41 protein-coding genes and 1 riboswitch are annotated in these 43667 nt (G+C 71.4%); of the genes, 16 read left to right on the forward strand and 25 right to left on the reverse strand.

All coding sequences use genetic code 11. The annotated features are described in order from the left end of the window. The first annotated feature begins 421 nt into the window (after positions 1–421). The 4 genes from ABEA10_RS27360 to ABEA10_RS27375 all read left to right on the forward strand — a co-directional run bounded on the left by ABEA10_RS27360 (position 422) and on the right by ABEA10_RS27375 (position 3109). On the forward strand, positions 422–1186 hold the full coding sequence (locus ABEA10_RS27360; RefSeq protein WP_345468820.1) for an alpha/beta fold hydrolase: 765 nt from the start codon (positions 422–424) through the stop codon (positions 1184–1186). Between the two features lie 491 nt (positions 1187–1677). Beyond that, positions 1678–1812, forward strand: a complete 135-nt coding sequence (locus ABEA10_RS27365; RefSeq protein WP_345468821.1) for a hypothetical protein — start codon at positions 1678–1680, stop codon at positions 1810–1812. Between the two features lie 155 nt (positions 1813–1967). Then, positions 1968–2576, forward strand: a complete 609-nt coding sequence (locus ABEA10_RS27370) for an RNA polymerase sigma factor (RefSeq protein ID WP_345468822.1) — start codon at positions 1968–1970, stop codon at positions 2574–2576. Beyond that, positions 2573–3109, forward strand: coding sequence for a hypothetical protein (locus ABEA10_RS27375; RefSeq protein ID WP_345468823.1), 537 nt, complete (start codon positions 2573–2575; stop codon positions 3107–3109). The genes ABEA10_RS27370 and ABEA10_RS27375 overlap by 4 nt, the downstream gene beginning before the upstream one ends. Before the next feature lie 18 nt (positions 3110–3127). On the opposite strand, the gene ABEA10_RS27380 is transcribed toward ABEA10_RS27375, so the two are convergent. The 11 genes from ABEA10_RS27380 to cobF all read right to left on the reverse strand — a co-directional run bounded on the left by ABEA10_RS27380 (position 3128) and on the right by cobF (position 14130). After that, positions 3128–4120, reverse strand: a complete 993-nt coding sequence (locus ABEA10_RS27380; RefSeq protein ID WP_345468824.1) for a ribonucleotide-diphosphate reductase subunit beta — start codon at positions 4118–4120, stop codon at positions 3128–3130. Positions 4121–4191: 71 nt separating this feature from the next. After that, on the reverse strand, positions 4192–6453 hold the full coding sequence (locus ABEA10_RS27385; protein WP_345468826.1) for a ribonucleoside-diphosphate reductase subunit alpha: 2262 nt from the start codon (positions 6451–6453) through the stop codon (positions 4192–4194). A gap of 214 nt (positions 6454–6667) precedes the next feature. After that, the gene (locus ABEA10_RS27390) at positions 6668–7306 is read right to left on the reverse strand and encodes a CbtA family protein (RefSeq protein ID WP_345468828.1); all 639 of its coding nucleotides are present in this window, start codon (positions 7304–7306) and stop codon (positions 6668–6670) included. 31 nt (positions 7307–7337) lie between these two features. Next, positions 7338–7553 carry a CbtB domain-containing protein gene (locus ABEA10_RS27395; protein WP_345468830.1) on the reverse strand — a complete coding sequence of 72 codons (216 nt, stop codon included), beginning with the start codon at positions 7551–7553 and terminating at the stop codon, positions 7338–7340. Positions 7554–7592: 39 nt separating this feature from the next. Continuing rightward, a riboswitch (cobalamin riboswitch) is annotated at positions 7593–7747 on the reverse strand. Between the two features lie 167 nt (positions 7748–7914). After that, complete coding sequence (locus ABEA10_RS27400; protein WP_345468831.1) at positions 7915–8571, reverse strand: TetR/AcrR family transcriptional regulator; 657 nt, start codon at positions 8569–8571, stop codon at positions 7915–7917. Further along, on the reverse strand, positions 8568–9014 hold the full coding sequence (locus ABEA10_RS27405; RefSeq protein WP_345468833.1) for a GNAT family N-acetyltransferase: 447 nt from the start codon (positions 9012–9014) through the stop codon (positions 8568–8570). The genes ABEA10_RS27400 and ABEA10_RS27405 overlap by 4 nt, the downstream gene beginning before the upstream one ends. After that, on the reverse strand, positions 9014–10600 hold the full coding sequence (locus ABEA10_RS27410; protein WP_345468834.1) for an amidohydrolase: 1587 nt from the start codon (positions 10598–10600) through the stop codon (positions 9014–9016). The genes ABEA10_RS27405 and ABEA10_RS27410 overlap by 1 nt, the downstream gene beginning before the upstream one ends. Further along, positions 10600–11019: an acyl-CoA thioesterase gene (locus ABEA10_RS27415; protein ID WP_345468836.1), complete on the reverse strand. Its 420-nt coding sequence runs from the start codon at positions 11017–11019 to the stop codon at positions 10600–10602. The genes ABEA10_RS27410 and ABEA10_RS27415 overlap by 1 nt, the downstream gene beginning before the upstream one ends. Further along, entirely contained in the window at positions 11016–12542 is a 1527-nt protein-coding gene (locus ABEA10_RS27420) for an AMP-binding protein (protein ID WP_345468837.1), read from the reverse strand. Before ABEA10_RS27420 ends, ABEA10_RS27415 begins: the two co-directional genes overlap by 4 nt. Continuing rightward, on the reverse strand, positions 12539–13291 hold the full coding sequence (locus tag ABEA10_RS27425) for an enoyl-CoA hydratase/isomerase family protein (protein ID WP_345468839.1): 753 nt from the start codon (positions 13289–13291) through the stop codon (positions 12539–12541). Before ABEA10_RS27425 ends, ABEA10_RS27420 begins: the two co-directional genes overlap by 4 nt. A gap of 77 nt (positions 13292–13368) precedes the next feature. After that, complete coding sequence (cobF, locus tag ABEA10_RS27430) at positions 13369–14130, reverse strand: precorrin-6A synthase (deacetylating) (protein WP_345468841.1); 762 nt, start codon at positions 14128–14130, stop codon at positions 13369–13371. 71 nt (positions 14131–14201) lie between these two features. Between cobF and ABEA10_RS27435 the strand changes: the two genes are divergently transcribed. Next, positions 14202–14951: a cobalt-precorrin-6A reductase gene (locus ABEA10_RS27435; protein WP_345468843.1), complete on the forward strand. Its 750-nt coding sequence runs from the start codon at positions 14202–14204 to the stop codon at positions 14949–14951. A 210-nt stretch (positions 14952–15161) separates the two neighbouring features. On the opposite strand, the gene ABEA10_RS27440 is transcribed toward ABEA10_RS27435, so the two are convergent. Then, positions 15162–15755, reverse strand: coding sequence for a hypothetical protein (locus ABEA10_RS27440; protein WP_345468844.1), 594 nt, complete (start codon positions 15753–15755; stop codon positions 15162–15164). 199 nt (positions 15756–15954) lie between these two features. Between ABEA10_RS27440 and ABEA10_RS27445 the strand changes: the two genes are divergently transcribed. Then, on the forward strand, positions 15955–16584 hold the full coding sequence (locus ABEA10_RS27445; protein ID WP_345468845.1) for a hypothetical protein: 630 nt from the start codon (positions 15955–15957) through the stop codon (positions 16582–16584). Positions 16585–16813: 229 nt separating this feature from the next. Next, positions 16814–17287: an HflX-like GTP-binding protein gene (locus ABEA10_RS27450; protein ID WP_345468846.1), complete on the forward strand. Its 474-nt coding sequence runs from the start codon at positions 16814–16816 to the stop codon at positions 17285–17287. A gap of 102 nt (positions 17288–17389) precedes the next feature. Here the strand turns inward: ABEA10_RS27450 and ABEA10_RS27455 are convergent, their stop codons facing one another. The 5 genes from ABEA10_RS27455 to ABEA10_RS27475 are packed head-to-tail and all read right to left on the reverse strand — an operon-like array spanning position 17390 to position 23632. Next, a complete protein-coding gene (locus ABEA10_RS27455) occupies positions 17390–17746 on the reverse strand; it encodes an arsenate reductase family protein (protein WP_345468847.1) in 357 nt (118 codons plus the stop codon). Positions 17747–17776: 30 nt separating this feature from the next. Further along, the gene (gene cydC / locus ABEA10_RS27460) at positions 17777–19549 is read right to left on the reverse strand and encodes a thiol reductant ABC exporter subunit CydC (RefSeq protein ID WP_345468848.1); all 1773 of its coding nucleotides are present in this window, start codon (positions 19547–19549) and stop codon (positions 17777–17779) included. Further along, a complete protein-coding gene (gene cydD, locus ABEA10_RS27465) occupies positions 19546–21189 on the reverse strand; it encodes a thiol reductant ABC exporter subunit CydD (protein ID WP_345468849.1) in 1644 nt (547 codons plus the stop codon). The genes cydC and cydD overlap by 4 nt, the downstream gene beginning before the upstream one ends. Next, positions 21186–22208, reverse strand: coding sequence for a cytochrome d ubiquinol oxidase subunit II (gene cydB, locus ABEA10_RS27470; protein WP_345468851.1), 1023 nt, complete (start codon positions 22206–22208; stop codon positions 21186–21188). Before cydB ends, cydD begins: the two co-directional genes overlap by 4 nt. A gap of 26 nt (positions 22209–22234) precedes the next feature. Then, on the reverse strand, positions 22235–23632 hold the full coding sequence (locus ABEA10_RS27475) for a cytochrome ubiquinol oxidase subunit I (RefSeq protein WP_329246647.1): 1398 nt from the start codon (positions 23630–23632) through the stop codon (positions 22235–22237). Between the two features lie 635 nt (positions 23633–24267). Here ABEA10_RS27475 and ABEA10_RS27480 point away from each other — a divergent pair. The 6 genes from ABEA10_RS27480 to ABEA10_RS27505 all read left to right on the forward strand — a co-directional run bounded on the left by ABEA10_RS27480 (position 24268) and on the right by ABEA10_RS27505 (position 29560). Next, positions 24268–25710: an ATP-binding protein gene (locus ABEA10_RS27480; RefSeq protein ID WP_345468853.1), complete on the forward strand. Its 1443-nt coding sequence runs from the start codon at positions 24268–24270 to the stop codon at positions 25708–25710. Positions 25711–25811: 101 nt separating this feature from the next. Beyond that, positions 25812–26231: a roadblock/LC7 domain-containing protein gene (locus ABEA10_RS27485; protein ID WP_345468854.1), complete on the forward strand. Its 420-nt coding sequence runs from the start codon at positions 25812–25814 to the stop codon at positions 26229–26231. After that, the gene (locus ABEA10_RS27490) at positions 26228–26602 is read left to right on the forward strand and encodes a DUF742 domain-containing protein (RefSeq protein ID WP_345468855.1); all 375 of its coding nucleotides are present in this window, start codon (positions 26228–26230) and stop codon (positions 26600–26602) included. The genes ABEA10_RS27485 and ABEA10_RS27490 overlap by 4 nt, the downstream gene beginning before the upstream one ends. Further along, positions 26583–27188 (forward strand): GTP-binding protein, encoded by a 606-nt coding sequence (locus ABEA10_RS27495; RefSeq protein WP_425550970.1) that lies wholly within the window; start codon positions 26583–26585, stop codon positions 27186–27188. Before ABEA10_RS27490 ends, ABEA10_RS27495 begins: the two co-directional genes overlap by 20 nt. 100 nt (positions 27189–27288) lie before the next feature. Beyond that, positions 27289–28293 (forward strand): cytochrome P450 family protein, encoded by a 1005-nt coding sequence (locus tag ABEA10_RS27500; RefSeq protein ID WP_345468858.1) that lies wholly within the window; start codon positions 27289–27291, stop codon positions 28291–28293. Then, positions 28286–29560, forward strand: a complete 1275-nt coding sequence (locus ABEA10_RS27505) for a cytochrome P450 (protein ID WP_345468859.1) — start codon at positions 28286–28288, stop codon at positions 29558–29560. Before ABEA10_RS27500 ends, ABEA10_RS27505 begins: the two co-directional genes overlap by 8 nt. Positions 29561–29681: 121 nt before the next feature. Here ABEA10_RS27505 and ABEA10_RS27510 read toward each other — a convergent pair whose 3' ends face one another. Next, positions 29682–30401: a helix-turn-helix transcriptional regulator gene (locus ABEA10_RS27510; protein WP_345468860.1), complete on the reverse strand. Its 720-nt coding sequence runs from the start codon at positions 30399–30401 to the stop codon at positions 29682–29684. Between the two features lie 121 nt (positions 30402–30522). Between ABEA10_RS27510 and folE the strand changes: the two genes are divergently transcribed. Further along, entirely contained in the window at positions 30523–31125 is a 603-nt protein-coding gene (folE, locus tag ABEA10_RS27515; protein WP_345468862.1) for a GTP cyclohydrolase I FolE, read from the forward strand. A gap of 24 nt (positions 31126–31149) precedes the next feature. On the opposite strand, the gene ABEA10_RS27520 is transcribed toward folE, so the two are convergent. Next, positions 31150–32604, reverse strand: a complete 1455-nt coding sequence (locus ABEA10_RS27520) for a sulfatase family protein (protein ID WP_345468864.1) — start codon at positions 32602–32604, stop codon at positions 31150–31152. Positions 32605–32804: 200 nt separating this feature from the next. Here ABEA10_RS27520 and ABEA10_RS27525 point away from each other — a divergent pair, with 200 nt between their 5' ends. After that, positions 32805–35408, forward strand: coding sequence for a DUF4132 domain-containing protein (locus ABEA10_RS27525; protein ID WP_345468865.1), 2604 nt, complete (start codon positions 32805–32807; stop codon positions 35406–35408). A gap of 289 nt (positions 35409–35697) precedes the next feature. Here ABEA10_RS27525 and ABEA10_RS27530 read toward each other — a convergent pair whose 3' ends face one another. The 6 genes from ABEA10_RS27530 to ABEA10_RS27555 form a co-directional block, all read right to left on the reverse strand. Further along, entirely contained in the window at positions 35698–36282 is a 585-nt protein-coding gene (locus ABEA10_RS27530; RefSeq protein WP_345468867.1) for a DUF4189 domain-containing protein, read from the reverse strand. Between the two features lie 248 nt (positions 36283–36530). Further along, complete coding sequence (locus ABEA10_RS27535; protein ID WP_345468868.1) at positions 36531–37394, reverse strand: PaaX family transcriptional regulator; 864 nt, start codon at positions 37392–37394, stop codon at positions 36531–36533. Between the two features lie 82 nt (positions 37395–37476). Continuing rightward, a complete protein-coding gene (locus tag ABEA10_RS27540; RefSeq protein ID WP_345468870.1) occupies positions 37477–39858 on the reverse strand; it encodes a bifunctional salicylyl-CoA 5-hydroxylase/oxidoreductase in 2382 nt (793 codons plus the stop codon). Then, a complete protein-coding gene (locus ABEA10_RS27545; protein WP_345468871.1) occupies positions 39855–41543 on the reverse strand; it encodes an AMP-binding protein in 1689 nt (562 codons plus the stop codon). The genes ABEA10_RS27540 and ABEA10_RS27545 overlap by 4 nt, the downstream gene beginning before the upstream one ends. 38 nt (positions 41544–41581) lie before the next feature. After that, positions 41582–42487, reverse strand: coding sequence for an acyl-CoA thioesterase (locus tag ABEA10_RS27550; protein WP_345468872.1), 906 nt, complete (start codon positions 42485–42487; stop codon positions 41582–41584). Next, positions 42484–42966, reverse strand: coding sequence for a cupin domain-containing protein (locus tag ABEA10_RS27555; protein ID WP_329246686.1), 483 nt, complete (start codon positions 42964–42966; stop codon positions 42484–42486). Before ABEA10_RS27555 ends, ABEA10_RS27550 begins: the two co-directional genes overlap by 4 nt. 115 nt (positions 42967–43081) lie before the next feature. Between ABEA10_RS27555 and ABEA10_RS27560 the strand changes: the two genes are divergently transcribed. After that, positions 43082–43501 carry a RidA family protein gene (locus ABEA10_RS27560; protein ID WP_329246688.1) on the forward strand — a complete coding sequence of 140 codons (420 nt, stop codon included), beginning with the start codon at positions 43082–43084 and terminating at the stop codon, positions 43499–43501. Positions 43502–43667: the final 166 nt, after the last annotated feature.

Here is a 43667-nt window from a genome sequence, read left to right on the forward strand (position 1 = left end):
GACCACCGCGACCGGCAAGAGCTGCTTCAACAATCGCATGACGAATCCTTCATGAAATTCCCTTAGCGAGATTCCGCAGCCCAGCGCCACGGCGACACGGAAAACGCTAGAGATACACCCGCCGGAAATCGTCACCGTGCGGTGGACACTCGCTTGTAGCTCGCACGGGGGACAAGCGATCCCCGCGAGTGTCCACCGTGTGGTGACGATCCGGAGGGCCTCGAGGCCATAGCGTTATCGACATCGCCGATCGCTGATTAATCGCCAAATGGAGGACGTTATGATTCGCAATATCAAGGCATCCGCTGTGATCGCGCTAAGCTGCGCGGTGGCAGGAGCGGGACTTACCGGCTGCAAGTCCGACTCGAATACGGCTCCGTCGGCATTCCACAGTGCCGGCGCGCACAAAAGCGATAAGCCCTTGCCATCGGGGACCGAGAAGATCAAGGTCGAGGGCCGGTCGGTGAACGTGTCCTGCTCGGGCAGCGCGGCGAAGGGCAGGCCGGTCATCGTCCTGCTGGCCGGGCTCGGCGACGGGTTGGAGAAGATGGCCGGCCTCCAGAAGACCCTGAGCGAGAACAACCGGGTCTGCTCCTACGACCGCCTCGGCGAAGGCGCGAGCGACCAGCCGGACGGCCCGCAGACCTTCGCCGACACCGGGAAAATCCTGACCGGGGTGATCGACCGGGTCGCCGGCCACCGTCCCGTCGTCCTGGCCGCTCACTCACTGGGCGGGATGATCGCCGCCCGATACGCCCCCGCCCACCGCCGCGAGGTCAAGGGCCTGGTCCTGATGGACGCCACCTCACCGACCTCGGTCGCCGACATCTCCTCCGGGATCCCGGAGTCCGCCACCGGCACCGCGGCCCAGTTGCGGGCGCAGACCCTCGCGGTCGACAAGGGGCAGAACCCGGAGAAGCTCGTCATCACCGACGGGAAGGTGCGCTCCGCCGGAAACATCCCGGTAGAGGTGATCAAGCACGGTAAGCAGTACCTCGCCGCGGCCGTTCCCGAGTACGGGCAGCGCCTGGAGCAGTTGTGGACCGCTGGCGAGCGCAAGTGGCTCGCCGTCTCCCACCGCAGCAGGCTGAGCACCGCCACCCAGAGCGAGCACTACATCTACGTCGACCAGCCCGACGTCGCCGTCCACGCCATCCAGCGCGTCGTCTCGCAGGTCGCACGTTAGGGCGGGCGATCGGCCGACTCTTCGAGTCCTCCCTTCGGTAACGGATCTCGTGCGGATGGCGCTGTAGGCGATGTGCGGCGGTTACCCCTGAACCGCCGCACCTCCGGCCGCCTCGGGGTTACCTCGTAGCCCCGGGGCGGCCTTTCCGTAGCAAGAGGCGACCCGACCCGTGCTCGCCGGCGCCCGTCCGGGGGAAGGGCGGTTGAAAGGCTCCGCCTCCCCGGTAACGGATCCGGAAGGGCCGGCGGTGTAGAGGGATGGTGACATCGCGCGGCCCCACTTGCGGGGCCGCCGCGCAAAGCCCGCCCGCCCCGGGATCCAGACGCCCATCTCCCGGGGCGGGCGGCGGTTCGGCCCAAGCCCGGTGGCCGTGCCTGGTCACCCACCCAGCATCGCGAAAGGAGCCATCCCAGATTGGCGCGCACTCGGGTTACCGCACTCGCGGCCGTCCCCCCGGCCGTCGCCTCGTCGGAACGACGTGGCGCGAGGCGATGAGCGCCGCGCAGCTCACCGGTGCGGCCCTGGTCCTGGCCGGCCTGTTCGGCCTTGCGTTGTCCATCCGGCACGTGATCGGCGGCCGCCGTACGAGCCGAAAGCGCCGGCGGCCTTCGCACCGCCGTCGCTGAGCCGTACGGCCCCGTCCCACACCGCCGCGCGGAGGCCCGGCGTCGGCGGCGACCGGACCGGCGCGACGAGGGTGACCGCGACGCTCCACACCCCAGATCGGTGCACATTCGGCACACACATGCCTTTCCGGGGGAAATGCCGCATCATTGCGCGGGTGAGTCATGCCGAGGAACTGCATCCCCCGCCCTGGCTGGCCGCCGACCGCACCGGCGCCGAGCACGAGCCCGACGCCCTCCTGCGAGCCGCGCGAGAAGGGGACGAAGACGCGTTCCGCACGCTGTACCGGCAGATCCACCCCCGGCTGCTGCGCTACGTACGGACCCTGGTCGGCGACGACGCCGAAGACGTCACCTCCGAGGCATGGCTCCACATCGCACGCGACATCGCCATCTTCGAGGGCGACATCAACGGCTTCCGCGGCTGGACCGCGACCATCGCACGCCACCGCGCGCTCGACCACCTCCGCCACCGCAAACGCCGCCCCGTGGCGCACACCCCCGTCGACGAGCTCCCCGAGCAGACCGCACCCGAGGACACCGAGACGACGGCCCTGAACTCACTGTCCACCGAGGCCGCCCTCGCGCTCATCGCACGCCTCCCCCACGACCAGGCCGAGATCATCATCCTGCGCGTCGTCGTCGGCCTGGACGCCAAGACCGTCGCCAAGATCATCGGCAAACGCCCCGGCGCCGTACGCACCGCCGCCCACCGCGGCCTGCGCCGCCTCGAGCACCTCATCAACGACCTGGAGCCCCCGCGATGAACGACGACTCCGGCCTCGATCCCGACACCGCCGAACGGATGCTCCGCGGAGAACCCACCGGCCCTCCCCGTCTCGCCCGGCTGCTCACCGCCGCCTCGGCCCCTCCGCAGACCGGACCGGCCGAGGGCGAACGGGCGGCCCTCGCCGCGTACCGCGCGGCCCGGCTCGGCCGCCGGGCACGGCGAGGACGACGGATCCCCGCTCTGCTCAGCCTCAAGGCGATCCTGATCGGACTCGCGCTCCTCCTCACCGGCGGCGTCGCCGTGGCCGCGACCGCGCATCACCTCGCCGCCCCGCCGAGAGACCGGCGGCCCCATCGCACCAGGACGGCGGACACGTCCACGACGTCCCTGACCCGCGACACACCACGACGATCCGTACACCCGACCGCCCGGCGGCCGGCCCCGCGGCCCGCGCACCCCGCGCCTCCCCGTCCACGGCCGACGCCGCACCAGAAGAACAAGACGCACCCCATCAACACCCCGAAAGGCAAGGCGAAGGGAAATCCTCACAAAGGCGCGCCGGGTGCCTGACCACGGCCTCCGCCGGCCTCAGAACGTCTCGTCGAGGCTCACCGTCCCCTCGACGGCGACCTGGTAGGCCGACACCCGGCGTTCGAAGAAGTTCGACAGCTCCTGCACGTCCTGGAGCTCCATGAACGCGAACGGGTTCTCCGTGCCGTACCGGATCGGCATGCCGAGGCGGGCGAGGCGCTGGTCGGCGACGTTCTCCAGATAGGCGCGCATGTCGATGGCGCTCATGCCGGGCAGGCCCTCGCCGCACAGGTCGCGGGCGAAGGCCAGCTCGGCGGCGACGGCCTCCTCCAGCATCGCCGTCACCTGCCCGGTCAGCTCCTCGTCGAACAGCTCCGGCTCTTCGGCGCGTACGGTGTCCACGACGCTGAAGGCGAACTCCATGTGCATGGACTCGTCGCGGAAGACCCAGTTCGTACCCGAGGCCAGGCCGTTCAGCAGCCCGCGGGAACGCAGCCAGTACACGTAGGCGAAGGCGCCGTAGAAGAACAGGCCCTCGATGCACGCGGCGAAGCAGATCAGGTTGAGCAGGAACGCCCGACGGTCCGCCTTGGTGCGCAGCTCCCGCAGCTCGCCGATCGAGTCGATCCAGCGGAAGCAGAACTCCGCCTTGTCGCGGATCGAGGGGATGTTCTCCACGGCGGCGAACGCCCTGGCCCGCTCGTCGTGGTCGGGCAGGTAGGTGTCGAGCAGGGTCAGGTAGAACTGGACGTGCACGGCCTCCTCGAACAGCTGCCGCGACAGGTACAGGCGTGCCTCGGGCGCGTTGAGGTGGGCGTACAGGTTCAGCACCAGGTTGTTCGCCACGATGGTGTCACCGGTGGCGAAGAACGCGACCAGCCGGTTCACCAGGTGCAGTTCCTCGGGCGTCAGCCGGGCCAGGTCGGCGAGGTCGGAGTGCAGGTCCACCTCCTCCACCGTCCAGGTGTTGCGGATCGCCGCGCGGAACCGGTCGTAGAAGTCCGGATAGCGCATCGGCCGCAGCGTCAGATCCATCCCCGGGTCCAGCAAGCTCGTGCGGCCTCCTTCGTCGGAGGAGTGATCCAGAGACACTGTGCTTTCGATTCGCTCGCTGCGCTCGCTCATTGGCACGCCTCGCAGGTCTCGGGGTTCTCCAGGGAGCAGGCGACCGCTTCGGCCACCGGGGTCACGGTCGTCTGGGCGATACGCGTCGCCGGGCGTGACCGCAGGTAGTAGGTGGTCTTCAGGCCCGAGCGCCACGCGTAGGCGTACATCGAGGACAGCTTGCCGATGGTCGGGCTCGCCATGAACAGGTTCAGCGACTGGGCCTGGTCCACGTACGGCGTCCGGGCGGCGGCCAGGTCGATCAGCGCCTTCTGCGGGAGTTCCCACGCGGTCCGGTACAGGGCGCGCAGGTCGCCGGGGAGCTCCTCGATCCCCTGCACCGAGCCGTCGGCGCGCTTGATCGCGTCGCGGACCCGCGGCGTCCACAGTCCCCGCTTCTTCAGGTCCGCCACCAGGTAGGTGTTGATCTGCAGGAACTCCCCCGACAGCGTCTCGCGTTTGAAGACGTTGGACACCTGCGGCTCGATGCACTCGAAGCAGCCCGCGATGGAGGCGATGGTCGCGGTCGGCGCGATCGCCACCAGCAGCGAGTTGCGCAGCCCGACCTGCCCGATCCGGGCGCGCAGCGCGTCCCACTCGGCGGCGTGCACCGGCGCGGCGTCCGGCCAGTGGTCCGGGTGCAGGACGCCGCGAGCGGCGCGGGTCCGGCCGTACTCGGGATGTGGGCCGTACGTGGCCGCCAGCGCCGCCGACTCCCCGTACGCCGCGAGCGCGATCTCCTCGGCGATGCGGGTGGACAGGGCCAGCGCCTCGGCCGAGTCGAAGGGCAGCCGGAGCCGGAAGAACACGTCCGCCAGACCCATCACGCCGAGCCCGACCGGCCGCCACCGCCGGTTCGCGTTCGCGGCCTCCGGCGTCGGGTAGAGGCCGCGGTCGATCGTACGGTCCAGGAACCGCACCGCCGTACGGGCCGTCGCCTGCAGACCCGCCCAGTCGACCCCGTCGTCGGTCAGGTGCGCGGCGAGGTTGATCGAGCCGAGGTTGCACACCGCGGTCTGGGAGTCGTCGGTGACCTCCAGGATCTCGGTGCACAGGTTCGACAGGTGCACCACGTTGCCGGGCTCGGCGGTCTGGTTGCAGGCGCGGTTGGCCGCGTCCTTGAACGTCATCCAGCCGTTGCCGGTCTGCGCGAGGGTGCGCATCATCGCGCCGTACAGCCGCCGCGCCGGGATTTGGCGCACGGACCGGCCGTCGGCCTCGGCCGCCCGGTACGCCCGGTCGAACTCCTCGCCCCACAGGTCGACCAGCTCCGGCACCTCCTTCGGGTCGAACAGCGACCACACCTCATCGGCCTCGACCCGGCGCATGAACTCATCCGGCACCCAGTTGGCCAGGTTGAGGTTGTGCGTACGCCGCGCGTCCTCGCCGGTGTTGTCGCGCAGTTCGAGGAACTCCTCGACGTCGGCGTGCCAGGGTTCGAGGTAGACGCACGCGGCGCCCTTGCGCCGCCCGCCCTGGTTGACGGCGGCGACCGACGCGTCCAGGGTCCGCAGCCACGGCACGATCCCGTTCGAGTGCCCGTTCGTGCCCCGGATCAGCGATCCCCGGCTGCGGACCCGGCTCCAGGAGATCCCGATCCCGCCCGCGTACTTGCTGAGCCGCGCGACCTGCCCGTACCGCTCGTAGATCGCCTCCAGCTCGTCGCGCGGTGAGTCGAGCAGGAAGCAGGAGGACAGCTGCGGGCGGGCGGCGCCGGAGTTGAACAGCGTCGGCGAGCTCGGCAGGTACGCCAGCCGCGACATCAGCCCGTACAGCTCGGCGGCCTCCCCCACGTTCTCGGCCAGTCCGCACGCCACGCGCAGGAAGAAGTGCTGGGGCCGCTCCAGCACCCGCCGCGTCGTCGGATGCCGCAGCAGGTACCGGTCATAGACCGTACGCAGCCCGAAGTAGGTGAACCGGTCGTCCGCGCCGTGGTCCACCAGGGCGTCCAGCGCCGCCGCCTCGCGCGCGACGAACCCGGCGGTCTCCTCGTTCAGCAGCCCCTGCTCATAGGCCGCCGCGATGGACTCGGTGAACGTCACCGGCCCGGTCTCCTCGGCGATCGACCGGGCCAGCAGGCGCGCCGCCACCGTCGAGTAGGCAGGGTCGGTGATCACCAGCGCGGCGGCCCGTCGTACGGCCTCGGCCAGGTCGCCGGCGTCGCCGACGCGGAGCGGGTCGGCGTCCGGCAGACCGGCGCAGGCACGCTCGATCTCCACGGCGAGCGTGCGCTCCGGATCGCCGTCCGACGCGGGCGGCGCGATGAGCTGTTGTGTCACGTGCTCTCTTCCTCGCGAGCTTCTTTCACTGGGTTCCCTCTGGCACCGATTGCCGCAGAGGCAACAGGCACACAAGGAACACGAGAACCATACATGTAGTGGCATCCACACCACAGCACCCCTAGATGTTGGGTGCGTCATCGCTGTGCCCCTGTACGCGGGCATGCCGAAGACTCCCGGCGGCCGACCTGCCGGGAGTCTTCTCGCTCGGGCCTTATGCCGTGGCCGGTGCCTCCACGGACCGGGGTTCACCGGCCGCACGGGCGAGCAGGCGTTCGGCCATCGGCGCGAAGCACAGGCCGATCGCGGCCCACATGATCGCCTGGGCGGCCACCGAGTACAGGCGGAAGGAGAACAGCAAGACCGCCAGGACCAGGAACGCGATGGAGAACCCGACCATCAGCAGGTACAGGCCGCCCCGCGCGCGGATCGTCTCCTCGTGGCCGATCGCGGGCGGGTTGGCCGGGTACTTGACGAAGGGGATCAGGTAGAAGCCCAGGAAGCCGCCGAGGGCGACCAGCAGCGCCAGCGTCCGTGGCCGCAGGTTCCCGGTGCGGCCGCAGGCCAGCAGGTAGGCCACCACGTACAGGCCGCCCATCGCGGCACCGAACACGATGACGCCGGCGCCGATCCCCACGTTGGCCTGGACCGTACGGCTGAAGAGGTCCGACCCCGCGGCCTCGGGGGTGATGCCCGCCGCCCTGTCGAGCAGGGCCTGGGCGGCGTCGCGCCCGCTCTCGTAGTCGATGGCCGCCTGGATCTGCGGCTCGGCGAAGATCCGGGCGAAGACGAACGCCAGGATCCCTCCGATCGCGCCAACGAGCAGCCCACGCACGATGAATCGCCGTTCCACGGCGTACTCCTTCGGGTGCGGTGTCGCGGGATCAGTGGCAGGGGAACCCGAGGAAGTGACGCGCGTCGTGCACGAACTCGTGGATGTACATGTTGTCGCCGAACACCGAGGTGGCGCCCTGGTCGACGCCGATGAAGTAGTACGCGGCCAGGCAGAGCAGCACGGTGCCGAACAGCCACAGAGCGGCCCGGGCGCCCGGCACGACGAGGGGTGTCGTACGGGTGGTGGGCAGCGTCGAGGTGGTCATCGCAAGAGCCTCCTAAAGGGATCCGGCGTCCCTGTCACGGGTGGAGCGCTTCTGACGGCGGAGGGTCTGACTTCCCGGCCCGTGGGCCGGATCACAGTGGCGCGACCGCGCCGGATTTGCACCGGCTTCCTCTTACCATCACGTTCGTCCGGAGCGTACGACCGGCGTTCCGGACCGTCAACATCGCGGGAGGTCGCACCCCATGGCCGTTCGTCTCTGCTGGTCACCCACGCGGCCACCGCCGCGACCCGGCAGGCCCGCTTTCCCGGTGACGACGAACCGCTCGACCCGCGCGGGGCCGAGACGGCGACCGCCGGTCAGGGAGTGCTGCGCCGCCTGGCCGTGCCTCCTAGGGCGTGTCTCAGCCCGCGGTGGCGTCGTCGCCCCAGACGCCGGTGACCAGGCGGATGTAGTGGCCGGCGGGCGGCAGGCCGGGGTCCGGTGCGGCGCCGAGCATGGCCAGGGACAGGTGGGCGTGCGTCTCGGCGACTTCGGCGAGGGCGTGCCGGCCGCCCGAGGTGTACCAGTTGGCGACGCCGCTGCACATCTGCAGCAGGGCGAGCCGTGCCACCGAGGGGTCCGGGACCTGGAACGTGCCGGCCGCCTGGCCCTTCTCGATGACCGATTCCCACAGGTCCTCGTACTCGTCGCGGAGCGCGACGATCGGACGGCGGCGCTCCGGCGAGAGCGCGCGCAGCTCGGTGTCGACCACGAGCGTTTCGGACCGCCGCAGAGCGTGAGCCACGACGTGGGTCTGCACCAGGCCGTTCATCGCGGCCACCGGTGAGGGTGACTCCGTCAGGACCTGGCCCGCCGCGGTGAGCAGCCGGTCCAGGCTCGTCTGCATGATGTCGACGAGCAGGTCTTCCTTGGTCCCCATGTAGTGGTAGAGCGTCGCCGAGGACAGGCCGGCCGCGTCGGCCAGCTCACGGATGCCCGTCCCGTGGAAGCCCTTGGCGGCGAACAGCGCCACCGCGGCGGCGCGGACCCGGCCGTCGGGCTGGGGCGGCCGGCTCACCGGACGTTCCACCGGTAGCGGGTCCAGCCGCCGACGGGCTCGGCGCCGATGCTCCGGTAGAAGCTCTCCGCCGCGTCGTTGCCGTGCGCGACGTCCCATTCGAGGCGGCCGCGGGTCAGCGACCGCAGGGCGGACAGCAGCTCGCGGCCGAGGCCGTACCGCCGGTACTCGGGTTTGATGTACAGGTCGTCCAGCCAGATGCCGGGCCGGGTGTCCCAGGAGGAGAACGTCGGGTACCACAGCGCGAACCCGGCGACGGCGTCCGGTTCGTCCGGCGGCGAGGCGATGTGGGCCCAGGCGACCGGATGCTCCCCGAACAGCGCCTCGTAGGTCTCCTGCCGGTCCAGCCGCACCCGGTCGGCGACGCCTTCGTGCGCGGCGTGGGCCAGCAGCAGGGCGCAGATCTCCTCGAAGTCGGCGGGTTCCGCGGGTCGTACGGGCATCAGACCTCCTCGAGCCGTCCGCCGACGAGGGTGGCCAGCACGCGGATGCCGGCGATGTCCTCGGTGGCGGTGGACGTGGGATCCGCGGACAGTACGGCGAGGTCCGCGAGCTTGCCGGGGGTGATGCTGCCCTTGCGGCGCTCCTCGAACGCGGCGCGGGCCGAACCGAGTGTGTAGGCGTGCAGCGCCTCCAGGGGGGTGACTCCCTCCTCGGGAACGAACGGCCGGCCGCTCTCGGTCCGGCGGCCGACCATGGCGCGCATGCCGAGGAGCGGAGCCCCGCGTACGACGGGCCGGTCGGAGCTGCCGGGGACGACGAGCCCGGCGTCCAGGAGGGAACGGTGTCGGTAACACCAGCGCACGCGCTCCTCTCCGAGCGCCGCGCGCATGCCGTCGCCGATCTGGCCCACGAAGGTGTGCTGGGGCACCGGGATGACGCCCAGCTCGGCGAGGCGGGCGACCTGACCGGGGCCGGCCACCCCGCAGTGTTCGATGCGATGCCGGGGATCGGGGCGCGGGAACCGGGTCTGCGCCTCCTCGAAGGCGTCCAGGACCAGGTCGATGGCGCGGTCGCCGATGGCGTGCGCGGCCACCTGCCAGCCCGCCGCGTGCGCGCCGACGATGCGTTCCCGCAGCTCTTCGGCGGGGAGCTGGAAGTAGCCGCGGTTGCCGGGCTGGTCGGCGTAGTCGTCGTGCATCGCCGCGGTCCGTCCGATGAGCGAGCCGTCGGCGAACACCTTCACCGCCCCGAGCCGCAGCCGGTCGTCGCCGAACCCGGTACGCAACCCCAGGTCGAGCCCGAGCGCGCCCGGGGCTCCCTCGATCGGGTGGGTGGAGTCGCCGGTGACCATCAGGCGTACCCGGACGCCGAGTGCGCCGCCGTCGAGGGCGTCCTGATAGGCGGCGGCCTCGGTCGGTGAATGGCCGATCCAGCCCAGCCCGATACCGGCCTCGGTGCAGGACGTGATGCCCTCGGCGCGGTAGCGCTCGCTCGCGGCGGCGATGGCCTGAACGAGCTGCTCGCGCGGCAGCGGGTACCGCAGGTCGCGGACGAGCTGCTGGGCCGCCTCCTCCAGGAGCCCGGTGTCGGGGTGGACGACGCCGCCGTCCGGCGGCCGGTCGCCGATCTCACGCAGCAGCCGGCCGCCCACCACCGACATGTGCGCGGAGGTGTGCCGCAGCCAGACCAGGTGGTCGGGTGCCACGGCGTCCAGGCGGTCGCGGTGCGGGTGGCCGCCGAGCTTGTTCTGGTCGTAGCCGGAGCCGATGATCCAGGTGCCCGGCGGCTGGCTGCGAGCGCGCTCGGCGACCGCGTCGTACACCTGCTCCAGGGTGTGCATCGGCGGGGTGGACAGGTCGAGCTCGGTCAGTGAGAGACCGAACAGGATCATGTGGTTGTGCGCGTCGTCGAAGCCGGGCACGACCGTCGCTCCGGCCAGGTCGACGACGTCGGCGGCGGTGACGCCGTCCAGCTCGTCGTCGAGGGCCACGATCCGGCCGTGGTGGATGCCGATACGCCGGGCCGAGGGACGGGCCGGGTCGACCGTGACGGCCGACAGGTTCGTCAGGATGGTGTCGATGCGCATCAGGTCACGTACCTCTCGGCGAGCGCACGGAACCACGGGCCCCACGGCTCGGCGCCCGAAGAGCCGATCTTGACGATGGTGCGCCGGCCGGTCGCGAACTCCGGCGCCCCGGCGGGGCTCGCGCAGCGGAAGCGGTGGACCGCGCTGGTGGTGCCGACCCGGTCGAGCCACAGCTCGACGCGCATCGCACCCGGCGCCACGACCGGGGCGTGGAACTCGATGGCGAACGCGCGTACGGCGTACCGCAGGTCCTCGTGCCGGTCCTCCAGGCGCCGCCAGCCCATGCCCTCGGCCTCGTTCCAGGCCGACAGGGCCCGCTCGACGTGGACGGCGAAGCGGCTGTTGTGCAGGGTTCCGTTGGGGTCCATCTCGTCGAAGAAGACCGGGCTGTCCCACGCGAAGTGGGCCTTTTCGCTCATGTGTCCTCCTCCTTGACCAGACGTACCCGCCCGCTCATGCGCGTCGCCCGGTCGTAGGCGCCGGCGGCCTCGCGGGGCAGCGCGCCCTTGGCCACGCGCTGGGAGGCCGTCATCGGCAGTTCGTCGCGCAGCTCCCAGTAGCGCGGGACCTTGAAGTAGGCCAGGCGCTCGTCGCAGTAGGCGGCCAGCTCGGCGGCCGAGACCGTGCCGTCGGTGGCGACGTACGCCTTGGCCTCCTCGCCCCGCAGTTCGTCGGGGACCGGCACCAGCGCCGCGGCGCGGACGGCCGGATGCCGCAGCAGGACCTCTTCGACCTCGGTGGCGGAGATGTTCTCCCCGCTGCGCCGGATCATGTCCTTGAGCCGCCCGGTGTAGTAGACCCGGCCCTGCTCGTCCATCCGGCCCAGGTCACCGGTGTGGAACCAGCCGCGGCGGAACGCACGCGCGGTCGCCTCCTCATGGCCGAGGTAGCCGTCCATGAGGCCGATCCCGCGCAGGACGATCTCGCCGACCGAGCCGCGTTCGACCGGCTCGTCGGCCGGGTCGACGATGCGGACGTCGCGGTGCGCCAGCGGCCGTCCGATACAGCCGGTGCCGACGGTCTCGTCGTGGTCGTCCGGCTCGACCCGCAGGTCGGCCCCGGTCTCGGTCATGCCGAACGCCTCGTACCAGGGCACGCCCCAGCGCTCCTCCAGCTCGCGGTGGAGCGTGGGCGGGATCGCCGAGCACTGGATCGCGCGCACCGCGTGGTCGCGGTCGCGCGGGTCGGACGGCATCCGCAGCAGCAGCGCCGGCATCATGCCGAGGCAGTAGAAGTAGGTCACGCCGTACTCACGGACCTTCGCCCAGAAGGCGGCGGGGTGGAACCGGTCCAGCACGACCAGGTGGGCGCCGGAACGCAGCCCGGCCAGGACGTTCCACTGCGGGTCGATGTAGGAGAACGGCTGGCAGGTGAGCATGACGTCGTTCTCCCCCAGGTGAGGGAAGGCCGTCACCATGCTGTCGGCCAGCGCCGTCCAGTAGCGGTGCGAGAGCAGGCAGCCCTTGGGCAGGCCGGTGGTGCCGGAGGTGTACTGGATGTTGAGCAGGTCCTCGGGCCGGCTGCGGTCCAGCGGAGCCTCCGCCTCCGGCGTCGGGTCGCCGAGGTAGTGGACCGGTACGCCGAGCCGGTCGGCCAGCTCGGCGTGTGCGCCGGTGGTGACCAGCAGCTTCGCCCCCGAGTCGGTCAGCACGTGCCCGGCGTCGTGCGAGCGGTAGTTGAGGTTGACCGGGACCAGGGTCGCGCCGAGGCGGGCCAGGGCCAGCCACAGCAGCGGGAAGTCCGGGATGTTCGGCAGGAGTGCCGCCACCCGGTCCCGGCGCCGTACGCCCAGCCCCGCGAGCGTCCGGGCGAGGGCGGCGCTGCGGTCGGCGACCTGTCCGAAGGTGAGCGACTCCCCGGTCTGGTCGAAGGTCCACGCCGTACGGTCGGGCCGGCGTTCGGCGGCCCGCACTACCAGTGTCGCGACATCCGTGATCGTCATCGGCCGCGCCACTCCTCCTGAGCCCGGTCCGCCTCACCGGCGTACTCGGTGAGCTGCGCGTCGGCGACCTCGCGGGCGAACGCGTCCTCGACCGTGCCGTCGATGCCCTGGTCGATGGCGTGCTTGGCCAGGGCGAGGGCGTACGGCGGCTTGGCGGCCAGGTCGGCGGCGACTTCCAGCGCGGCCCGCTCGTGCTCGCCGTCAGGGACGACCCGGGCGACCAGCCCGTACCGGGCGGCCTCCGCGGCGCCGAAGTGCTCGCCGAGCAGGATGAGCTCCTTGGCCTTGAGCGCGCCGACGGCGGACGTGAGCAGCCGGGAGATCCCACCCGTCACGCTCAGCCCGACTCCGACCTCCGGGAAGCCGAACCTGGCGTTCTCGGCGGCCACCACCAGGTCGCAGCCCAGGGCGAACTCACAGCCCGCGCCCAGGGCGTACCCGTGCACCGCCGCGACCACCGGGAACGGAGCGCGCCGGATCTCCCGCGTGACCTCCTGGATGCGGTCCAGGCGCTCGCGGCTCGCCCCGGCCTCCAGGACCGGTGCCTCGGCCTTCAGATCATGGCCCGAGCAGAACGCCCGGCCGTTGCCGGCCAGCACGGCGGCCCGTACCCGCTCCGCCCGCGCCCGCGCCAGGGCGCGTACGAGCTGGTCCACCAGTTCGGGGACCACGGCGTTGAGCCGGTGCGGGCGGTTGAGCCGGATCCGCGCGACGCCGTCTTCGACGGCGAACTCCACCACAGACGTCACCGCGTCCCCCCGTGCTCTGACCGGCGCAAAGGCCTCTATCGATCGATCGATAGGCTATGCGGGGCCCTCGTCGGGCGTCAACGAGACCGGCGGCGCAGCAGATAGGTGTCCATGATCCAGCCCTTGCGGCGCCTGGCCTCCGCGCGCAGCGACACGATCCGATCGGCGACCTCGGACACCGGGCCCGACACGAGGATCTCGTCCGGGGTGCCCAGATAGGCGCCCCAGAAGATCTCGGCATCGGGCTCGGTCAGCTCGGCGAAGGCGGTGTGGGCGTCGAGCATCACTACCACGTCGTCCGCGCCGGCCGGCCACCCTCGCGCGAGGCGCCGGCCCGTCGTGATCTGCACCGCCCCGCCGACCTGGTTGAGTCCGGTTCCGTGCCGCGCCGCGAGGGCCGAGACGCTGCTGATACCGGGGACGACCTCGATCTCGAACGGCAGGTCGCCGCGCTCACGGACGTCGGCGAGGATCGCCAGGGTGCTGTCGTACAAAGCCGGGTCGCCCCACACCAGGAACGCGCCGGTCTCCCCGTCTTCCAGGTTGTCCGCGATCAGCCGCGCGCAGACGTCGGCGCGGCGGCGGCGCCAGTCGTCCACGGCCTCGGTGTACGCGGAGGCCGTACGGTCGCGATCCGGGTCACGCCCCCACACCATCCGGTAGTCGCGATCGCGCACGTACCGGTCGAGGATCTCCTGCCGGAGGTCGGTCAGCTCCTGCTTGACCGCGCCCTTGTCGAGCACGAAGAACACGTCGACGCGGTTGAGAGCGTTCACGGCCTGCACGGTCACCTGCTCGGGATCCCCCGCGCCGATGCCGATCACGATGATCTGCCTCATGCCGCTCAGTGTGTCGGTTTCGGCCGACGCCGACACAGGGGGGCATTCGGGACGCGCCCTACCATGCGGGGATGCGCGTCCTGCTGCTCGGCGGCACGAATGAGGCCCGGCGGCTCGCCGCGGGGCTCACCCGGCGAGCGGGGTTCGACGTGATCACCTCGCTGGCCGGACGGGTCGCCGAGCCCGCGCTGCCGGCGGGCCGTACCCGCGTCGGCGGCTTCGGCGGCACCGACGGGCTCGCCGCCTGGCTTGTCGCCGAGCGCATCGACGCGGTGGTCGACGCCACACACCCGTTCGCCGCCGAGATCACCGTCTCGGCCGTGACCGCGACTACGCGGACCGGCGTCCCGCTGCTCGTCCTGCGCCGGCCCGGCTGGCACGAGGGACCGGGCGACGACTGGCGCCGGGTGCCGTCACTCGCGGCCGCGGCCGATCCGCCCGGGGAACGGGTCTTCCTCACCACGGGCCGGGACGGCCTCCCGATCTTCGCGGGCGACGACCGCCGCTGGTTCCTCGTGCGGTCCGTCGAGCCGCCACCGCCTCCGCTGCCACCGCGCTCGACCGTACTGCTGGCGCGCGGCCCGTACACCGTCGAGGGGGAACTGGAACTGATGCGGCGGCATGCGGTCGACGTGCTCGTCACCAAGGACAGTGGCGGCGAGATGACCGCCGCGAAGCTCACCGCGGCCCGGCTGCTGGGCCTGCCGGTCGTCATGGTCGACCGTCCACCGATGCCCGCCGCGCCGGCGGTGACGACCGTCGACGCCGCCGAGACCTGGCTGGAACGACTCCTTCGGACCGGCGCATCACCTGGGCTTTGATCGGACGGCCTTCCCCGACATTCCTCTGGCCGCTGAATGCCGGTTTTCGTCCGCCCGCCTCTTCGGTGGACCGCTGGCGTCGACCTGCCGCCTGTGCGAGTCGTGCGAGGCCGCCACGAGCGGAACCGCCCCGCTTTTCGCCGGCGAACCGGAGGAAAGCGGGGCGGTGTGTTCACGAGGGCTCGGGCGTGGTCAGCCGGAGCGGTGCCGTCAGGGCCCGACGCGCTCGAAGCGGAACGAGGTACGGCCGCCGCCCGGCCCGGGGAGGATCTCGGCGACGCTGCTCGTGCCCGCCTGGTTGAGCCGCGTGGCCTGCAACACGATTCGCGTGGGCCGGGTCACCCTGATCTCATCGTCGATCGAAGCCGTCGCGCGCTGCCCGATCGGCCGGTCCCAGGGGTTCATGTCCACCAGGTGATCGACGAGACGGGTGGTGTTGTACAGAACGGTGCCGGTGGTGGCGTCCGCGAGCCGGGCGAGGATGACCAGGTTGGTCGGCGGTGCACCCCAGAGCCGTCCCTGGACGTTCACGTCGACGTGGTATCGCCCGGCACGCGGGAGTGTGACCTGCAGCGGGGTGTTGACCCAGCGCCCCGACGCGTACGGCTGGAGATTGAACGTCGTGTTCAGGTAGGCGATGTCTCCCGGCAGTGCCCGGGCGATGCGGCTTCCACCGGCTCCGGTCATCGTCGTCGGCCCCTGGTGCCGCTGGGACGGTGTCGCGGAACTGGCACTGGCGTGGGCCGGAATAGCGGCAAGCCCGAGCAGTGCGGTGGTCCCGGCGGCGGCCATCAGTCGACGCATAGATATTCCCCCTGGTGAGAGTGTGGAAGATGGAATCGGCAGGGTCTGTACCCGAGGAAGATCTCCGCTATTCACACAGGGCCATTAATCCGTGTCCGGAGAATATGCGGCCTGCGTCCGACATATTTCCATGTCGAGTTACACGTCCGACTTAAGATGATGTCTGACATGACACGCGGCAAGCCGCAAGGCGGTGCTGATGGCCGCCACATTCCTGACCGGTTTGGGAACGTTCGCCATCACGGCGGCGGCCCATGCGGACGTTCCCGGCCCGACCCCTCCGGCCCGAGTGGGTAACAGCACCTGCATCGGCGAGCTCCACCTGAAGGTGACGCACTTTACGGGAGAACCCGCAAGCGCGCGCGGCTCTATCACTTTCCCCTCATGCACGGTGGCCGGCCGACCCGATATCACTCACGCGATCGCGAAGATCATCGGTTCCGCGACCGGGAACCCCGACGATGTCACGATCCACGAGATGAACACCATGACGTGGCTGAATGCCGCCGGCAAGCCCGTCGCCACCCGGAAGCTGGCCATCGTCCGGACCCTGCTGGGCCCCGACCCGGACAACATGCTCACCGTCGCCCGCGGCGCGAAGACCAACCAGTTCGCCGGCGTGCTCGGTGCCGCGGCGTCCGCGTCATTCAATATCAACGCCGGCCGCGCGCAGCGGCACCCGGCCGAAGGGGGCGCCTGGTGGTACACCAACCAAAGCGCCGGTGACGATGGCGACGCCGCAGTGGCCGTCTGCGACGCCATGCCAGAAGCGACCCCAGAACAGCAGCAACGCAAACTCGAGTGCTACGAGGCCGCTTCCGGCGGTTGAGCCTCCGGAGCACCGCGATCATCGGCGCGGTCCTCAGCCCGGTCAGGGAAAGACGTCCCGTGCGGACGCGAGCGTGGAGGACCGCGCCGATCCGGACGATGCGGTACTTCCGCCGAACGGCTCACCGGCCACGAGGTCGACGTCCACAAAGCGCCGCCCCATCGGCTACACCGCAGCGGCGCGAGAAAGGCAGTGGCCATCGGATCTCACCGATGCCTATCGTGAGCTCATGGATCGCCGGCGGCATCCGCGCTCTGGTGCCCGTCGGGATCGCGGGCCAGGGGCGAGCCATGCACTTCAGTGTCCGCGCGATGTCATCGGCAACGCCAACGTCGTCATCGCCGGTCTCTTCTCCGCCAAGCGCAGGGACCATGTCGATCTCATGGACGAGCTTGAGGCCGAGGTGACGAAGCTCGGCGGCATAGTGGCAGCTCGCTTCGTCCAGCGTCGTGGTATCTCGGGGGACAAGAAGGGCCATTCCCCAGGTGGCAGGGCGAGCATGGATCAGCCCTACTCGGGGCGGACGCTGATGAGCACCGGCAAGGTAGAGGAGATGGCCGAGGCGTGTGCTCATGCCCGCGCCGACGCGGTCATCTTCTACAACGAGTTGACCGACCGACAGCGCAAGTGTCTAACAGCGATCTTCGGGCGCGCGGTGTTCACCCTTCAGGACCTGCAGCGGACAGCCGGACACAGGCCGTAGGACCCGGGACCCGCGGGCGAGGTCAGGGCAGGCGCCTACGGGATGACCGAGGGTGTTCGCGCACGTGCCACTGGTAGGCGCGTGCGCGTGCAGCGATCCCGCTCAGGTGAGCAGGGAACGTACCGCCTCTTCGGAGCGGCCGATCACGGCGGTTCCGTCGTCCGCGGTGATGATCGGACGCTGGATGAGGATCGGGTGGTCGGCGAGGGCCTTGACCCATCGGCTCCGGCTCGCGGCGTCGCGCGGCCAGTCCTTCATGCCCAGCTCGGCGGCGACGGACTCGCCGGTCCGGGTGATGTCCCAGGGCTCGAGCCCGAGTCTGGCGAGGACGTCCTCGAGCTCCTCCGTCGTCGGCGGGTCGTCCAGGTAGCGGCGCACGGTGTACCCGGCCCGCTCGGCGTCCAGCAGCGACAGCGCCGAACGGCACTTGGAGCATCTCGGGTTGATCCAGATTTCCACGGACGGCCCTTCTCTCATCTGCTGCTGAGATTATTCCGCCCCGTGACGTACCCCGACGAGTTCACGTGGATCGGTGTACGGGGCGGCTCCGGTGAGTGTCTCGTCGTGCTCGCGTTCCCGCTTCCACATCTCCCGGTACGGGCCCGGGCGCGACAGTAGGTCGGCGTGCGTGCCGCGGTCGGCGACGCGGCCGTCGGCCAGGACCAGGATCTCGTCGACCTCCGCCAGGCCGGCCAGGCGGTGGGTGACGAGCAGGGTCGTACGGCCCTCGGTGGCCGTGAGCAGGTCGGCGGTGAGAGCGTCGGCGGTCGCGACGTCGAGGTGCTCGGCCGGCTCGTCCAGCAGCAGGATCGGGAAGTCGGCCAGCAGCGTACGGGCCAGGGCGATGCGCTGCCGCTGGCCGCCGGAGACCCGCGCGCCGTGCTCGCCGACGTACGTGTCCAGGCCGGCGGGCAGCGCGGAGACCCAGTCCAGCAGCCGGGCGCGGCGCAGCGCGTCGCGTACCTGCTCGTCGGAGGCGTCCGGGCGGGCGAGCCGGACGTTCTCCCCGATCGTCGTGTCGAACAGGTGCGCGTCCTGACCGCACACCCCCACGGCGCGCCGTACGTCGTCGCCGGCCAGTTCGCGCAGGTCGACGCCGTTCAGCGTCACCTCGCCGCCGGCCGGGTCGAGCAGCCGCAGCAGCACCGTGGTCAGCGTCGTCTTGCCCGAGCCGCTCGGCCCGACCACCGCGCACCGGCGCCCGGGCGCCAGGTCGAGCGAGACCCCGTCCAGCGCGTACGGGCCGCCGGGCGTCCATCGGGCCCGCAGGTCCCGGACGCGCAGGGTGTACGGCGGCGCCGGCAGGGGCTCCGGCGCGGCCGGTTCGCGTACGGCGTCGGGGCGGTCGAGCACCGCGAAGACGCGGTCCGCGGACCGGCGGACACCGCCCAGGGACCGCGCGGCGAGCGGCAGGCCGGCCACCACCTCGAACGCCGCCAGCGGCAGCAGCACGACGACCGCGAGCAGCACGCCGTCGAGCCGCCCGGACCGTACGGCGGGCACGCCTACGGCCAGCGCGCCCCAGACCGCCAGGCCACCGGCCAGCGTCGCCAGCGCCGCGCCCGCGCCGGCCGAGGCGGAGGAGCGAGCCGCCGTACGGGTGTACGCGCGGTCCAGCCGGGCGGCCTCGGCGAGCCGCTCGGGGGCCGCCCCGTACGCGATCAGCTCGGGCGCGCCGCGCAGCGTGTCGACGACGTGGGCGGTCAGCTCGCCGCGCAGCTCCGCGCCCCGGCTCTCCGCGCGCCGGGCGACGACCGCGGACAGCCACGGGGCCAGCAGCCCGGCGGCCAGCAGCGCCGCGAGCAGGATCGCGCCCGCCGAGGGCAGCAGCGCCCAGGCGAGCCCGACCGAGGCGCCGCCGACGACCGCGGCGGTGGCGCCGGGCAGCAGCACCCGCAGGTACAGGTCCTGGACCGCGTCGACGTCGCCGACGAGCCGGCCGAGCAGGTCGCCGCCGCGCAACGGGCCGAGACGCTCCAGCCGCTCGTACACCCGGGCCCGCAGGTCGGCGAGTACGCGGAACGTGGCGTCATGGCTCGTCAGCCGCTCGGCGTAGCGGAAGACGCCGCGCCCGATGCCGAACGCCCGTACCGCGACGATCGCGACCATGAGCGTGAGCACCGGCGGGTGCTGCGCCGCACGGGAGATGAGCCAGGCCGAGGTGGCCATGAGCGCCACCCCGGAGCCCAGCGCGAGCACGCCGAAGAGCAGCGCGAGAAGCAGCCGCGTCTGCGGCGGCCTGACCAGGGTGAACGTCTTCACGCCGCCACCTCCACCGGATCGATCCGTACCGTGCGGTCGGCGAGTGCCGCGAGCGCGGGGCGGTGGGCGACGACGACGGCCGTACGCCCGGCGGCGGCCCGCCGGATCGCCTCGACCACGGCCGCCTCGCTCTCCGCGTCGAGGTTCGCGGTCGGCTCGTCCAGCAGCAGCAACGGCGCGTCGCGCAGGAACGCGCGGGCCAGCGCGACGCGCTGCCGCTGACCGGCCGACAGCCCCACACCGTCGTCGCCGAGCCGGGTGGCGAAGCCGTCCGGGAGCGCCTCGACGAACTCCAGCGCGTTCGCGTCGGACGCCGCGCGCCGTACGTCGTCGTCCGTCGCGTCCGGGCGGCCGAGCCGGATGTTGTCGGCGACCGTTCCGGCGAACAGGTACGGCCGCTGCGGCACCCAGGCGATCCGCGCCCGCCACGCGTCCGGGTCGAGGGCCGCGACGTCGGCGCCGTCGATGAGAACGCGGCCGGCGTCCGGGCGGACGAAGCCGAGCAGGACCGCGAGCAGCGTGGACTTGCCGGCGCCGCTGGGCCCGGTGAGCGCGACCGTCTCGCCCGGGTGGACGGTCAGCGAGAGGTCCGCGAGCGCGGGCGCGTACCCCACGGTGACGCCGCGCAGCCGGATCGCCGCCCGGGCCGGATCCGGCACGTCGGTGAGAGTCTCGGCCGGGGGCGCCGGCGTCTCGATCACCTCGAAGATCCGCTCGGCGGCGGTGAGTCCCTCGACGCTCGCGTGGTACTGCGCGCCGACCTGCCGCAGCGGCAGGTACGCCTCCGGCGCCAGGATGAGCACGAGCAACGCCGTCCGCAGGCCGATCTCCCCGTTCACCAGCCGCAGCCCGATCGAGACGGCGACCAGGGCGACCGAGAGGGTGGCGAGCAGTTCGAGGACCAGCGCGGACAGGAACGCCACCCGCAGCGTGGCCATGGTCGCCCGGCGGTACCGGTCGGTGACCTCGCGCACGGTCCGCGCCTGCGCCTTCGCCCGGCCGAACACCTTCAGCGTCGGCAGGCCGGCGACGACGTCGAGGAAGTGACCGGCGAGCATCGACAGCGTCCGCCACTGGCGGTCCATCTTCGCCCGGGTGGACAGCCCGACGAGAATCGCGAAGACCGGGATCAGCGGCAGCGTCAGCGCGACGATCAGCGCGGACACCCAGTCGCCGGACAGGATCCGCAGCCCGACCGCGAACGGCACGATGACGGCGAGGACGAGTTGCGGCAGGTAGCGGGAGAAGTAGCCGTCCAGCGCGTCGATGCCCCGCGTGGCGACCGTGGCCAGCTCCCCGCCCCGCTCGCCGGACAGCCAGGCCGGGCCGAGCCGTACGGCCTGGGCCAGCAGCCGCCCGCGCAGCTGCGACTTGACCTCCGCCGACGAACGGTGCGCGGCGACCTCCTGCAGCCACGCGACGAACGCCCGGCCCGCCACGACGCCGAGCAGGAGCAGCAGCGGCGTGCGCAGCGCGGCGAGTGACGCGCCGCCGAGGAACGCCCGGGCGATCAGGTCGGCGAGCAGCGTGGCCTGCGCGATGACCAGCCCGGCCGTGGCGCCTCCCAGGGCCACGGACAGGGCCAGGTAGACCCGGGTCGTGCGGGCGTACCGCAGCAGCCGGGGGTCGAGCGGCTTCATCGGACCGGCTGCGGGGTGTGGGGCTGCTGCGGGGCGTGCGGCACGCCGATCCGCCGGCGGAACACCCAGTAGGTCCAGCCCTGGTAGAGCAGCACCATCGGCGTGATCGCCAGCGCGACGATCATCATGATCTTCAACGTGTACGGCGAGGCGGCGGCGTTGGCCGTGGTGAGCCCGTTCGCCGCGGCGATCGTGGACGGCATGACGTGCGGGAACAGCGCGAGGAACATCGTCACGACGGCGAGCACGATGGCCGCGCCGGTGCCGGCGAAGGCCCAGCCCTCGCGGCCCCGTGCGTTCGCCAGCGCCGCGCCGGCCAGCGCGAGGGCCGCCGCCGCGACGGCCGGCCACGTCACCGGCTTGCCGTACAGCAGCTGGGTGAGCAGCAGGTACGCGCCGCCGACCACGATCGCGGCGGCGACGGCGAGGCGCGCGATCCGGCCCGCCCGCCGCCGTACCTCGCCGGTCGTCTTGAGCGCCACGAAGACCGCGCCGTGCAGGACGAAGAGCGCGAGCGTCGCGGCCCCGCCGAGCAGCGCGTACGGGTTGATCAGATCGGCGACGGTCCCGGCGTACTCGTGGGCGGCGTTCAGCGGCACCCCGCGCACGAGGTTCGCGAACGCCACGCCCCACAGGAACGCCGGCACGAGGCTGCCCCAGAACAGCGCCCGTTCCCAGCGGCGGCGCCAGGACGCGTCGTCGCGCTTGCCGCGGTACTCCAGCGCGACGGCGCGCACGATCAGCGCGAGCAGGATCGCCAGCAGCGGCAGGTAGAAGCCGCTGAACAGCGTGGCGTACCACTCGGGGAACGCGGCGAACGTGGCCGCGCCGGCGACGATGAACCACACCTCGTTGCCGTCCCAGACCGGGCCGATCGTGCCGAGGACCACGCTGCGTTCGGCCTCGTTCCGGCCGAGTGCCGGCAGCAGGACGCCGACCCCGAAGTCGAAGCCCTCCAGGAAGAAGTAGCCGGTCCACAGGAAGGCGATGATGATGAACCAGACGGTCGTGGCGGCCATGGCGCGCTCCTCTTTCTCCAGGCCTCTCAGTAGGCGAACGTGAGCGACGGCTCGGCGCGGTCGTCCCCGCCGAGGACTTCCTCCTCCGTCGGCGGACCGGCCTTGGCGTACCTGGCCAGGAGCCGCGTCTCGATCACGAGGAGCACGCCGTACAGGACGGTCAGCGACAGGAGCGAGACGAACATCGAGGTGGCGCCGACGCCCGGCGAGACGCTCGCGGACGTCTTCAGCACCCCGTACACCGACCACGGCTGACGACCCATCTCGGTGAAGATCCAGCCGGCCGAGTTGCCGATAAAGGGCAGAGTGAGCGAGACCACGCCGGCCCGCCACACCCAGCGGTTCGCGGGGAGCCGCCCGCGCCGGGTCAGCCACAGGCCGAGCAGGGCGATGCCCGCCGTGAGGAACCCGATGCCGGCCATGATCCGGAAGTTCCAGTACACGAGCGGCACGATCGGCCGGTACTCGCCCGCGCCGTACTTGGCCTGCTCGGCGGCCTGCACGTCGTCGATGCCCAGCACCTTGCCGTCGAAGTGGCCGGTGGCCAGGAACGACAGCACGCCGGGCACCTTGACGCTGAAGACCTCGCGGCCACCGTCGAGCGTGCCGACGGTGAAGATCGAGAAGGAGGCGGGCTTTTCGGTGGTGTACAGCGCCTCGGCGGCGGCCATCTTCATCGGCTGCTGCGCGGTCATGACCTTGCCCTGCTGGTCGCCGGTGACGGCGACGCCGAGCGAGGCGACGAAGGTGACGACCAGTGCCATCCGCAGCGACGGCCGGAAGACCTCGACGTGCCGGCCCCGGGCCAGGTGCCAGGCGCTGATCCCGACGACGAACAGGCCGGCGGTGACGAAGGCGGCGGTGATCGTGTGCGGGAAGGCGACGAGCATGGTCGAGTTGGTCAGCACGGCCCAGAAGTCGGTGAGCCGGGCGCGGCCGGTGGCGGTGTCGAGGTGGTAGCCGACCGGGTGCTGCATCCAGGAGTTGGCGGCGAGGATGAAGTACGCCGACAGCAGGGTCCCGACCGAGACGATCCAGATGCAGGCGAGGTGGATCCGCTTCGGCAGCCGGTCCCAGCCGAAGATCCACAGACCGAGGAAGGTCGACTCGACGAAGAAGGCGAGCAGGCCCTCGATCGCGAGCGGCGCCCCGAAGATGTCACCGACGAACCGGGAGTAGGCGCTCCAGTTCATCCCGAACTGGAACTCCTGCACGATGCCGGTCACGATCCCCATGGCGAAGTTGATCATGAAGAGCTTGCCCCAGAACTTGGTGGCGCGCAGGTAGTGCGGCTTGCCGGTGCGCACCCACGCCGTCTGCAGCCCCGCGACGAGGGCGGAGAGCCCGATCGTCAGAGGAACGAAGAGGAAGTGGTAGACGGTCGTGATCCCGAACTGCCACCGGGCGATGTCGAGCGGATTCATCCCGCGGCCCCCATCTAACTACTACCGCGTGTAGTACTACGTCTCGTCGTACACACTACCGGCTGTAGTACTACGCGCCGTAGTAATCTTGGCCACACCGCCGCGCGGTGCCTCCGGCGGTCGAGGGCGCCCGCTGGAGCGCCCGCCCTCCGGTCCGAATTCGCCGTTGCGGACGACCGGACCGCTGGCCGACGGCGCGCCCCTTCGGCCGCAAAGCGCGAGAATGACATTAAAGAGTGACGAACCGTAGCGCCGGAACTACGAAAGCACTACTATTTCGTTCCCCCGCGCCGACCGGATCTTGGTAGGAACCGGACGGACATCGCGGCTGAGGCGAGGGAACACGAGATACATGCGCGAGCACCTGGGACGGCGAAAACGAATGACATTCGCTTTTTGTCGCTCCCGCCGCGTCGCCGCGCAGGTCCCGGCAGAGCCGGAGGCCATTGTCGTTTCCCGCGCCGAACGACGAGCGGACGTCGAATTAACGGCGATTTCCTGAGCCTGGGCGGTCTCCCCGACGCGCGGTGGCCCGGCTCACGCCTCCGGATGCTCCGATCCCGTACCAACCGCCGACGAGGACCTGATCGATGTCAGCACACGTTCAAAGCAGCCAACGGGCGGGGCGCCCGCCGATGGACCGTACTCTGCTCGTCCTGCTGGCCGCCGTGATCGTCACCGGCTGCGGCTGCCTGGTGGCGACGGCCTCCGTACCGGCCGGCGATCGCTCCCTCGTGGCCGCGTACACCGGGGTGGCCTCGCTCGCGCTGTGCGCCGCGCTCGCCTTCGCCGCCTACGGGTTCCAGACCGCACGCGAGCTGCGCGGCCGCATCGCCACGATGAACGCCGAACTCACCCGGCTGGCCGATGAGACGCTGCCCGCCGCGGTCCAGCGGCTGCGCGACGGGGCGTCCTCGGACACCGTCCTGGCCTCGGTCGTCCAGCCCGCCAACGCCGCCCACCGGCGCATCCTGCGGGCCCTCGTCGACGAGGTCGGCCGGGGAGAGCGCATGCGCGCGGCGGCCATGTCGGCCTGCGCCAACGCGGCCGGCCGCGTCCAGGCGCTGTCGACCAGCATGCTCGCCGACCTGCGCGAGATGGAGGACCGCCACGACGAGAAGACCCTTGGCGACCTGCTCAAGCTCGACCACGCCACCGCCCAGGCGGGACGCCTGGCGGACAGCATCGCCGTGCTCACCGGCGCCCGCTCCGGCCGGCGCTGGACCAAGCCGATCGTGATGGAGAGCATCCTCCGGGGCTCGGTCGGGCGGATCAGCGCCTACCAGCGGGTCCGCATCCACTCGACCAGCACGGCGGCGATCGCGGGCTACGCCGCCGAGGGCGTCATGCACGCCCTGGCCGAGCTGATGGACAACGCGACCAGCTTCTCGCCTCCGTCCGAGGAGGTGCACGTGTACGTCGAAGAGGTGCAGACGGGCATCGTGGTGACCGTCGAGGACGGCGGCCTGGCGATGAGCCCCGCCGCGCTCGATCGCGCGGAGCGGGCGGTGTCGGCGGAGACGCTGGACCTGACGACGCTCTCCGGCACGCGCCTCGGGCTCGCGGTCGTCGGCTGCCTCGCCCGCAAGCACGGTCTCACCGTCTCCTTCCGCCCGTCGTCGCGCGGCGGCACCGGAGTGGTGGTCATGATCCCGCGGCAGCTCATCACGCAGCGGCCGCCCGAGCTCGCCCTGGCCGGCTCTCGCGCGATGGGGACCGGCCACCGTACGGAGACCGCCTCCGGCCGGAGCGACGGCGCCCCGGCCGCCACCGCGACCCTCACCGCACCCGAGGCCGTGGCCTCCGCCGATGCCGCGGAGCCGGCCGTCTCATCGCCCGGTACGCCGGGGGCCGAGAGCGACGCCACCGGGGAGAACATGATCGCCGGATTGCCGAAGCGTCGAAGGGGACAGACGCTCGCGGCGGCGTCGGCGGCGTCGGCCACGCCCGCCGGCGCGCCGAAGGACAGGTCCGCCAAGCCCGTCGACCCCAGCGCCAAGTTCAGTGCCTTCCACGAGGCCGGTCGTCGCAAGCGGACGGCGAATGACGCGCACGCCTCCGAGGCGGACGACGCCTGAACGCCCGGCTCGCCCGCCAGACCGGAATGTAACGACAAGAGATTGGAGGCAGGGGGCATGCCTCCGGCGCGGAGACCCGGAGCACCTTCCCCGATGAACCGATGAAGACCACAGATCGCGATCTCGACTGGCTGCTGGAGAACCTCCTGGAGAGGACGCCCGCGACCCGGCACGCCCTGGTGCTGTCCAAGGACGGACTCAAGCTCTGCCACACGTACGGGCTGAGCGTCGACCAGGCCGACCAGCTGGCCGCCATCGCCTCGGGCATCCAGAGCCTCGCCTACGGGGCGTCCGCGGAGTTCGGCGACGGCTCCGGCGGCCTGCGCCAGTCCATGACCGAATTCCACGGCGGGCTGCTCTTCATCGTGGAGGCCGGCGAGGGCGCCCATCTGGCCGTCGTGGCGACCGAGGAGGCCGACGTCGGCATGATCGGACACAACATGCACGAGCTCGTCGAGCAGCTCGGTGAACACCTGGTCGCCGCTCCCCGGCAACCACACCAGGGCACCGGCGCGCGATGACACGCCCCGTCGACAGGGAGGACCCGGACCGGCTGTACATCGTCACCGGTGGCCGCAGCCGGGTGGACGAGAGCTCGATCGACAGCGTCTCTCTGATCGTCAGCGAGTGCGATCCGACGCCGGGCATGCAGTCCGAACACGTGAAGATCCTCCGCATGTGCACCAGCCCCACGGCGGTCGTGGAGATCGCGGCCGAGCTCAGGCTGCCGGTCAGCGTCGTGAAGATCCTGGTGTGCGACCTGCTCGACACCGGCCGGATCACCGCGCGCCATCCGTCCACCACCGCGGTCCCCGCCCGGGCCAACTCCAAGACCCGACTCCCCGAACCCGCCGTTCTGAAGCAGGTGCTCGTTGGACTTGAAAAGCTCTGACCCGGTCACCAGCTCGCCGCTGCCGAGCACTGTCAACAACGCCCTGAAGATCGTCATCGTCGGCGGGTTCGGCGTCGGCAAGACGACCATGGTCCGCTCGGTGAGCGAGATCCGGCCGCTGAGCACCGAAGAGGTCATGACGCGGGCCGGTGTCGGGATCGACGACGCGGGCGAGGTGAAGGGCAAGACCACGACCACCGTGGCGTTCGACTTCGGGCGGATCACCCTGAACGAGCAGATGGTCCTGTACCTGTTCGGCGCACCGGGCCAGCAGCGGTTCTGGTTCCTGTGGGACCGGCTGTTCTCCGGAACCCTCGGCGCGGTCGTCCTCGTGGACACCCGGCGCGTCCAGGACTCCTGGTACGCCATCGACCGTCTCGAGCACCACGGGATGCCGTTCATCGTCGCCCGCAACGACTTCGGCGGGCCGGAGCACCGGGCGGAGGACATCCGGAAGGCGCTCGACCTGTCCGAAGACGTTCCGCTGATCGAGTGCGACGCCCGGCAACGCGCGTCCAGCAAGAAGGTGCTGGTCACTCTCGTGAACCACCTCTACAGCCTCTCCACGAGAGAACACGCTCCATGACCGGGCGCAGCGAGGGAATCGAAGACGCGCCCCCGTGGTCACCCTCCCCGACGCCGGGAGGTCGGTCGGGGTGGGTTGGTCGGGCAAAGAGTGAGGGCTCATGACCGCTTCGAGTGATCACGCTGTCGAGGCGGTTCGCCTGTACGAGCGCATTTACGACGAGCATCCCGTCGCCCTCTACGCGGAGCTGAGGCGCGACCACGGGCCGGTCGTCCCCGTTCTCCTCGAGAACGACGTGTTCGCGTGGCTGGTCATCGGCTACCGCGAACTGCACCAGGTCCTGACCGACTACGCCTACTCGATGCCGGTGCTCGTCCTCGCCGAGTTGGTGGGTGTGCCCACGACGCGGATCGAGAGAGTCGCCGGGGACCTGGTCGAGGCGCTGGACACCGGCGACGGTGCGCTGGAGGCGCACGGCCGGGTCGTCGCCGCGATGCGCGATCTCGTCTCGCTGAAACAGGAGAACCCGGGCACCGACGTGGCCTCGCGCATCGTCGCCACGCATCCCGGTTCCGCGGAGGGCATCGCCCAGGACCTGGTCGTGGTGGTGGTGGCGGGGCAGGAGCCGGTGGCGAACTGGATCGGCAACACACTGCGCCTGATGCTCACCGACGACCGGTTCTCCCTGACCTTGTCCGGCGGCCGCCGCAGCGTCGGCCAGGCGTTGAACGAGGTTCTCTGGGAGGACGGGCCGGTACAGAACGACGTCGGCAGGTGGGCCGCGCGGGACACCGAACTCGCCGGCCGCCGCATCCGGGCCGGAGACATGCTGATCATCGGTATGGCCGGCGCGAACACCGATCCGCACGTACGCCCCGGCTCCGCCACGGGGATCTCCGGAAACCAGGCCTACCTGACCTTCGGGCATGGCAGCCACGGATGCCCGGCGTCCACGCGCGAGATCGCCGAAGTGATCGCGCGAACCGCCGTCGAGGTGCTGCTGGACCGGCTCCCGGACGTCGCGCTCGCCGTGCCCGCCGAAGACCTCGTCTGGCGGACGTCATTCCACATCCGCGGGCTGATGGGACTGCCCGTGCGGTTCTCCCCGACTCTTGCCCTCGGCGGATCCCTCGCCGACCTGATCGCGGAAAGAAATCATGACTGACCTTGAGCCGTCGTCCGTCCCCACCGGCGCGGGGGCGCCGGGCTGCCCGGCCCACCCTGATGCGCTGCCGCTGTACGGGTCGCGGTTCCTGCGGAATCCGGCGGACCTGTACCGGGAGATGAGGCAGGAGCACGGGCCGGTCGTCCCGGTGCTGATCGAAGGCGACATCCCGGCCTGGTTCGTGATCGGTTACCGGGAGCTCCACCACGTGCTGAGCAACCCGGACGTGTTCGCCCGCGACTGCCGCCGCTGGAACCAGTGGCCGAACATCCCGCCCGACTGGCCGCTGATGCCGTTCGTCGGCTACCAGCCCTCCACGCTGTTCGCCGAGGGGGACGAACACCGGCGCCGGGCGGGCGCGCTCAGCGACGGCCTGTTCGCCGTCGACCAGTTCGACCTGCGGATGCAGTGCGAGAAGATCGCGGACGACCTGATCGACACGTTCGTCGAGGCGGGCGAGGTCGACCTGATGGCCGAGTTCGCGCACCCGCTGCCGCTGCTGGCCGTCGCCAAGATCTTCGGTCTGCCCGAGCCGGAGACGCCCGGTCTGCTGCGGGACATGATGACCACGGTCAACGGCGGCGAGGGCGCACTCGATGCGAAGCAGGGCATCGACGCGGCCATGCGGCGGCTGGTGGCGCACAAGGGCGAACAGCCGGGATCGGACTTCACCACGCGCCTGCTGAACAATCCCGTCGGCCTGACCGAAGAGGAGCTCATCCAGGATCTGGTCCTGGTGATCACCGCCGCGCAGCAGCCGATGGCGTACTGGATCGGCAACACCATCCGGCTGATGCTGACCGACGACCGGTTCTCGGTGAACCTCGCGGGCGGTCGCCGCAGCGTCGGCCAGGCGCTCAACGAGGTGCTGTGGGAGGACACCCCCACGCAGAACTACCTGGGCCGCTGGGCCGCCCGGCCCATCGAGCTCGGCGGGCAGCAGATCAAGGCCGGCGACCTGCTCGTACTGGGCCTCGCGGCGGCCAACAGCGACCCGCAGGTACGGCCCGACCCCGAGTCGGCCACCGCAGGGAACCAGGCCATGCTGTCGTTCAGCCACGGCGAGCACCGGTGCCCGTATCCGGCGCCGGAGCTGGCCGAGGTCATCTGCCGGGCCGCCGTCGAGGTGCTCCTCGACCGGCTCCCGGACGTCCTGCTGGCGGTCAAACCCGACGAGTTGGAGTGGTCACCGTCCGTCTGGATGCGCGGCCTGGTCTCCCTGCCGGTGACCTTCGCCCCGTCATACGTCGCCGGCCGCACCGGCTGACCACCCGCCCGACCCCCTCACGAGAATCGTCGGCCCGTTCCGCCATCTTCGCCACCCTGAGTGGTCACCCGACCTCAGGGAGGGATCATGGCGGACCGGAGCGTCGGGGCCGGGGCGCCGGCTATGCGTCGGCGGGCGAGATCCGGACGCAGCACTCGCCGGGCCGGGGGGCCAGGGTCGCTCGCAGGGCGGTGGCCTGGAGGCCGTCGAGGTAGCCGGCCAGGAAGGCGTGGTTCATGGCGCATACGAGGTCGGGCGCCTTCGCGGTGAGCGGCTGGAACGGGCAGTTGTGCAGCCGGACCCGCGTCGTCGTCTCGCGGATGGGCTCGAAGCCGTGGCGCTCGAGCATGCGTTCGCAGATCGTCAGGCCCCGCTCCGCCCCCAGCCGCCCCGGGCGCGTCGCCTCACGCTCGGCCGCGCCGAGGGCGCGACCGCGTTCCGCGGCCACGCGTACCGCCGCCTGCCGGGCGTTCTCCGAGCGGGTCTCGGTCAGGACGGCCTCCATGAGCAGGTCGGCGAGGAGCTCGTGGCGGCGCTCGGGAATGGAGAACTGCACCGTGACGCCGGACGGCTCGTAGAGCTTGGGCCGGCGGCCGACGCGGTGCGGGCCGTCGGTGTGTTCGTAGTGGGCACGGAGCAGGCCGGCGTCGACCAGCTTGTCCAGGTGGAACGCGGCCAGCTTCCGGGAGACCCCCACGCCGGCGGCCGCCTCGTCCCGGGTCAGGGGCCGGCCGGCACGGCGGACGACGGCGTACATGCGCCGCCGGGTCTCATCGCCCAGCACGTGGACGGACTCCAGCGCGGTGTCCGCTGTGCCGGGCGGGTTGGCGTCGGATCCCACACCACCCACGGTAACGCCTACGGGCACAGGCGCAATGCCTGGCGACGCCCATCACAGCTGGGCTTCTTGACCTCGCACACCAATAAGACCAATACTCGTTGGCGAAATGGAGGTGACCCGCGTGAGCATCCCCGCGACACCCGCGCTACGCGTCGTCCGAGACACCGAGGGCGTGGACCTGGCCGCGGCCGAGCAGGCCGCCGCCCGGTTCCTGCACGCGCTCGGCATCAGCACCGACACCGAGAGCCTGCGGCGTACGCCCGCGCGGATGGCCCGGGCGTACGCCGAACTGTTCAGCCCTCGTCCGTTCGACCTGACGACCTTCCCGAACGACGAGGGGTACGACGAGCTCGTGCTGGCCCGTGGCATTCCGCTGCGCTCGGTGTGCGAGCACCACCTGCTGCCGTTCGTCGGCACGGCGCACGTCGGCTACCTGCCCGGCCGGCGGATCCTCGGCCTGTCGAAGCTGGCCCGCGTCGTCGAGCACTTCGCCTGCCGCCCCCAGGTGCAGGAGCGCCTGACCAAGCAGGTGGCGGACTGGCTCCAGGAGCAGCTGGAGCCCCAGGGCGTGGGCGTGGTCATCGAGGCCGAGCACACCTGCATGACCCTGCGGGGCGTCCAGGCCACCGGCGCCACCACCATGACCTCGACGTTGCTCGGCGCGCTGCGCACCGACGCCCGTTCCCGCAGCGAGTTCCTCGCCCTGACCGGGCTGCCCGTCTGACAGCGCCGACCGCGCCCCGGCTGATCAGTTGAGGCGGGCTGCGGCGGAGCAGCGGCGGCTGCCGTGGCAGGTACGCAGGTTGTGGAGCGTCCGCTGGAGCTGGGCGAGTCGCGCCGGTGGCAGGGTCGCCACCGTGTTGTCGAGTTCGTACGGGTCGGTGCGCAGGTCGTAGTACTCCCGGTCGCCGTCCTTGTACTCGACGTAGAGCGCGTCCAGAGTCCGGATCGCGGTGTAGGAGGGCGGGTTTCCACCGGCGGGCCCGGGGCGGTCGGGATCGTCCTTGGCCAGGCTGGGCCCGTGGTGTTCGACCAGGATCGCGTCGGGCGCACCGGTGTCGCGTTCGCCGCGCAGGAGGGGGACCAGGCTCCGGCCGTCCACCGACGCCGGGACCTGCGTCCCGGTGAGTTCTTCGAACGTCGGTGCCAGGTCCGTGTTCTCGGCCAGCGTGGCGTCGGTGCTACCCCGTACGGAGGGGCCGACGACGATGAGCGGCACCCGGATGTCGGTGTCGAAGGCGGTGGTCTTGCCCGGCATGAGCCGGTGTTCGCCCATGTGGTAGCCGTTGTCGGAGCTGAACACGAAGTACGTGTTCTTGGCCAGGCCGCGCGCCTGGAGGGTGGACCGAAGCCGGCCGACCATGCGGTCGACCGCCTGCACCGACTGGACCCGGCGGACGTACTGGCGGTCGATCTCGGCGAGCCGGGCGTGCCCGAGGCGGCGATAGCTCCGCAGCCACCGCGGCTTGTCGGCGATGTCGCGCTCGTTGAACGCCGGTCCGCGCGGGGCCCGGGCGTCCAGGAAGCGGTGGGCGTCGCGTGGCGCCGGAGTCGACGGCAGGTGCGGCGCGAAGGAGGCGATCTCCAGCAGGAACGGCGTGCGTGCCGCCGCCGACCGGTCGATGAACGCGGTGCCCTTCGCGGACAGCACATCGGTGAGGTAGTCGGTGGGTGAGGTGCCGCCGGTGCTCAGGCCGCCGTTCTCGTTGAGGACGTAGTGGTATCCGCCATAGCCGCCGGTGCCCACGCCGTCCCACTGGCTCCAGCCGGGCGGCACATAGGGGGTCTTGTCGTAGCCGTTGAGGTACTTGCCCATCATCGCGGTGCGGTAGCCGTTCGCCCGCAGCGCGACCGCGAACGTCTGGCGGTCCTTGCCGGTCCGGGTGAACTTGGCGAAACCGCCGTTCGGCCCGCTGTTCGTATAGATGCCGGTGTCGTGCGGGAACTGCCCGGTGAAGATGGACGACCGGGACGGACAGCAGAACGAGTCGGTGACGAAGTAGTTGGTGAAGGACCGGCCCTCCTGCTGCAGCCGCCGTACGTTCGGCATGTACGAGAGCAGGTCCGTGGACAGGTCGTCGGTGAGTACGAACACGATGTTCGGCTGCTCCGCCCGCGAGGGCGTACGGCCCCCGGCCTCGTGAGCCGGGTGACGATGAGCGGCACACCCCATCAACGCCAGGAGCAGACAGATCGCGATCATACGGAGCGCAGGCCGGAAGCAGAGCACGAGGGGCCAGCCAAGCGCATGCGATCGCCTCGAAACACCCCCCTCGCCAGAGTGCGGGCATTGTTCATCCCCGCGCCGGTTCGCGTTTCCGTTCTCGGCCCGCGAACGTACCGTCGCGCCGGCTTCCCGCACCCTGACGGAAGTGTCGGCCGTGGCCGCTAGGTTGCGGTGCCATGGTCGAGACGGTGAGCGTTCCGGTCGAGTGGCGCGAGCACATCCATCCTCGGCGGGGCGGTGTCGCCGGGCCGGAGGTCGTCCTGGACGAGGACGCCGCGCCGAGGGCGCGCGAGTGGGAGCGTGCGGCGCGCCCGATCGCCGAGGAGATGCTGGAGCACGAGCGCACCGTCCCCGGGCTCGGCAAGGCCGTACGCGCGTGGCTGGACGGCGAGCCCGACCCGGTGGGCGCGGCGGCCGTCGCCACCGTCGCGATCAAGCATCTTCAGGGCATCGAGGGCGCGGCCTTCCTGGACGCCTGGGTGCTGGACCACGGGCTCGCCTTCGCCGCCTGTGCGGTCACCGAGGCGTCCTCCATCACGCTCGGCCCGCCGCCGCGACGGGTGACACGCGGCACCGGCATCATCGAGCTCGTCGCCCACGCCGGCCCGGGGCCCCGTGGGTGGCGCGGCGAGATCCGGCGCACGACCCACGACGACCACGTCACCGTGAGCAGGTGGATCGCCGTGGACGCGGTGGCCAAGCGGCTCCGCGCGCTGCTGGCGGAGGCTCCCGAGGACGAATACCGCGACGCGGTCGCGCGGGTGTCGGCGCATCGCGGCGACGACCTGAGGCGCTGCACCGCGTCCTACCTCCTCCCGACCGAGACGGCCTGGATGGACGAGTCGTTGAACGACCCCTCCAGCGCGCGGGTCCTCGACCACGAACACGTGGTCTGCTCCCTGTCCAGCGCCGCGCACGTCGAGCGGATCGGCTGGATACCGCCGGCCCCCGCCGTGCTCGGAACGCTGCTCGACGGGCTGGGCGCGGACGCTCTTCCACTGCTGGACCAGGCGCTCAGGTATCCCTACTCCAACGCCTACGAGACGCGCCCGACCGTACGGAGGGCCATCCTGGAGGTCCCGGACGAGCGGATCTTCCCCACCCTGCTCGACCGCATCGGCGACAAGGGCGGGCCCGCCGCCCTGCAGGAGGCGGCCGAGCGGCACCCGCTCCACGCGCTCCGGGCGCTGGCGCCGCAGGCCGACAACGGCACGACCCTGGGCCTCCGGGCGGCCGGGCTGCTGCGCGGACTGCTGTACGCCGAGCCCAGCCTGGCCGAGGCGCTGCCGCCGGGAGCCGTCGAGGCGTTCCTGCCGCGACCGGCCGTCCCCGACGGCGAAGAACTGCCCGACGTCCTCACCGGCAGGCCCGCCCGCAGCGCGAAGGTGGACTGGGCCGACCCGGCGCTGCTTCCGCGGATCCTCACGCGTGACCGCGACCGGGCCCTGCCCGCGAGCGCCACCAAGTGCCTCCTGCACCTGCTCGCGAAGAAGGCCCCCGAGGTCGCCGCCGTCCGCGCGTTCTGTGACCGGCACTCGCTGGCCGAGTTCTCCTGGGCGCTGTTCCAGCGGTGGTACGCGCTCGGCTCGCCCAGCCGGCACAACTGGGCGCTGGCGCAGCTCGGCCTGATCGGCGACGACACGACGGTGCGGCGGCTCAGCCCGCTGATCAGAGCCTGGCCCGGCGAGAGCGCCGCCGGCCGGGCCGTCGCCGCGCTGGACGTCCTGGCCGCGATCGGCTCCGACGTCGCCCTCACCCACCTGTTCGAGCTGGCCCGCCGAGGCAAGTACAAGGGGCTCAAGGGCAAGGCGGTCCAGAAGATCGACGAGATCGCCGCCGCACGCGGCATCACGCCGGATGACCTGGCCGACCGCGCCGTCCCGGACTTCGGCCTGGACGCCCAGGGCACCCTCGTCCTCGACTACGGCCCACGCCGGTTCACCGTGACCTTCGACCAGCAGCTCGCGCCGCTGGTCGTGGAGCCGAACGGCAAGGTCCGCAAGAGCGCGCCCAAGCCCGGTCCCAAGGACGATCCCGCCCTGGCCTCGGCCGCGCACGCCCTGTTCACCGGGCTGAAGAAGGACGTGCGGACGATCGCCGATCAGGAGATCAAGCGCCTCGAGCTGGCCATGATCTCGCGGCGGAGCTGGACGCCGGACGACTTCCACGCCCTGTTCGTCACCCACCCGCTGCTCGGGCACATCGTCCGCCGCCTGGTGTGGATCACCGACGACGGCACCTCGTTCCGCGTCGCCGAGGACCACACCTACGCCGGCGTCGACGACGACCTGTTCACCCCGGCGCCGGACGCCCGCATCGGCATCGCCCACCCGATCCTGCTGGAGGACGACCTCGCCGCCTGGGTGGAGCTGTTCGCCGACTACGAGATCCTGCAGCCGTTCGAACAGCTCGGACGCCCCTTCTACCGGCTCACGGACGACGAGCGCGGCGCGCATCGGCTCGCCCGGGTGGAGGGCCTGGTGCTCCCCTACGGCAAGGCCAAGGGCCACTCCCAGGGGCGCTGGGAGTCGCTGGACGCCCGCGGCGAGTTCGCGGGCGGATGGCTCGCCCGGCGCGACCCGGCGGGTCTCTACGTCGTGGCGGGCCTGAGCCCCGGCCTCTACTACTACATGTACGGGGAAGGCGAGGACCAGAAGATCAACGCCCTGTGGGCGGGCCCGGCGCCGGGGCACTCGCCGAAGGACACGGTGCCGCTCGGCGAGGTCGATCCGGTCACGATGAGCGAGGCCGTCCACGACCTCGTCCGCAGCGCCTCCTGACACGCCACGGGCCTGAGCCCCTCGCCGTTGTGGGCGCACGGAAGAGCGGGGGCAGACACGTCCGGCCGCACGGACGACCGCCACCGGTGACGAGCAGGCCGCCACCGATCAGGTCGGCGCCCGTCCCTGGGCGGAAAGGGCCCGCACCGGACTCCCCCCGGAGCTCATCGGCCCGCCCGAGTGACCAGGCCGGCACCGGTGCGGGTCAGCCGGACGGGGCCCGTGCCGACAGGCCAGGAGCCCCTCCGGAACGCCCTCAGCGGCGACCGGCCGACCATCTCCGGCTCCCCTACCGCGTGGTGCAGACCCAGGTGATCCAGTGGCCGCCGCCCGCGTTGGAGATGGCGTCCTTCTCGGCCGCGGCCTTTGTGGAGCCGCGACCGCCCCAGTACCTGTTGGTGTGGGGGTTGAACGCGACGGCACCGCAGCTGTTGACGAAGGACACGAGGACCTTGCAGCCGGTGCGGGGGCACTCCCTCAGCGCTCGCTTCTCCGCGGCGGACTCCGAACTGTAGTCCCAGGACTTGCCGACGCTGCCGTCGTGCGCCACGGCGATGGCACCCCAGTGCTGCGCCGGCGGAGAGTAGGTGTCCTCCGGCGGAGAATACGTGTCGTCCGGCGGAGAGAACGGCGTTGTGCTGGGCAGCGCCGGCGGGCTGAAGGTCGGGGGCGTCGGCAGGTCCGGCAACGTGGGCGCCGCGACCGTCCGCCTGCCCCCCGACGAACCGACGTCGAACCCCCACCACAGGAGGGCACCGCCGCCGACCAGCACCACGACGACCGCGATGATGATGATGACCGCCGCGTTGCCGTTGTTCGGCTTCCGCGGCCCGGGCGGCCCCGGCGGACCCCATCCCGGCGGGCCCGGCGGCATCGGCCCCCCTGGCGGACCGGGCGGCATCGGCCCACCCGGCGGGCCGGGCGGAGGCGGAGGCCCGTACGCGGGCGGCTGGCCGCCGTAGGGCGGCTGGCCGCCGTAGGGCGGCTGCGGGGGTTGCACGGTGACCCACTCCCCAAATGCGTCAATGTCCGGAAGATCGTAGCGTTTGCCTCATCGCTGTGAAGCAGAATTAGGACGCCATTTCCGGCGGATTGGTTCCGGATCGATGGGAGCGGGAGAGCTCAGCCGGATGGATTCTCTCCGTGGATCACCGCCAGAGCGTGTTCCTGCGCCAAGGGCCGCAGCACGTCGTTCAGCTCGTCGAAAAGCGCGCCCGCGGTCATTCCCTTCCATTCCGGAGGCAGCAGCGACAGGGGAAGGCCGGGGTCGCGGTAGGGCAGCCGCCGCCACAGGGTGAGCATCGGCACATAGATCTGGAACGCCTCCCGCGGAGTCGTGCCCTCGGCCGACGTCCGCTCCAGGATGGGGCGGTAGCGCCCCAGGAAGTCCTCGTACAGCGAGGTGAGCTCGACGAGGTCCCACCACGTGCGGACCTTCGCGGCCAGGTCCCCGTAGGCGAAGTGGTGGCCCGCGAAGATGTCGACGTACGCGGACAGCTCCTGGCGCTCCAGGGTCTGGCTCGTCTCCGCCGCCAGGTTGCCCGGCGCGACCCACACGCCGGGCGCGGCGGTGCCGAAGCCCAGGCGGGTCAGGCTCGACCGCAGCGCGTGGCGCTTCTGGCGTTCGGCCTCGGGCACGTTGAACACGACGACGATCCAGCCGTCCTCCACGGACGCCCGGGTGCGCTCGAAGATGCGTACGTCGCCCTCGGCGAGCACCTGCAGCGTCGGGGTGTCGAGGGTGTAGCCGGCCACACCCGCGCGGCGTTCGCCGTGGAGCACGCCACGACGCTTCAGGCGGGAGACCGAGGACCGTACGGCCTGCCCCTCCATCCCGAGATCCGCCATCAGCTCCACCACGGACGCGACCGACAGCCAGTTGCCCTCGGCGCGGGCGTACAGGCCGAAGATCGTGATGATGAACTGAGCGAGGCGAGTGTTCCGGCCGCTCACGGAATCGGAGTTCGACTGGAGCTCTGCCGTCATGCCCGCACCCTACGTGACGCTGCGTCGAGACCACGAAACGCCGGGCCACCTCGGCGGGGGCTCCGCACCGGCGCCCGCCGTCTCAGGAGACCGGGATCGACTCGTGGGAGGGCGTCCATCGGAGGTGGACCTCCTGGTCGGACTCCTCGGCCCGCAGCAGGGAGAGACGAGGTCGTACGGCGTCGGTGCGTGAGGTCGGCGGCTTGCGGCTGCCCGCACGGAACGGGTCCGGCCAGTCCGCGGCGGCCCCCTGGTACTCCTGCTCGGCCGCCGCGTGCAGGGTCCAGTGCGGGTCATATAGGTGGGTACGCCCGAGGGCGCACAGGTCGGCGCGGCCGGCCAGCAGGATCGAGTTGACGTCGTCGTAGGACGCGATGGCGCCCACGGCGATGACCGCCGTGCCGGTGGCCGCGGCGACCTCGTGGCGGATCCGGTCCGCGAAGGGTGTCTGGTAGGAGCGGCCGAACGCGGGGCGCTCGTCCTTGGCGACCTGGCCGGACGAGACGTCGATCGCGTCCGCCCCGTGGGCGATGAAGGCGCGGGCGATCTCCACCGCGTCATGCTCGGTGTTGCCGTCCGGGAGCCAGTCGGTCGCCGAGATCCGTACGCTCATGGGCCGCTCGGCCGGCCAGACGGCGCGAACGGCGTCGAACACCTCGAGGGGGAACCGCAGCCGGTTCTCCAGGGAGCCGCCGTACTCATCGGTGCGGCGGTTCGCGACCGGCGAGAGGAAGGAGGAGAGCAGATAGCCGTGCGCGCAGTGGACTTCGAGCAGGTCGAACCCTGCCTCCGCGCCGCGCCGCGCCGCCGCGACGAAGTCGGCGAGGACCCGGTCCATGTCGGCGCGGGTCATCTCGCGCGGCATCGCCGAGCCGGCGCCGTACGGCACCGGTGAAGGGCCGACGACCTCCCAGTTGCCCGTCGGCAGCGGGTCGTCCATGCCCTCCCACATGAGCCGGGTGGAACCCTTCCGGCCCGAGTGGCCGAGTTGGAGGCCGATGCGCGCGGTGCTCCGCTCGTGGACGAAGGACACGATCCTCGCCCAGGAGTCGCGTTGCCCGTCGGTCCACAGGCCGGTGCAGCCCGGGGTGATGCGGCCCTCGGGCGAGACGCAGACCATCTCCGTCATCACCAGCCCGGCCCCGCCCATCGCCTTGGAGCCGAGGTGGACGAGGTGGAAGTCGCCCGGCACGCCGTCCACGGCGGAGTACATGTCCATCGGCGACACGATGACCCGGTTCTTCAGCTCCAGCCGGCCGAGCCGGAAGGGCTGGAACATCGCGGGCGTGCCGCTCTCCAGCCCCTGGGCCGCGGCGAACGCGGCGTCGACGCGGTCGGCGAACTCCGGGTCGCGGGTCCGCAGGTTCTCGTAGGTGATGCGGCGTGACCGGGTGAGCAGGTTGAAGCAGAACTGCGTCGGCTCCTGGTGGACGTACATGCCGATGTTCTCGAACCACTCCAGCGATGCCTGGGCGGCGCGCTGGGTGGACTCGACGACCGGCCGCCGTTCCGCCTCGTAGGCCGTCAGCGCCGACTCGACGTCCGGCTGCTCGTGCAGGCAGGCGGCGAGGGCGAGCGCGTCCTCCATCGCCAGCTTGGTGCCCGACCCGATCGAGAAGTGCGCGGTGTGCGCGGCGTCGCCGACGAGGACGATGTTCCCGTGGTGCCACCGCTCGTTGCGCACGGTGACGAAGTTGAGCCACTTGGAGTTGTTGGCGAACAGCCGGTGGCCGGCGAGTTCTCCGGCGAAGATCTCCCCGATTCTCGCGATGGCCTGCTCGTCGGAGGTGCCCGGCGGGAACTCGGCTCCTTCGCTCGCGTGGAAGCCGGCCCGGCGCCAGACGTCCTCGTGCATCTCCACGATGAAGGTCGAGCCGCTCTCGGAGTAGGGGTAACCGTGGACCTGCATGGTCCCCCACTCCGTCTCCTTGATGAAGAACTGGAACGCCTCGAAGACCCGGTCCGTGCCCAGCCACATGTACTTGCTGAGCCGCCGGTCCAGCGCCGGGCGGAACACCTCCGCGTAGGCCGCCCGTGTCGAGGAGTTGACGCCGTCGGCCCCGACCACCAGGTCGTGCGACGCGCGGAGTGCCTCGACGTCGGGGGCGGGCGTCGAGAAGTGCACGACGACCCCGAGGGCGTGGCAGCGCTGCCGCAGCAGGTCGAGGAGTTCTCTGCGGCTCATCGCCGCGAAGCCCTGACCGCCGACGGTGTGACTCTGTCCACGGAAGTGGATGTCGATGTCGGTCCATCGGGCGAACCGGCGCGCCATGGCCTCGGCGATGCCGAGGTCGGCGTTCTCGATGCCGCCGAGCGTCTCGTCGGAGAACACCACGCCGAAGCCGAACGTGTCGTCGGGCGCGTTGCGCTCCCAGACGGTGATGTCGTGGGCCGGGTCGAGCTGCTTCATGAGAGCGGCGAAGTAGAGGCCACCCGGGCCGCCGCCGGCGATCGCGACCTTCACGCGAGCTCCTCTCGTCGGACGGCCGTAGAGGCCTCGGCCGCCGGCTCGGCGGCGTGTTCGGCCTCGACGAGCCTGCGGAGCGCGAAGTGCTGCAGCTTGCCGCTGGCGTTGCGGGGCAGGGAGTCGCGGAACCGCACGTCGCGCGGGTATTTGTACGGCGCCAGCAACTGCTTGACGTGGCGCTGGATCTCCTGGGCCTTGGCCGCGTCGCCGGTCACGCCCTCGCGGAGGACGACGAAGGCGCAGACGACCGAGCCTCGCTCGGCGTCGGGGCGAGCGACGACGGCCGACTCCAGCACGTCGGGGTGCGTGTCGATGGCGGCCTCGACCTCGGGTCCGCCGATGTTGTAGCCGGACGAGACGATCATGTTGTCGCTGCGGGAGTGGTAGTAGAAGTAGCCGTCCTCGTCCCGGGAGAAGATGTCGCCGGTGACGTTCCAGCCGTTCACGACGTACGACGCCTGGCGCGCGTCGTCGAGGTAGCGGCAGCCGACCGGGCCGATGACTCCCAGCCGTCCCGGCTCTCCCGGCCCGAGTTCGGACCCGTCGGGGCCCAGGATGGTGGCGCGGAAGCCCGGCACCGGCTTCCCGGTGGCGCCGGGACGGATCTCGTCGCCGGCGGCCGAGATGAAGATGTGCAGCATCTCGGTGGCGCCGATGCCGTCGATGACCCTCAGCCCGATCCGGTCCCGCAGCTGCTCCCAGACGCCGCGGGGCATGTGCTCCCCGGCCGACACTCCGGCCCGCAGCCCCGCGAGCAGATGTTCCCTTCCCTCGCGGAGGATCGCCCGGTACGCGGTGGGCGCGGTGGCGAGGACGGTGACCCCCTCCCGCTCGACGATCTCCGCCAGCTGGAGCGGGGGCGCGGTCTCGGTCAGCAGAGAGCAGGCTCCGGCCCGCAGCGGGAAGACCGCGAGCATGCCGAGCCCGAACGTGAAGGCGAGAGGGGCGGTGCAGGCGAACAGGTCGTCGGCGGCCGGCTTCAGCACGTGGCGGGAGAAGGTGCTGTCGATGGACAGGATGTCCCGGTGGAAGTGCATGGTGATCTTCGGGACACCGGTGCTGCCCGACGTCGGCCCGAGGAGCGCCACGTCGTCGGCGGAGGTCTCCACGTCGGTGAACTCACCGGACTTCGCCGCCGCGCGAGCGAGGAGGTCGTCGGGGCCGGCGCCGCCGTACTCCATGACCTTCAGCGACGGCAGCGCGGTGTCTCTGACGGTGTACACGTCACCGGCGAAGCGGTGGTCGACCAGCGCGATCGAGGGCCGCGTCCGTTCGGCGATCGGGGTGAGCTCGCGGGCGCGCAGGGCGGCCATGGTGGTCACGACGACGCCACCGGCCTTGAGCACACCGAGCCACGCCGCGACCGTCCACGGATTGTTGGGCGAGCGGAGCATGACGCGCTGACCGGGGAGCAGGCCGAGATCCTCGGTCAGCACCTGGGCGACCTGGTCGGCCCGGGTCCGGAGCTCGCCGTAGGTCCAGGTCTCCCCGCCCGGCGTACGCAGCGCCGGGCGGTCGGCCCCGAACGTCGAGGCGGGGACGTCGATGAGTTCGGTGGCGGCGTTGAGCCGCTCCGGGTATCGCAGATCCGGAGTGGTGAACTCGATCGTCGGCCACAGGTCCGCCGGGGGCAGGTGGTCGCGCGTGAAGGTGTCCCGGTGCGCTGATGGGGAGGAAAGCAACGGAAGTCCTTCCGATAGCCGCGGACGGGCGCCGCGGGTCAAACGAGGCGGATCATGCCCTCCTGGACGACCGTGGCCAGGTGGCGCCGGTCGGGCGTGAAGAACCGGCCGAGCCCCACGCCGCGGCCCGCCTCGGCGGCGACCGCTTCCTGGACATAGAGGAGCCAGCCCTCGACCGGTCCGGGGCGGTGGAACCACATGGCGTGATCGAGGCTGGCGGTGACGAGCTCCGGCCGGGCCCAGGCCAGGTCGAGCACCCGGAGGACGGGCTCGAGAATCGTGTAGTCGCAGACGTAGGCGAGCGCGGCCAGGTCCCGCTGGGCGTCGGTCAGCCCCGCGACCGGCCGGAGCGGGTCGAAGGGCTTCACCCACACGGCCTGGTGCGGCACCGGCTCGCCCTCGACGGTGAGGTAGACCGGGCCGGGCACGTGCCGCATGTCGAAGCTCCGGCCGCCGGACCAGTACTCCTTCGACCGCTCGGTCATCGAGCCCCCGTCGCGCCCGGCCAGGTACGCCGCCGAGCTGGGCAGGTCGTCGGGGTCGGGGACGGGCTCGGTGAGCTCGGCCAGGAAGCTGCCGCCGGGCTCCCCCGCGGCGAAGCCGGCCAGGCACACGTAGATCGGCTTGTCGTTCTGGTAGGCGCGCACCTGCCGGGTGCTGTAGCCGCGGCCGTCCCTCAGCAGCTCCACCTCGTACCGCACCGCCGCGCCGATGTCGGCGGGACGCAGGAAGTAGCTGTGCATCGAGTGGAGCGTCTTGCCGTCGGTCACCGACCGCATGGCCGCCGCGGCGGCCTGGGCGACCAGGTCTCCGCCGTACGCCTTGGGCCACGGGCAGGGCTGCGTCATCGCGGTGAAGGCCAGGTCGAAACGCTCGGGCGCCTCCGGCGTCAGCGTGACCGCGGAGGTGAAGATCTCCGAGGTCCCGAGGGTCTGGGTCTTCATCGGTCCAGCCAGTCGCGCAGGTCCGCGTCGGCGACGTCGGGCAGGTTGACCACGATGTTCTCCGGCGTCCGGGTGGTCATCCAGGTCAGCGGCTTGACGCGCGAGAGGTTGCACTCGATGTGCGGCATGAACGGCGGCACGAAGACCCAGTCGCCTTCCTCCATGTCGACGTAGTCCTCGAACTTCTCGCCGAAGTAGATCCGCGCCCGGCCCGACAGAACGTAGCCGCCGGTCTCGGCCTCGCCGTGGTGGTGGGTGACCGAGCGGTAGCCGGGTTCGTTGCTGACCTTGCCGAACCAGAGCCTGGTGGCCGGGGTGTGCTGGATGCTGACCCCCGAGATCCGGATCGCTCCGCCCGAGTCGGCCGTGTTGGCGTCCTCGCCACCGCCGCGGGTCACGACCGGAGCGACGAGACCGCTGGGCAGCCGGTACATCGAGTTGTCGCCCTCGAGTCGGTATTTGCTGAGGTCAGGCTCCATGGATCTGCTCCGTTCCGGTGTGCGCGGGTCAGGGCGCCACAACTTCGTTGTATCTCGTGTTTTTAACGACCGTCAAGTAATCTCCATATATCTCGCCAGCCGAACAGGAGGCCCGATGACTCCCGTCGCCGTGAACCCGGCCGCGCTCCCGGATCCGCGCGGTTACTCGCACGGAACCCTCGTGGGCAACACGCTCTACCTCGGCGGGCAGACCGCTCTCGACGCCGAGATGAAGATCGTTCCGGGCGGCATCGTCGAGCAGTTCCGGCAGGCGTTCGGCAACCTGCTGACCACGCTCCGAGAGGCCGGAGGTGAGCCGGAGGACCTGGTCAGCGTGACCCTCTACCTCACCGACATCCCCGGCTACCAGGCCCACGGGAAGGAGATCGGCCGGGTCTGGCGGGAGCTCGCCGGCCCGGTGTACCCGGCCATGGCCGGCATCGGCTGCACCGCCCTGTGGCAGCCCGAGGCGATGATCGAGATCCTCGGCGTGGCCGTCATCCCCGAACACCGGCTCCGCACGCCGGGCCGGTGAACCCCCGGGGCGAACGGGACCTGCCCGCCGGCGTCGACGCCTGGCCCGCGATCCACGCGTCCGGGCTACGGAGAGGTGACGTCGTTGTTGGCGTTCGTCAGCGGGAATTCCGCGCGTAGGTTCGTCCCGGTGCCGCGGGGGCTGTCGAGTCGGATGCGGCCGCCGA

It is taken from the genome of Actinoallomurus oryzae (assembly GCF_039541955.1).
In the GTDB taxonomy this organism is placed as follows: domain Bacteria; phylum Actinomycetota; class Actinomycetes; order Streptosporangiales; family Streptosporangiaceae; genus Actinoallomurus; species Actinoallomurus oryzae.

Coding starts and splice junctions, on each gene's coding strand:
- ABEA10_RS27365 (WP_345468821.1), top strand. CDS start 1,678: ATGAGCGCCGCGCAGCTCACCGGTGCGGCCCTGGTCCTGGCCGGCCTG.
- ABEA10_RS27375 (WP_345468823.1), top strand. CDS start 2,573: ATGAACGACGACTCCGGCCTCGATCCCGACACCGCCGAACGGATGCTC.
- ABEA10_RS27395 (WP_345468830.1), bottom strand. CDS start 7,553: ATGACCACCTCGACGCTGCCCACCACCCGTACGACACCCCTCGTCGTG.
- ABEA10_RS27405 (WP_345468833.1), bottom strand. CDS start 9,014: ATGCCCGTACGACCCGCGGAACCCGCCGACTTCGAGGAGATCTGCGCC.
- ABEA10_RS27410 (WP_345468834.1), bottom strand. CDS start 10,600: ATGCGCATCGACACCATCCTGACGAACCTGTCGGCCGTCACGGTCGAC.
- ABEA10_RS27415 (WP_345468836.1), bottom strand. CDS start 11,019: ATGAGCGAAAAGGCCCACTTCGCGTGGGACAGCCCGGTCTTCTTCGAC.
- ABEA10_RS27420 (WP_345468837.1), bottom strand. CDS start 12,542: ATGACGATCACGGATGTCGCGACACTGGTAGTGCGGGCCGCCGAACGC.
- cobF (WP_345468841.1), bottom strand. CDS start 14,130: ATGAGGCAGATCATCGTGATCGGCATCGGCGCGGGGGATCCCGAGCAG.
- ABEA10_RS27435 (WP_345468843.1), top strand. CDS start 14,202: ATGCGCGTCCTGCTGCTCGGCGGCACGAATGAGGCCCGGCGGCTCGCC.
- ABEA10_RS27440 (WP_345468844.1), bottom strand. CDS start 15,755: ATGCGTCGACTGATGGCCGCCGCCGGGACCACCGCACTGCTCGGGCTT.
- ABEA10_RS27445 (WP_345468845.1), top strand. CDS start 15,955: ATGGCCGCCACATTCCTGACCGGTTTGGGAACGTTCGCCATCACGGCG.
- ABEA10_RS27450 (WP_345468846.1), top strand. CDS start 16,814: ATGGATCGCCGGCGGCATCCGCGCTCTGGTGCCCGTCGGGATCGCGGG.
- cydD (WP_345468849.1), bottom strand. CDS start 21,189: ATGAAGCCGCTCGACCCCCGGCTGCTGCGGTACGCCCGCACGACCCGG.
- cydB (WP_345468851.1), bottom strand. CDS start 22,208: ATGGCCGCCACGACCGTCTGGTTCATCATCATCGCCTTCCTGTGGACC.
- ABEA10_RS27475 (WP_329246647.1), bottom strand. CDS start 23,632: ATGAATCCGCTCGACATCGCCCGGTGGCAGTTCGGGATCACGACCGTC.
- ABEA10_RS27480 (WP_345468853.1), top strand. CDS start 24,268: ATGGACCGTACTCTGCTCGTCCTGCTGGCCGCCGTGATCGTCACCGGC.
- ABEA10_RS27485 (WP_345468854.1), top strand. CDS start 25,812: ATGAAGACCACAGATCGCGATCTCGACTGGCTGCTGGAGAACCTCCTG.
- ABEA10_RS27490 (WP_345468855.1), top strand. CDS start 26,228: ATGACACGCCCCGTCGACAGGGAGGACCCGGACCGGCTGTACATCGTC.
- ABEA10_RS27500 (WP_345468858.1), top strand. CDS start 27,289: ATGACCGCTTCGAGTGATCACGCTGTCGAGGCGGTTCGCCTGTACGAG.
- ABEA10_RS27505 (WP_345468859.1), top strand. CDS start 28,286: ATGACTGACCTTGAGCCGTCGTCCGTCCCCACCGGCGCGGGGGCGCCG.
- ABEA10_RS27520 (WP_345468864.1), bottom strand. CDS start 32,604: ATGATCGCGATCTGTCTGCTCCTGGCGTTGATGGGGTGTGCCGCTCAT.
- ABEA10_RS27525 (WP_345468865.1), top strand. CDS start 32,805: ATGGTCGAGACGGTGAGCGTTCCGGTCGAGTGGCGCGAGCACATCCAT.
- ABEA10_RS27530 (WP_345468867.1), bottom strand. CDS start 36,282: ATGCCGCCGGGCCCGCCGGGATGGGGTCCGCCGGGGCCGCCCGGGCCG.
- ABEA10_RS27535 (WP_345468868.1), bottom strand. CDS start 37,394: ATGACGGCAGAGCTCCAGTCGAACTCCGATTCCGTGAGCGGCCGGAAC.
- ABEA10_RS27550 (WP_345468872.1), bottom strand. CDS start 42,487: ATGAAGACCCAGACCCTCGGGACCTCGGAGATCTTCACCTCCGCGGTC.
- ABEA10_RS27555 (WP_329246686.1), bottom strand. CDS start 42,966: ATGGAGCCTGACCTCAGCAAATACCGACTCGAGGGCGACAACTCGATG.
- ABEA10_RS27560 (WP_329246688.1), top strand. CDS start 43,082: ATGACTCCCGTCGCCGTGAACCCGGCCGCGCTCCCGGATCCGCGCGGT.